This window comes from Shewanella sp. BJSY2023SW007 (assembly GCF_047314525.1).
Classification (GTDB): Bacteria; Pseudomonadota; Gammaproteobacteria; order Enterobacterales; family Shewanellaceae; genus Shewanella; species Shewanella chilikensis.
Genome location: NZ_JBKORL010000079.1, coordinates 1 through 49,405, shown reverse-complemented (window position 1 = coordinate 49,405; position 49,405 = coordinate 1). Strand labels below are relative to the sequence as shown.

At 53.3% G+C, this 49,405-nt stretch carries 37 protein-coding genes and 1 pseudogene; 23 read left to right on the top strand and 15 right to left on the bottom strand.

The window, feature by feature from the left end; genetic code table 11:
* Positions 1–75 precede the first annotated feature (75 nt).
* Positions 76–1,071 (top strand): annotated as a pseudogene (locus ACMHXE_RS13650) (transposase).
* Between the two features lie 361 nt (positions 1,072–1,432).
* On the opposite strand, the gene ACMHXE_RS13645 reads toward ACMHXE_RS13650, so the two are convergent.
* A complete protein-coding gene (locus ACMHXE_RS13645; RefSeq protein WP_413732538.1) occupies positions 1,433–2,314 on the bottom strand; it encodes a WYL domain-containing protein in 882 nt (293 codons plus the stop codon).
* A 141-nt stretch (positions 2,315–2,455) separates the two neighbouring features.
* Between ACMHXE_RS13645 and ACMHXE_RS13640 the strand changes: the two genes are divergently transcribed.
* Positions 2,456–2,629: a hypothetical protein gene (locus ACMHXE_RS13640; protein ID WP_168429423.1), complete on the top strand. Its 174-nt coding sequence runs from the start codon at positions 2,456–2,458 to the stop codon at positions 2,627–2,629.
* Positions 2,630–4,034: 1,405 nt separating this feature from the next.
* Here ACMHXE_RS13640 and ACMHXE_RS13635 read toward each other — a convergent pair.
* The 4 genes from ACMHXE_RS13635 to ACMHXE_RS13620 all read right to left on the bottom strand — a co-directional run bounded on the left by ACMHXE_RS13635 (position 4,035) and on the right by ACMHXE_RS13620 (position 7,110).
* Positions 4,035–4,196 (bottom strand): small highly charged protein, encoded by a 162-nt coding sequence (locus ACMHXE_RS13635; protein ID WP_100145030.1) that lies wholly within the window; start codon positions 4,194–4,196, stop codon positions 4,035–4,037.
* Between the two features lie 150 nt (positions 4,197–4,346).
* A complete protein-coding gene (locus ACMHXE_RS13630) occupies positions 4,347–5,663 on the bottom strand; it encodes an RsmB/NOP family class I SAM-dependent RNA methyltransferase (protein WP_413732536.1) in 1,317 nt (438 codons plus the stop codon).
* A 126-nt stretch (positions 5,664–5,789) separates the two neighbouring features.
* Complete coding sequence (locus ACMHXE_RS13625) at positions 5,790–6,461, bottom strand: glutathione S-transferase family protein (protein ID WP_025011401.1); 672 nt, start codon at positions 6,459–6,461, stop codon at positions 5,790–5,792.
* A gap of 28 nt (positions 6,462–6,489) precedes the next feature.
* Positions 6,490–7,110, bottom strand: coding sequence for a glutathione S-transferase family protein (locus tag ACMHXE_RS13620; RefSeq protein ID WP_215793763.1), 621 nt, complete (start codon positions 7,108–7,110; stop codon positions 6,490–6,492).
* 180 nt (positions 7,111–7,290) lie between these two features.
* On the opposite strand from ACMHXE_RS13620, the gene ACMHXE_RS13615 reads away from it, so the two are divergent.
* Positions 7,291–7,863, top strand: coding sequence for a TetR/AcrR family transcriptional regulator (locus tag ACMHXE_RS13615; RefSeq protein WP_413732533.1), 573 nt, complete (start codon positions 7,291–7,293; stop codon positions 7,861–7,863).
* Positions 7,864–7,924: 61 nt separating this feature from the next.
* Here ACMHXE_RS13615 and ACMHXE_RS13610 read toward each other — a convergent pair whose 3' ends face one another.
* Complete coding sequence (locus ACMHXE_RS13610) at positions 7,925–8,599, bottom strand: DUF2461 domain-containing protein (RefSeq protein WP_071476618.1); 675 nt, start codon at positions 8,597–8,599, stop codon at positions 7,925–7,927.
* 180 nt (positions 8,600–8,779) lie between these two features.
* Here ACMHXE_RS13610 and ACMHXE_RS13605 point away from each other — a divergent pair, with 180 nt between their 5' ends.
* From ACMHXE_RS13605 to ACMHXE_RS13580, 6 genes are all read left to right on the top strand, one after another.
* Positions 8,780–11,023 (top strand): TonB-dependent receptor domain-containing protein, encoded by a 2,244-nt coding sequence (locus ACMHXE_RS13605; protein WP_226564480.1) that lies wholly within the window; start codon positions 8,780–8,782, stop codon positions 11,021–11,023.
* Positions 11,024–11,122: 99 nt separating this feature from the next.
* A complete protein-coding gene (locus ACMHXE_RS13600; RefSeq protein ID WP_039034741.1) occupies positions 11,123–11,695 on the top strand; it encodes a PhnA domain-containing protein in 573 nt (190 codons plus the stop codon).
* Positions 11,696–11,840: 145 nt separating this feature from the next.
* A complete protein-coding gene (locus ACMHXE_RS13595; RefSeq protein WP_101055456.1) occupies positions 11,841–12,395 on the top strand; it encodes a MarR family winged helix-turn-helix transcriptional regulator in 555 nt (184 codons plus the stop codon).
* A gap of 388 nt (positions 12,396–12,783) precedes the next feature.
* The gene (locus ACMHXE_RS13590) at positions 12,784–13,446 is read left to right on the top strand and encodes a hypothetical protein (protein WP_101055454.1); all 663 of its coding nucleotides are present in this window, start codon (positions 12,784–12,786) and stop codon (positions 13,444–13,446) included.
* A 12-nt stretch (positions 13,447–13,458) separates the two neighbouring features.
* Entirely contained in the window at positions 13,459–14,049 is a 591-nt protein-coding gene (locus tag ACMHXE_RS13585) for a Crp/Fnr family transcriptional regulator (protein WP_165565403.1), read from the top strand.
* A 60-nt stretch (positions 14,050–14,109) separates the two neighbouring features.
* Positions 14,110–14,628 carry a YgjV family protein gene (locus ACMHXE_RS13580; protein WP_101055450.1) on the top strand — a complete coding sequence of 173 codons (519 nt, stop codon included), beginning with the start codon at positions 14,110–14,112 and terminating at the stop codon, positions 14,626–14,628.
* Here ACMHXE_RS13580 and ACMHXE_RS13575 read toward each other — a convergent pair.
* The 8 genes from ACMHXE_RS13575 to ACMHXE_RS13540 all read right to left on the bottom strand — a co-directional run bounded on the left by ACMHXE_RS13575 (position 14,625) and on the right by ACMHXE_RS13540 (position 22,612).
* On the bottom strand, positions 14,625–14,876 hold the full coding sequence (locus tag ACMHXE_RS13575; protein ID WP_028778989.1) for a hypothetical protein: 252 nt from the start codon (positions 14,874–14,876) through the stop codon (positions 14,625–14,627). The two genes, ACMHXE_RS13580 and ACMHXE_RS13575, sit on opposite strands and share 4 nt — an antisense overlap.
* Positions 14,873–15,109 carry a hypothetical protein gene (locus ACMHXE_RS13570; RefSeq protein WP_234556840.1) on the bottom strand — a complete coding sequence of 79 codons (237 nt, stop codon included), beginning with the start codon at positions 15,107–15,109 and terminating at the stop codon, positions 14,873–14,875. The genes ACMHXE_RS13575 and ACMHXE_RS13570 overlap by 4 nt, the downstream gene beginning before the upstream one ends.
* A 100-nt stretch (positions 15,110–15,209) precedes the next feature.
* Positions 15,210–16,511 carry an NAD(P)/FAD-dependent oxidoreductase gene (locus ACMHXE_RS13565; protein ID WP_101055447.1) on the bottom strand — a complete coding sequence of 434 codons (1,302 nt, stop codon included), beginning with the start codon at positions 16,509–16,511 and terminating at the stop codon, positions 15,210–15,212.
* A gap of 434 nt (positions 16,512–16,945) precedes the next feature.
* Positions 16,946–17,311, bottom strand: coding sequence for a cytoplasmic protein (locus tag ACMHXE_RS13560; protein ID WP_101055446.1), 366 nt, complete (start codon positions 17,309–17,311; stop codon positions 16,946–16,948).
* A 327-nt stretch (positions 17,312–17,638) separates the two neighbouring features.
* Complete coding sequence (yiaY, locus tag ACMHXE_RS13555; RefSeq protein ID WP_101055445.1) at positions 17,639–18,787, bottom strand: L-threonine dehydrogenase; 1,149 nt, start codon at positions 18,785–18,787, stop codon at positions 17,639–17,641.
* A gap of 352 nt (positions 18,788–19,139) precedes the next feature.
* Positions 19,140–19,970 (bottom strand): putative beta-lysine N-acetyltransferase, encoded by an 831-nt coding sequence (gene ablB, locus ACMHXE_RS13550; protein WP_413732528.1) that lies wholly within the window; start codon positions 19,968–19,970, stop codon positions 19,140–19,142.
* A 5-nt stretch (positions 19,971–19,975) separates the two neighbouring features.
* Positions 19,976–21,421, bottom strand: a complete 1,446-nt coding sequence (locus ACMHXE_RS13545) for a sodium:solute symporter family protein (protein WP_413732527.1) — start codon at positions 21,419–21,421, stop codon at positions 19,976–19,978.
* Between the two features lie 3 nt (positions 21,422–21,424).
* Entirely contained in the window at positions 21,425–22,612 is a 1,188-nt protein-coding gene (locus tag ACMHXE_RS13540) for a KamA family radical SAM protein (RefSeq protein WP_224866216.1), read from the bottom strand.
* Between the two features lie 271 nt (positions 22,613–22,883).
* Between ACMHXE_RS13540 and ACMHXE_RS13535 the strand changes: the two genes are divergently transcribed.
* The 13 genes from ACMHXE_RS13535 to ACMHXE_RS13475 all read left to right on the top strand — a co-directional run bounded on the left by ACMHXE_RS13535 (position 22,884) and on the right by ACMHXE_RS13475 (position 45,160).
* Positions 22,884–23,396 carry a MarR family winged helix-turn-helix transcriptional regulator gene (locus ACMHXE_RS13535; RefSeq protein ID WP_025011422.1) on the top strand — a complete coding sequence of 171 codons (513 nt, stop codon included), beginning with the start codon at positions 22,884–22,886 and terminating at the stop codon, positions 23,394–23,396.
* Positions 23,397–23,736: 340 nt separating this feature from the next.
* Complete coding sequence (gene malQ, locus ACMHXE_RS13530) at positions 23,737–26,001, top strand: 4-alpha-glucanotransferase (RefSeq protein WP_413732524.1); 2,265 nt, start codon at positions 23,737–23,739, stop codon at positions 25,999–26,001.
* Positions 26,002–26,026: 25 nt separating this feature from the next.
* A complete protein-coding gene (gene glgB / locus ACMHXE_RS13525) occupies positions 26,027–28,246 on the top strand; it encodes a 1,4-alpha-glucan branching protein GlgB (protein WP_413732540.1) in 2,220 nt (739 codons plus the stop codon).
* Entirely contained in the window at positions 28,246–30,591 is a 2,346-nt protein-coding gene (gene glgX, locus ACMHXE_RS13520) for a glycogen debranching protein GlgX (protein WP_413732522.1), read from the top strand. Before glgB ends, glgX begins: the two co-directional genes overlap by 1 nt.
* A complete protein-coding gene (locus ACMHXE_RS13515) occupies positions 30,584–33,133 on the top strand; it encodes a glycogen/starch/alpha-glucan phosphorylase (protein ID WP_413732520.1) in 2,550 nt (849 codons plus the stop codon). Before glgX ends, ACMHXE_RS13515 begins: the two co-directional genes overlap by 8 nt.
* Before the next feature lie 34 nt (positions 33,134–33,167).
* On the top strand, positions 33,168–34,436 hold the full coding sequence (glgC, locus tag ACMHXE_RS13510) for a glucose-1-phosphate adenylyltransferase (RefSeq protein WP_101055434.1): 1,269 nt from the start codon (positions 33,168–33,170) through the stop codon (positions 34,434–34,436).
* Positions 34,436–36,040, top strand: coding sequence for a glycogen synthase (locus ACMHXE_RS13505; RefSeq protein ID WP_226564465.1), 1,605 nt, complete (start codon positions 34,436–34,438; stop codon positions 36,038–36,040). The genes glgC and ACMHXE_RS13505 overlap by 1 nt, the downstream gene beginning before the upstream one ends.
* A 120-nt stretch (positions 36,041–36,160) precedes the next feature.
* On the top strand, positions 36,161–39,217 hold the full coding sequence (locus ACMHXE_RS13500; RefSeq protein ID WP_413732517.1) for an EAL domain-containing protein: 3,057 nt from the start codon (positions 36,161–36,163) through the stop codon (positions 39,215–39,217).
* Positions 39,218–39,270: 53 nt separating this feature from the next.
* Complete coding sequence (locus ACMHXE_RS13495; RefSeq protein WP_224866210.1) at positions 39,271–40,539, top strand: DEAD/DEAH box helicase; 1,269 nt, start codon at positions 39,271–39,273, stop codon at positions 40,537–40,539.
* An 87-nt stretch (positions 40,540–40,626) separates the two neighbouring features.
* A complete protein-coding gene (locus ACMHXE_RS13490) occupies positions 40,627–40,974 on the top strand; it encodes a hypothetical protein (RefSeq protein WP_165565394.1) in 348 nt (115 codons plus the stop codon).
* A 126-nt stretch (positions 40,975–41,100) separates the two neighbouring features.
* A complete protein-coding gene (locus tag ACMHXE_RS13485; protein WP_413732515.1) occupies positions 41,101–42,198 on the top strand; it encodes a CobW family GTP-binding protein in 1,098 nt (365 codons plus the stop codon).
* A 176-nt stretch (positions 42,199–42,374) separates the two neighbouring features.
* Complete coding sequence (locus ACMHXE_RS13480; protein WP_335917566.1) at positions 42,375–43,733, top strand: MATE family efflux transporter; 1,359 nt, start codon at positions 42,375–42,377, stop codon at positions 43,731–43,733.
* 137 nt (positions 43,734–43,870) lie between these two features.
* Entirely contained in the window at positions 43,871–45,160 is a 1,290-nt protein-coding gene (locus tag ACMHXE_RS13475) for an NAD(P)/FAD-dependent oxidoreductase (RefSeq protein WP_101055473.1), read from the top strand.
* Between the two features lie 62 nt (positions 45,161–45,222).
* On the opposite strand, the gene ACMHXE_RS13470 is transcribed toward ACMHXE_RS13475, so the two are convergent.
* Entirely contained in the window at positions 45,223–46,239 is a 1,017-nt protein-coding gene (locus ACMHXE_RS13470; RefSeq protein ID WP_413732512.1) for a LacI family DNA-binding transcriptional regulator, read from the bottom strand.
* 396 nt (positions 46,240–46,635) lie between these two features.
* On the opposite strand from ACMHXE_RS13470, the gene ACMHXE_RS13465 reads away from it, so the two are divergent.
* Positions 46,636–49,269 carry a TonB-dependent receptor gene (locus ACMHXE_RS13465; protein WP_413732510.1) on the top strand — a complete coding sequence of 878 codons (2,634 nt, stop codon included), beginning with the start codon at positions 46,636–46,638 and terminating at the stop codon, positions 49,267–49,269.
* Positions 49,270–49,405 lie beyond the last annotated feature (136 nt).

The following is a 49,405-nucleotide window of genomic DNA, read 5'->3' as shown; positions in this document are numbered from 1 at the left end:
CTATCACTGCATTTATAAAGCACGTCCCTGTGCTTTCCCCTTCGGGCCAGCTGGAGCTGTTCAAATTCATTCCCGATGAATTTGTCCCGCTGTGTACGTCGCGCCTTTCTATGTGGCGTTGATGATTATTCCGGCAAGAGTTATGAACATCGCCGTGATTGGGTTGAGTCGCGCTTATTGGAACTGGCGGCAGTGTTCGCCATTGACTTGTGTGCCTATGCAGTTATGTCCAATCATCTGCACTTGGTACTCAGAGTCGACTTGAAAACCGCCACAGAATGGACATTGGAGCAGGTTTTACAGCGTTGGCACCTGCTTTACAGTGGAACCCTGTTATCTCAGCGTTTTCTCCGCAGTGAAACACTCTCTGATATTGAATATCTCACCCTGCAACAAACCACTGAAGTCTATCGCCAACGTTTGATGGATATCAGTTGGTTTATGCGTGCGCTCAATGAACCTATTGCCAGACAGGCCAATCGGGAAGACGGGTGCAGTGGTCGCTTTTATTCGCCGCCATCCCTGGCGCTCTCCCTGCGGGCCAGCTAAAGCTGTTCAAATTTATTCCGGATAAATTTGTGGGAAGGCCGCTTCAAATCCCAGGCGCTATTGGATGATGCAGCCGTATTGGCCTGCATGGCTTATGTGGACCTGAACCCTATCCGCGCAGGAATAGCCAAAACCCCGGAAGACTCAGACTATACCAGTATTCAACGGCGGATACAGGCCGCGATGCAGGGCGAAAACACACCTGAGCTGTTACCCTTTGTTGGCAATGAACGGCTGAACATGCCACAAGGATTACATTTTGATGCCAAGGATTATCTGCAACTGGTCGATGATACCGGGCGCATTATCCGCCAAGACAAGCGCGGCCACATTACTGCCGGCACAACAACCATTTTGAATCGTTTAAACATCCCCATCGACAACTGGCTCAAGTTGACGACTGATTTTAGCCGTCTATTCAAAGGGCCGGTTGGTACACTGGAATCTCTTACCGACTACTGTACTCACTTACAGCGACGACGAAGGCAAGGGGCCGCTAATTGTCAGAAGCTGTTTAGCTGAATCCCCGAGGCTCCAAGATATTCATCTCCAATCGAACTTTGTTCGACCGACATCGTGTCTGAAATTCGACTTTTGCGCTCATTTCAATAACCGAGCGCCACTCGAAAGGTTTGAAAGATGATTTTCTCCCAGTGAAAACATCAGTTTTTCTGTGAACCAGGCAACTAGAGTCTTCACTCAGCTAATAATGGGTGTCTTTGTTGTTTTTCAATGGGTGTCTTTGTTGTTTAGGTTCTCCCTGAATGGCCCTCAAAAGGCTTGAAAGATGATTTTCTCCTAGTGAAAACATCAATGTTTCTGTAATCCAGGCAACTAGAGTCTTCACTCAGCTAACAATGGGTGTCTTTGTTGTTGTTGTAATCTAGTCATGATTTTTAAATCCTGGAGCTATTTTAAAATCGCATATTCCTAACAATGCTTGATTGTTTTTAAGCCACAATTGGTATTCGTCACCTTTCAATAAATTTCCAGCAGGCGAACAGTCTATATTCCATTTTCTGAGAAAAAATTCAACCATAGATGTTTTTACATAAACTATCTTCTCCCCATTGTCCATATTGTAATCAGCTTCAATAGCTTCTTTGTGTTTGACATTTGGATGAGGGGCTAATACTAATGGCACAGTAGAGTTCCATTTTTTATCCGACTGAATAATTTCATTATTTTCTATTTCTAAAGATGTCTCAGTTGCTTCTGTAATTCGTGTTATATTTAAGTTTATAAATTGCTCTCTCTTTCTGTCATACGCCCTTACATACCATTTTAGACCATCGCTGAATATACTGTGAGGTATAATTTCCCTATAGCCGCCACCACTATTTAGAGATTTGTATTTTATTTTTAGAACTTTACCTTTGTATATTGATCTAGATATTTCAGAGACAATTTCCTTATTAGGTGAAACCAGTGAAATAGGAGTGCACCCACTAATTATCCCTGTTTTCTGAGCTTCTAATAATGTCTGTCCACCTTCAATGAGTTCTAGAAGAACTTTGTTTATTGGAAGATCAAATAAGAAATCAAATATGCCATTCGTTTTGTCGTATTTCTTTGTACTCTTGTCGTAAGTGCAGTTTTTTTCACGTAAATTTTGGTAGTCAGATAAGTCTCTGGTAGCAACAGCATCGCTACAATCGAATCGTTCAGTCACGTCTTGTCTGGATACCGATCCAAGGTAGTACAGACGGAATTCGATGAAAGCTAATCTTTGGCTTTTGGCAGGCTTTATAGTTTGTGTATTCATATGTTCCCCTTGTTCAGAGGGCTAGCAGATATCTTATAGTTTAATGCAAAAAAGACGCGTTGACCACATCAAAAAGATGTGGCACTATTTGTTGTGCTTGGGATGGTCTCAGGCACTAGATATGGTATACGAGGTGAAATTATGGCTACAAATCCTCCTTCTGGGGATGGGCACCGCAACGGAGCCGTTAAAGGAAGATCTCAAACATTCAACCCTGTGACAGAACAGTGGGTGAAAAGAGATACCAAGACTGGGCGATTTATGGATGTAAAACAGGACGGCAATCCGTTCAAAGGAGTTCGTAAGGAAAAATAAAAACGGCTTCTATTGCGCTAACAATAGAAGCCGTATTACGTGAAGAGTAGACCATTGCGCTAACAATGGACCTAGAGCCCTACACTGAGAGGTCTCGCGCTCAGCTGACGAACAACGATTCCGATTAACGCAACCGCATCGTACCGTTTTGAAGCTCTTTTCACAATAGTTGAGATCCCTCTCTAACGTAAAAGAGAATCTTTATCATGAAATCAAAAACTGTTCATGTTTGTTCGTATCGACGTTTCAGGTACGGACGTTGGGAAGATGTGGGAGCGCACTGGCGTTCAATGCCCGCTTAAAGATTTATATTGAATCTTTTGTTACAGAGCCTGCTATTTGTAGGCTCTCTTTGCTTAAATGGCTGTCATTGATATCTAGTCGTCTAAGGCGTTTATTGTCCTAATGATTTATCGTGAAAAACACATCGCTATCATGACTGACAATGCTCAAAGTTGGCGGGATACACCGATGTCCCCCTCGGTGTCGCCGAAAGCCGCTGGCACAGCGGCTAGTATGGCTTTCTGCCCAAAATAGCCAAATAACATTGATTGGGCTTCCAGCGACGGACGTCTCGAATTGCCTGCCGCAGGCTTATGCACAGGCGCTCCTGTGACTCGCTGCGAGTACGTCCCTGTAAGCTCAGCCTCGGCATCCATGCCTCGGAAGGTCACAGTTCCGCCTGTGCCTGATAATTAGGTGTATGTCTGTGGATATATAAGCAATTTCAAGTAACGCTATGATTGCAGAATTGCACCGACCCCCGCTCGAAGCGGCCGCAGGGCGTTGATGACAATCGCGTAGCGAGGCATGGATGCCGAAGCAGCGCCAGTCGAATCAGGGATGAGCGTCTGGCGCGGTAGCGAATTGGCATCATAAGCACAAGGGGTTGTCCGCTGCGTCGCGGGTCGCTGGGGGTTTGGAAAGGGGGCGAGTCGATACAGCCCCCTTTCCTCGGGTGTGGGGCGAAGCTCCACGACTTTAGGCCGCTGGCACAGCGGCTATCATAGCTTCCAGCTAAAAGTTCCTAAGTTAGTACTGGCCGAGCTTCCGGCCTCGGTGTAGTCAATCACCTGCGGTGTGCCTTTCGCACAGGCGATCCTGTGACACGGCGTGAATACGTCCATGTAGCCTCGACGAAAACGTCCCTGTTTTCGACGGTCACAGTTCCGCCTGTGCCTGGAAATGAGGTGTATGTCTGCGGGCATATAGATAGCTTCAAACAAGTTAGTTCTCACAGAATTGCACCAATACCCCCTTCGGAGCCGCCGCTGGCGTTGTTGCAAATTGGCGTAGCCTAGACAGGTGAGTCGATGCCGTGCACAAATGGGGCTTATTCGCACTTTTCTTATTCGCACCTTCAGCCCCTTTGTTGTTGATTGGTTTTCTTGAGATTAAGCCAAGATTATTTCCATTTATCTCTGAGGAACTCAGGCTCCATATATTCGTCCGGATAACGTCTCTTGCTGTCCCGGCGGCGTTGTTTGACCCGTTTGTTCTTTTGCTTGCCTCTGACATGATCTCCCCATGGAGTATCATCGTCGTCGAAATCATAGTGGTTTGACATGATCCATTTCCAATAACACAGTGCATATAGGTTGCACCGCTCCTTTTTACCTAAAGCGCCGGTCAAGCTAAAGTGAGAAATTTAGCGTCTCAAGGTAAAAATTATTGCATGTCTGTCCCCGATTCCCTTCGGGCACTAACCTGACTCTTGTTAGCCTTGTTTACGAAAACGAACAACAAACATCCCATCGGCATTGGCTTCAAAGGGCCAAATCGTCAAATACTGCGTCTGTTCACCGCTGAATGGGTGGCTGAGCGTTTCCAGAGTAAACTCGGGCCGCTTGGCCAAGAAGGCATCGACCACCTGGCGGTTTTCGCTGTCCGCCAGTGAGCAGGTGGCGTAAACCAGAGTGCCTCCAGGCTTGACCGCATCGCAGGCACGGCTGAGTATGTCGAACTGCAGCGCGGGTTTATCGCTGATGGCCTGGCTGTCATCCAGCCAGCGCATGTCCGGATTTCGGCGCCAGGTGCCGGTGCAGCTGCAGGGGGCATCGACCAGCACGCCGTCGAAGGCTTCTCTGGCAACCGGCAGGGCATCGCTGCGCCAAGGCGCAACCTTGATGTTGAAACCGGCGCGTTTGGCGCGTTTTTCCAGTTCATTGAGTGCTGCCGGGCGGATATCCGAGGCGGTAATAGTACCCAAAACGCCTTTGGCGGCGTTATCTTGCTGCATCAGCGAGCTGAGTTGCAGGCTCTTGCCACCGGCGCCGGAGCAGGCGTCCCACCAGTTTTCGTCGGCCCGTGGGGCGCAAACCTGGCCTATGACCTGGGAGGCCAGATCCTGCACCTCAATAAACCCTTCTTTGTAGAGTTTGATTTCATTGAGATTGATACTCTTGCTGCCAAGGCTGATGGCATCATTGAAGACGGGAGCGGCGCTGGCATCGACTCCGGCGCTTCTGAGCTCGGCCAGGGCTTTGTACAGCGGCATATTTTGCACCCTGGCCCAGATGGGCGGGCGGCTGCAAAGCGCGTCTATCAGCAGCTCTTCCCGGGCCTCTGGCAGCGGCGCCACGGCCTGCCAGAACCAGTCAGGCGCCAGGTCTCTTACCAAGACATGTCGGCCAGAGACCTTGGATACCAATTCGGCGGCGGCTTTGGGGGCCAGAGCCTGCTCAAGCAGGGCAAATGACTTGCCGGCTCGTTGCTGCCAGGCACAGATAATGTCCGTCCAAGGGTGGGCTTCTATTGCCGCCGCCAATGCCAGGCGCTGGAACCACAGGCTTTGCTCATCGGTAGCTTCAAGTTGTTGTAACCAACCCCACCAACGAAACAAGGCAAACAGGGTTTCCCGAATGACTCTTCTGTCCTTGGAGCCGTGTTTCTTGTTGCTGCGGAAATAGTTCGCCAGCACCCGATCGGCACTCTGGCGACTGTCGAGGATTTCAGTAAACAGTGTGTTTATGGTGTTGGCATAACTGGTGGCACGTTTTTGGGCCGGAGTCAGTGAAGGGCTTGGCGCGGTCAAAGGTTTCTCTGCATCAAGTGTGGATAGCAATGGCGCCAATATTAACAGAAGTGCCGCGGCCTGTCCCCGGCACCTTGTTTGCTAATGGTTGCTACTGTTTGCTAATGCTTACCACACTGCTCAGATTTAGCGGGTAACCATTTGCGCTATCTGTTTGGCCCTGTCTTCATCGCTTAACTGGTCCCTGGACTCCGGGGTGACTATGCCTTTTTGACAGGCCGGGCGCAGAGCCAGCGTATCGAGCCAACGTTGCAGATGAGGCAGACCTTGAATATCTATGCCGCTCCAGTCGTAAATCCGCACCCAGGGCCAGGTGGCCATATCGGCTATGCTGTACTCATCACCGGCCAGATAGGCATGTTTGGCCAACTGATTATCCATCACCTCAAACAGGCGCCGGCCCTCTTTTTGATAACGTTCTATCGCGGCCGGGATCTTCTCCGGAAAATAGCGATAGAACACATTGGCTTGTCCCATCATGGGGCCTACGCCGCCCATCTGGAACATCAGCCATTGGATGACCTTGGAGCGCTTCTTGGCATCAACAGGTAAGAATTTCCCCGTTTTTTCAGCCAAGTAAAGCAGGATGGCACCGGATTCAAACACCACGAAATCATCGTTATCCCTGTCTATGATGGCCGGGATCCGGCCGTTGGGATTGATGGCTAAAAACTCGGGTTGTTTCTGTTCATTGGCACTGAGATCCAGATGGTGTACCCGGTAAGGCAAGCCCATTTCTTCCAGGGCAATACTGATTTTAAAGCCGTTGGGGGTGGCGGCGGTATAGAGTTCAATCATGTGTGTCTCCTAGATTTTATCCTTGCTTTTATCCTTGTTTTGGCTGGCTCATTGCCGGGCGTTGTCCGGTTTGCTCATACCAGTTTTGGAGCACAGGGAAAGGTTGCAGTGAAATCTGCAGATTTTTGATGAATCCCAATAAGATATAGGCGGTAATATCGGCAATGGAGTAGTTGTCACCGGCCAGATAAGGGGATTCACTCAGGCGCTGCTCCAGCAGAGGCAGGAAAGATTCCAGGCGCTTGCGGGATTCTTCGCCCCAGGCTTGAATGCAGGTTTCCCGGTCGCTGTAGATGCCGCTGATATTGCGAAATGCCTGAAAGGCAGGTAACAACCCCTGCAGTTCAACGATGCGTTGCCACATCTCCACCTTTGCTCGCTCCAGCGGTGTGCTACCAAAGAGCTTGAGTTCGGTAGGGAACAACTCATCGAGATAACGGCAGATGGCCACAGATTCGCACAGATAACTGCCATCATCCAGCTCCAGCAGCGGAATGCGGCCATTGAGACTCTTGGCCTTGAATTCGGCCGAGAGATTTTCTCCGCCGCGAAGATCGACGTGTACCCGCTCGATATCTATGCCTTTCTCCGCCATGAAAATACTGACTCTGCGGGCACTTGGGGTAGGTCCGAGTTCATACAGCTTCATCTATCTTTCTCCATCTGTCTTGGGCCGTTTTGCCCCTGGCTTGGCTGTCAGGAAAATGTATTCAAATCTTTTTCGGAACGATCGTTTAGGTTAGACTTTAGGGGATATCAGAACGATCAGTCAAGAATTAATTTGGCTAAATATACAGCACGTCACTCGCTGGAAACGCTTGGGAGCAGTATGGCAAGAAGTTGCAATTTTGACCGGGAAGATAAGCTGAAATTGGCAATGGAGCTCTTTTGGCAAAAGGGTTATGCCGCCACTTCAGTGGCGGATCTGGTGGAGCATCTGGGGATCAACAGATTCAGTCTCTATAACACTTATGGCGACAAGCTGAACCTGTACCGGGAGGCGCTGCGTCTGTATCTGCAGCAAAACTCTTTGCCAGCGCTCGACAGCCTGCGCGCCGAAGGCGCAGGGTTGCAGCAGGTAATTGATTATCTTGAACAGTTTGTGGCCCAGCAGCGAGAGCAAAAATACGGCTGTTTCCTGCAAAATGCGCTGCTGGAGATGAGCCTGGATGATGCAGTCGTGCAGCAAGAGAGTCGGCACTTGTTTGACTCCATCAAGGAGGCGTTTGCCAAGGCGCTGACCCACGCCAGAGAGCGCGGCGAGCTTAACAGCGACAATACCGAGGCGCTCGCGGCCTGGTTACTGCTGCAACTGCAGGGAATTCGGGTGCTAGGCAAGGCCGGTTTGCATCAGGAGTTGCAGCAGGCGCTGAGCGTGATGCGCGCTCAGCTTGGACGTTGAGCCAGATTGTACCTGGGCGGTTTAAGCCCGGGTGCGGCAATCAATAATCCAGGAACAGACATCAATAATCCAAGTCCAGGGCAAAGCACAGATAGCGCATCAACGCCTGGGTGTGCTGGAATTCGCTGGCACAGAAGTCGACAAAATCGCTGCGACAAACCTGCTCTTTTGTCAGCATCTTAAGCGCCACAAAGTCTTTGCGTTTCAATTCGTTTATCAATGGGTGGCTTTTATCGAACCCCTTGGGTGGCCGCACCAGGCTGTCACCGTCCATCGTAAAACCATGGCGCTGTAATTCCTCCAACGCCTTGCTGTAGGCGCGTGGGTTGTCGTCGATACATTGCCTGATGGCGCCGAGCACCTTGGATTCGGGGCGCCAGATCCCGGCAGCGATAAAGCAGCCATCGTTGGCCAGATGCAGATACAACCCGGGAGCGTGAACATCCTTACCCTGAAAATGGCGAAACTGGATCCCGACATTGAGCTTGTAGGGCGACTTGTCGTGACCAAAGCGAGTGTCCCGCTGTGGTCGCATCAAACTGCCTCCGACCTTCTTGGCGACCGCCGTCAATCTGGGAGACAAGGCCTGAATAGGCTGCTGCATCTGTTCAATAAATGTCAGTGCCGGCCCCCTGAGCAGGGTTTCATATTCGTCCTGATGTTGCTTGAACCAGGCCCTGTCGTTGTTGTTTTCCAGCCGGGTCAGAAAGGCAAAACCTTGTTCGCTGAAGCTCATCTTTGTTCTCCATTTTCTTCAGGGCGATATCTCAGGTGAAAGCCTGTTGTGAGTCAAGTGGTTTTACATTTTTAAAACAAAGATAACCAAATTGGATCCTGTGTAAATATCGATGAGAATAATTCTCATTTGTAAGCTTGGCTCTTATAATGCCGCCTTATTTTTAAGGGGAGATGATAGATGACAAGCGAACAATCCCGGCGAATGGCGCCGAGCGGCAAGCTGCCATTACTGCTGTGTGCCTTGGCGCCCTGGCCCTTGCTGGCCGCCACTTCTCTGCCGTCCAAGAGTGGTAGCAGTGTGCTGGGTGAGCCTAAGGTGGAAGCGATAGAGATCATAGAGGTGCGTGGCCAGCCTTTTCGTCGGGAACTGACGCTGACCCGTCCGGGCGAAGCCTTGGTGACATTGGAGGACATAGAGGAGCAACAGGCGGGAAACTTTGCCGAAGTGCTGGACACTGTGCCCGGCATCACTCTTGATGGCGGCCCCCGTAGCGGCGGTGAGAAAATCAATGTTTGGGGCTTTGGTGAGACAGAAGATCTCAATGTCTATGTCGACAACGCCCCGGTCGGGTTTGAACAGTATCGCTACGGCTCTTTCTTTATCGACCCGGATATGGTCAAGCGAATTGAGGTGATCAAGGGCGCCCACGATCCCCGCTCCGGCAATGGTGGTTTCGGTGGCTCCATGTATGTGGTGACCAAGAGTGCCGATGATTTTCTGGATTACGGCAAAAAATTGGGCGCCAGAGTCAAGGCCAGCTATGCCGATAACAACGGCTTGGAGACTTACACAGGTACGCTTTATGGCCGCTTGAACTCAGGGCTGTCGGCACTTGTTAACTACAGCTATAAAGATGCCGGCGATCTTGAGCTGGGCAACGGCCAGGTGTTTCGTTTCTCAGGCTATCGGCAAAACAACCTCCTGGCCAAGCTGGATTATGAGCTGGGAGCGCACAAGTTGTCTTTGAGCTATACCTCCTACGATGATGAAGGCCGTAAACCCTGGGCCAACCGCCGCGGCGAAATGCCCACTGTATCTGAGTTCAATATCAAAAAGTACGGCTCTTTTGAGGCGGCAGAATACGCCAATACCGCCCTCAACAGTTACAAAGACAGCACAGTTTCACTCAACTACCGTTATACACCGGCCAGTCCGCTGTGGGATCTGCAATTGGCGCTGTCCAGCAGCAGTAACGACAGACACTGGGTAAGGCCCCAGATAGCCTTCGATAAGATGTTTGTTTCTGTGGGTAACTTTGGCCATGAGTCCTGGCTCGAATACGACAGGGACTTTATCGATATCAACAACACCAGCCAGTTGGGTGACCACTTATTGACTGTGGGGCTGCAGTACCGCTCGCTCGATCGCCGCTCACTGGTATTCAACAAGAGTTATCAGAACAAGGCGGAGAAAAACTTCGGCCTGTACACGCCTTACTACCAGCCTGGAGGTCGCCAGGATACCTACGCCTTTTATCTCAGCGACAGCATTGCCCTGACGGATAACCTCATTCTAAAACCATCGTTGCGTTTCGACAGTATTTACAGCATAGGCCATGGCAATCTGGCGCCGGATTACAACGACCCCAGTGTCGGTCATGATTTTTCCTCTACCCGCCACAGCGGTTGGTCGCCAAGGCTTGGGTTGGAATACCGTCTCGGTGATGTCAGCTTTCTGACCCTGGATTATGCCTACAGCCTGCAGGCACCTGTGGTGGATGAGATTTATGCGGTGCAATATGCCAAGGCCAGTAGTGCTCAGGCGACCAGTCGCGGGATAGATGTCGAGCGGCTGCACGCCTATAAGCTTGGGCTGAGCAGCGCCTTTGATGGGGTCTTCGCCGGTGATGACAGGCTCTCGACCCAACTGACTCTGTATTGGAATCAGGGAAAACAGGATATCGCCCAGCGCAAAGGGCTCTGGGTCGACAAGAGTCAACCATTTGAGAGCGGTTATGTGAATCTCGACGGCTACCATATCTACGGTGGCGACTTCGAGGCTCAATACCGTTGGCACGATTGGTTTGCCGACTATACGGCTTCCTATACCCGCGGCAAGCACAGCGGCAGCCTGCGTGACAGCAGTGGCAGGGATGAAAACCTGGCAGACATTCCTCCGCTCAATATGCGTCTGCACCTGGGGTATTATCTGACTCCCGAGTTGTCGCTCTCCTGGCGTGGCAGTTGGTATGATGCGCAGCAGAAGGTGCCGGATGAGGGCCTGTTTGTCAGCGATAGACCGAGCCAGGCCTATTTTCTGCAAGACTTGTATCTCGGCTTCCAGCCGGAAGATATGTTGCAGGGGCTTGAGCTGAGGCTGGCGCTGCGTAACCTGACCAACCAGTATTACAGTCCGCATCTGGCCGATGGCATTGCGGCTCAGGGACGGGATATTCGCCTCAGTCTGGCGTACCAGTTCTGATAAAACCCCAGTTATTTTGTGCTTTTGTGAGCTGCAAACCTGATCAAGCTCTGATTTTGCGGCATAATGTGCGTTTTGCCTGAACGAAGAATATTAGTGATGACTTCAGAAACTGAACTGCAAAGCCGCTGTGGCGGGAAATGTGAACTCTGTGGAGCCGAAGGCGCTCTGTCTGTCTATGATCTGCCTCACTCGGGTGATCGCACAGATAGCGACATTATGATCTGCGCTACCTGTGAAGGCCAGATTACCGCTCCGGACACCATGGATGTTAACCACTGGCGTTGCCTGAACGACAGTATGTGGAGTCAGGTTCCTGCCGTGCAGGTCATGGCTTATCGCATGCTCAAGCGTCTCAATGGCGAGAGTTGGGCTCAGGATCTGCTGGATATGCTTTATCTGGAAGACGATCTCAAAGCTTGGGGCGATGCCGAGTCTTTGGCGGCCGAGAGCGATGACTCGGCGCCGACACTGGACAGCAACGGCACTCAATTGGCCGCCGGTGATAGCGTGGTGATCATTAAAGATCTCAACGTGAAAGGCACCAGCTTTGTGGCCAAGCGCGGTACAGCCGTGCGTAACATAGCTCTGACCAACAACCCTGAGCATATCGAAGGCCGGGTCAATGGCACTCGCATCGTTATCCTGAGCTGTTATGTGAAGAAATCATAAGGGGAGTTATTCGCCTCTTCACTGATTGATTCAGTAAAAAAACGCCGCAGAAATCGATTTCTGCGGCGTTTTTGCTTTTCAGGCTTGGGAATAGCCGCTTGCTGGCATAATATTCCTTATAAAGAATCTTGCTATAGAGATAGTTATGTCGCAGGAAGAGCTAAAAACACAAACCCACAAGCCACAAGCCCACAAGCCGCAATCCACAGCTATCAAGGATGGGGTAGACACCATAGTCAGCCAGTGGTTGGTTGCCGGGGTGACTGACGATCTGCAGCCGATGGAAGTCTTTGGCCGCCTGGCCAGGATCTACAAATATATAGATGCTGAAATCCTCCGTTGCCATAGCGAATTTGGCTTGCGTCAGGGGGAGTTTGATGTGCTGGCAACCTTGCGTCGCAGCGGTGAGCCATACACTCTGACTCCGGGGCAATTGCACCAGAGCATGATGCTGACCTCAGGCGCCATGACCAGCCGTTTGGATAAGTTGGAGCAGAAAGGGTTCATTTGTCGCAGCCACAGCACCGAAGATCGCCGCGCGGTGAATGTAAGATTAACCGTCGAAGGCAAGGCCAAAGTTGAGGCCGCACTGCCTGCTCATATGGCGACTCAGCAGCAGTTGCTCAAGGGCATTTCTGCCAAAGACAGGCAGAGGCTGGCGGCTTTACTCAAAGTGTGGCTGGCAGAGCTCGAGTCCTGAGCTATCTATCTTGGGCAAAGGTAACCTTCCGTCATTGGCGGAGCCGCGAGGCTCCTTCAGTGCGCTTGTTTTGTTAATTGATGCACTGCGTGGGCCCTCAATAGCTGCATCTCCAGTTGCCGAACTTGAGTTCTCAATGACCAAGCTGTCTGCTACTGTATTTGATAAATTAATGATACTGAATCTGGTTGGCTGAAACTCATTGGCAAGTACCTTTGATGGCTAACGTTTCAGTCATAGGTGGGTGTTTCAACAGATATTAAATATTGCGCTCTTGACTGAACCCGGGCTGACAGGCCCTAAGATCCCGGCTGCGGCTACTTGGCTTTGAGGTTAAGGTAAGCCCAGTGTGCCGATATGGTTGGGTTTGTTGTTGATAGGATGAATTATGAAGCTGTTTATTCGTGTGGCTCTAGTGTTGGGTCTGGTGTTTCTGGCGGTGATTGCGCTTGGGATCTACAGGTTCAACTTCACCGAGGATGACCTCTATGTCAGGGAAAACGATATGGTGCGTCCACTGGCTGAATTCGATGGCGGGGCTCAAGGTGTGATGCAGCGGCTGTTCAATCTGGACACCCGAGAACAGTTCAGGATCCGTTTACCGGACAATAATAAGGCCGTCACTCTTACCGGCTTTAAAGAAGAGCAGCATCTGGCGTTTGGCGAATATCAGGATGAAGTGGTTCGTGGGGAGGTGTTGCTCGATTATCGTAAGCTGACCTCCTTAAACTTGCCCGGCAATGCCGAATCGATGCAGTTTGTTGTTCCCTTCGCGGTGACAACCCAGGGCTCTGGTGTGTTCTGGTATCTGGGTATGTTCAGATTCGACTATCAAACCGGCGCCATCGCGCATCTGGCCAGCCAGTTTCTCGGCGACCGAATTGAGATAGAAGCCATCACCCCCAAAGAGCCGTTCGACCCGCCTTACAGCGTGACTTTGGCGCTGAAGACCCGCACCCAAGAGCAATCCATGGCCGAAGCGCCGGGCGAGTATATGGAACGCACTTTCTTTGTGACGCTTACCTCGATTCTGCCGTCTTCTTCCCAATAGGCGCCCGACTGAATGAGCCATGAATCTATGTCTCATCAGGCTGCTTTCCGGGCGCTGACAGACTTTTTCCTTGAGTTGGGGCTTGAACCCAGTGCTGTGGCGCCACTCTTGGATAAGGCTCAGCTGAAAAGTTGTCAGGCAGGTGAGGTGCTGCTGGCACAAGGTGGCAAACAGCAGTCGGGCTTTTTATTGCTCAATGGTCTGCTGCGGGCCTGCCACTATCTGAGTGATGGTCAGCAGCGCTGCAAAGAGTTCTATTTCCCTGGCGAATTTTGCCTGCTTTACAGCAGTTTTCTCAGTGCTGAGCCTGCCCGTTATCAACTTGAAGCACTGGAAAACAGTACTCTGGTGGTCGTGCCCTTGAGCCTGTTTGAGCTTGGCGGGTTTCAGCGTGCCGAGCTTTCATTGCTGCGTGCCCAGCTGCGCTACAAGGAGCAGAAAGAAGCTTTTCTATTGCTCAAGTCGCCAGAGCAGCGCTACCTGTGGTTAAAAAATCACTGGCCACACTGGATAAGTGCCCTGAGTCAGGTGCAGTTGGCCAACTATATCGGCATCACCCCAGAGAGTCTCAGCCGCATTCGCCGGCGTCTTAACCTAAGTTAATGCCATCGCCTCAATGGCACAGCACAATAGCGGCCGGTTTCAATCTTCCGGGATACTGTGTTGTCCATTTTTGTTATTTCACAGCTATTGGTCACTCTGGCGCTGCTTAGCGATCTTTTGTCATTCCAGTTCAGGCACAGGCGTGCCGTGCTCGCTTGTCTGCTGGTGTCGGGCCTGCTGATCTCGGCGCATTTTATCTTGCTCAACCACTGGAGCCCGGCCATTTTAATGTTGGTTGCCAGTGTCAGATTCTTTGTCAGTATCTTCACCGTCGACAGACGTCTGATGTGGCTGTTTATGGCCGCTTCGGTCACAGCCGTGGCCCTGAGTTTCAATCAATGGCTCGATCTTTTGAGTCTGGCCGGCAGTTTGTTGCAGACCAGGGCGGCCTTTTGCCGTGATGACAAACGATTAAGGGAGCTGATGTTCATCGGCAGCGGTTGCTGGCTGCTGAATAACATCCTGTTGGGTTCGCCGATGGCGGTATTGATGGAGTCTGTGTTTATCGGCAGCAATCTGTTGGGATACTACCGTTTCTATCTGCGCCGCAAAGGCTCGGCGCCCGCACAAGGGGGCTAATTCATGCGCGCCTTGCCACCGATAATCTTGAATGCAGGCACGCCGCGGATCAGTGCCTGACGTGCGAAGACCTGGCCGCAGCCGGGGCAGGTACAGGGCGTTTGCGTATGATCTGTCAGGATCCGTTCGACAAAACATTTAACCAAGGCGCCTTTGCCGCCCTTTCGATATTTGAACAGTTTTGCCTTGCAGCCGCAGCAGATGATTTCCACCGTCTGTTGCGGTCCTTTTTTATTGGGCTTACTCACTTGCCCGGCAGTTCGGTTTCCAGCTCAATATCAGTGCAGCCCTTGGGGCAGCGGATGCTGGCAAGCTCTGAGGTGGATTTTGCCGGTGGCAAGGTGGCACTCAAGGTTTGTTGGCATTTAGGGCAGGGCACTTTTTTACCGGCCAGCAGTTGTTTGATCAGATTCTTCTGCGCCTTGAAGGACTGGGCGCTGCTTTGGTTGATATTGGAAAAGTCGGTGGATTGAGCTGTCATAGGCAGTATCTGAATTCGTCTGTTACGGGTAAATAAGTCAGCAGCGATTATAGCCTTGCCGGCGTGGCAAATAAAAGAGGGGCGCCTGGCGCCCCCTTTATCAATGCAGCTTGAGGTGGGGATGGATTATCCGGGTTATCCCCTTGGCAAACATCAGCAGGGTGCCCTTGACCACGCCGTGAAGCTCTATCAAATGGCGGCGATAGAGAGAGGTATAGACAAATCTGGCTATCTTGCCTTCGACCATGACGCCTCCACCAATGAAAGACATCAGGTTGCCGACCGTGTGGAAGCGCGACAGGTTCACCAGTGAACCGAGATCCTTGTAAAGGTACTCTTTTGAGGGAGTCTTGCCGCTGAGCATGGCTATGATGTTATCCGCTGTCATCAAGGCCATCTGCCTGGCGGCCTGGCCCCTTGGCGGCACCCAGTTGCCGTCCGGTTGCGGACAAGCGGCACAGTCTCCAATGGCAAAGATATGCTCATCCAGCGTGGTTTGGGCATTGGGTTTGACCAGCAGCTGATGGATATGATTGCTTTCCAGGCCGCCAATACCGTGGAGAAACTCAGGCGCCTTGACCCCGGTGGACCAGATCACCATATCGCTCGGGATCTCTTCGCCTTCACTGGTAGTCAACGCCTTGGCTGTCACCTGGGTGATACGGGTATTGGTCATCACCCGGACTCCCAGAGTGCTCAGCTCTCTGGCGACTGCCGCCGAGATCTCTTCTTTTTCCACCTTGGGCAGTATTCGTTTGTCGGCCTCTATCAGGGTGACTTCCAGTAGGCTGGTATCTATCTTGTAGCCAAAGCCCTTGAGCTGATCCACTGCGTGATGCATTTCGGCCGACATCTCCACCCCGGTGGCACCGGCGCCGACGACGGCGATTTTGATCTTCTCATCCAACTGTTGATGGCTGGCATAACGCATAAACTTGTTCAACAAGCGCTGGCGGATGGCCATGGCCTGCTCTGTGTTGTCGAGGAAGACGCAGTGTTCCCGCACCCCGGGAATATTGAAGTCGTTGGCGATACTGCCGATGGCAACCACCAGATAGTCATAGTCGATGCGCCGCGATGGCAACAGCTCTTCACCTTTGTCATCACAAATGGGCGCCAGTATCACTTGCTTGGCTTTACGGTCTATGTCCGTCATGGCGCCTTGCTGAAAGTGATAGCCGTGAGCGGCTGCGTGACTGCGGTAGCTGATGGCATCAACCCCGACATCCAATGCGCCTGTGGCGACCTCGTGGAGCAGGGGTTTCCAGACATGGCTGTCGGCGACATCGATAAGCGTGACTCTGGCCTTGGCTTTGCGACCCAGTTTATGGCCCAGTTTGGTGGCGATCTCCATACCACCGGCGCCGCCGCCGACGATGACGATATTGGCTAACTCGTGCATTTAATGGCTTTCCTGTTGCAGATTTAAAAACAAATTCTGTTGTTTCGGCGGGCGAACTCGGTCGCCCTGATTTGCATCAACCCCGCAAGGCCTGAATGATTGAGATCTTTAGACTTTGGCCCGCGCAGGAAAGTCTAGCAGCGCCAGGGGTTGCCAACAATTGGCCTAAAAATGGATTATATCTGAGGTAAGTTTGAGTTTTCTTTTATTAGCTTTTGAAAAATAAGGAAATGATTTTCTCAAAAATGATATTATCTATCGGATTTGTGCCGGAATGAATTGAATAACTGTGATCTATCGCCGTTGTCCGTAGTAAATCTGTGAGCTAGCGCTTGTTTGACCGTATCTTTACCAGAAATGACAAGGATACGGCCAATTGAGAGTACTGCCTATGGCAGCTTAATTGACTCAGGGGTAATCAGCTTCAGGGCGGTTTAACCCAGGCTTTTCAGGCGAGTCTGGCAGTCTTGGTATATGTGTTCCACTATCTCCTCAACAGAGGTATCTTTGGTGCACTTGTCCATAAACACTTTGAGCGTGATCAGGGCATGGCCAGAGGATTTTAATCTTTCGCTGATCATGGCGAAGTAAGCCTCCTCCTTTTCTGCCTTACGCACCACTATGTTTTGAAAACAAAATACCCTGTTACCTGAGTGAGCATGCCACTTACTAAGTCGGTCAAGGGCGATTTCTGCCGAGTGATTGATTTCGATGTGATTGCGCCATGTGGCTTCGGCGCTCTGATCTTGGTAGTGGGGGCAACGAACTGTGTAATTGATTATCTGGCTAATGGCTGTCATAAGGGATCCTGCCTGGTTGATTCCTGAATTCATCATAGGGGCTGAACTAACAATCGGCCACTGTGACAAGGGTTACAAACGCGGGGGTGTACTCCTTATTGCTTGCTGTTGTTAATCTCATTTAGCCTGTATTCGACAGAAATAAACCGGGGACAGATCTCAAAATTTAGCTGTTGCCGAATAACCGTTGAAATGCTGAGCTGATGGGCTTGGAAGCTTGAAGCGAGTGGTAACTGCAAGAGAAGAGGCCCGCTCTGTGAGCGGGCCTCTTGTACAGCTTTCTCATTGCAGGGAAAAAGCGGACGATGAAATTATATTACAAATGTATCAAAGTGCGTTAGTGAAAATTTGGCAAATTTCCTCGTGAGTCGCCTGTTTAGGGTTGGTAAAGCCGCAGGCATCTTTCAGAGCATTCTCTGCAAGTACAGGAATATCTTCGGCTTTTACTCCAATTTTTGTCAGGTTTTCAGGGATTTTTACTGCCGAAGCCAATTCTTTAATCGCCTTGATTGCCGCCGCAGCACCCTGTTCATCGCTCATGGCACTGACATCAACACCCATGGCTTTGGCAACATCTTTCAGTCTTGGTGCCGCCACTTGAGCATTGTATTCCTGCACATAAGGCAGCAAGAGGGCGTTACATACGCCATGGGGCAGATCGTAGAAACCACCCAACTGGTGCGCCATGGCATGTACATAACCCAGGCTGGCGTTGTTGAATGCCATACCGGCGAGGAACTGGGCGTAAGCCATCTGTTCACGGGCCTGGATATTGTCACCATGCTCTACCGCATTGACCAGGTTGGCGTGAATAAGCTCAATGGCCTTGATGGCACAGGCATCAGTGATGGGGTTAGCTGCTGTGGAAACATAGGCTTCTACCGCGTGTGTCAGGGCATCCATACCGGTTGCCGCGGTCAGGCTGGCAGGTTTTTTCAGCATCAGTTCAGGGTCGTTGACCGAGATGATGGGGGTAGTGTGCTTGTCAACAATGGCCATCTTAATATGGCGGCTTTCATCTGTGATGATGCAGAAGCGGGTCATTTCACTGGCGGTGCCGGCCGTTGTATTGATAGCCACTAAAGGCAACTGGGGTTTGGCTGACTGATCCAGGCCTTCATAGTCTTTGATGGAACCTCCATTGGTTGCAACCAGGGCAATACCCTTGGCGCAATCGTGTGGTGAACCGCCGCCCAGGGAGATTACGAAGTCACAGTCGTTGGCACGCAACAGCTCAAGGCCTGCTTCCACGTTGCCAACGGTTGGGTTGGGTTGAACGCCATCGAATACTGTGGCGCTAATACCTGCCTGTCCCAGCTTTTCGGCGATCTGTCCCACCAGACCTATGCTGACCAGAGGCTTGTCTGTCACTATCAGGGCTCGTTTGAATCCCAGAGTCTGGATATCACCGATAGCATCGTCTACAGCGCCCTGACCCAGGACGTTTACTGAAGGGATAAAGAATTTAGCAGCCATAAGTTCACCTGTATATGCTGTTGAAAATGAAATCTGTATCTCTCTCTTGATGTCAAATTACCAACTCATCTGACCAAAAAGTGTGAGGTGGCGCCAAGAATTGCGCCAAAAAGAAAGAAAATTAAGAGAGAAATGAAACTAAGTGACATAAAAGCTGTTTTTATGACACATATGCGGATAACACCTTTCCTTCCATGGTGGTTAGGGGTCCCACGGTCACCATATTATCCCTTAACAAGGGGAGGGCTATTAGTCGAAAGCATGGAATTTTCTCGACAAAGTCCCGTATTTATATTGGGTAATCGAACCTTTCCGTGGTAGACCGATCCTTTAAGTACCACATAAGTGGTAGCTAAACAAGTAATTTATGCCAGAGGTTCATGCTCTCTATCTGGCCGCCTATTTGGGTATTAAGGTGCAGACGGCCGCCATAGCGGTAATCTGCCGCGGCAAAGGTACGGTTCATACCAACGGAAACGGCTCTGGCTATGGTATAGGCGGTTCGGTAGCCCTGGTGGAGTATTGCTTGTTCCATATGTGCCAGCAAGGCTCTGGCGCAGCCCTGTCCGCGAGCCTGTGGCAGAGTGGCGAAATCTGTCATCTCTGCACTGAGACTCTTGGGATCCTTTTCGGCAGAAGCCAGGGCTATCAGTCGCCCTTGCTGGCGGATCCCAAAGTAGTCGACGTCACTGGCCATGTTCTGCCGCAAAAATTCCGGATCTTCAATGGGGAAGGGGTAGCTGGGAAACACCTCACTATAGAGCCTGGCCATCTGCGGCAGATCCTCTTCGCGGCAGCGACTGACCTCGGCCGCTGAATGGAATTCAGGCTTGATATCCGACCTGGCGCGCTCCAGCAGGGTATCCAACTCCGGTATGGTGCGAAACTGCCTGGTTTTGTCCTGGTAATGGGCGAGAAATACGGCGTCATGGCCTTGATAAAAATTGGGGATCCTGGCCTCTTCGCTGAAACCATATGCCAAAAACAGACCGGCCTTATGCTCAGGTAGCTTGGCGATGATTTTGCCGTAGCCATGTTGCAGCGCCAGGGCTCTCAGTGCATCCAGTAAAGGGCCGGGTTCGGCATTACCAAGGGAGATCAGATAGATGCGATCATTGGCCGGGCCATGCTGGATGTGGGCGCCGAGTAAGTTGAGTTGCTGATCAAATTGAGCTCGGGTCATGAGTGTTAACTGTCCTGATGTGAGGTGAGCCTGGGCTTGGGAGCAGGTTGGTGAATGACATTGACCAGTAGCAACAATCCGGCGGAGACCAAAATGCCATAGATACTGGGATCCAGACCGATTTTAGCCAAGCCATCCGGCAGCTTGAGCAGCTCTGTCAGTAGCGCCAGCGCCGTGAGGCCACCTCCCAGCATGGCGCAAAGTGCCGCCGTGGAGCTGACTCTGGGCCAAAACAGCGCCGCCAGAGTCGGGACAAACAGCCCGGAAACCATAAAGGCATAAGCATAGAGAATGGCATCCAATACCTGCCTGGCCTGACTGGCGAGATAGATGGCTACCAGCCCCAGCAATAGAGTGGCAATCATCGACAGTCTCAGGGTGTTGTTCCCTCTGGGATCCAGCCCGAGCAGATCTTGGGTCAGGTTGCCGGATGCCGCCATCAGGCAACTGTCTGCGGTGGACATGATGGCGGAAAAATATGCCGCGATAATCAGCCCGGTAAAGCCCATTGGCAAGAGATCGCGGATCATCGCCGGCACCGCCATTTCACTGTCCATATGTGGCAACATGACTCTGGCGCACATCCCCAATAAAACCCCGGATATCGCCATCAGGGGATACTCAAGCACCCCGGCCAGATACCAGGCGCGCTTGGCGGTGGCGCTATCTTTACAGGCAAACATTCGCTGATAGAGAGTCATGGCAATTAGCCACACAGGTGTGATGGTGAGTAGCCAATTGATGGCCGTGATGGGATCTATAGCGGTCAGTGACATGTGGGACGGCGGCAGATTGCGGCTCAGCCCCTGCCAGCCACCGACCTCCACCAGGGCGTAGGGCAGGGTAAAGCCAATCAAGCCCAGCAATAAAATGAGCCACTGTACGCTGTCGGTATAGATAACCGCCTTGAGCCCCCCAAATACAGTGTAAAGTATGGTGGTTCCGCCTATGACCCAGAGTGCCAACTGCAGCGGCGGCAAGGCATCGAAGCCCTTGGGCAAAAGGGTCGCGGCCGCCAGTTTGGCACCGGCGAGGATCTGCGCGCCGGTAAACCCCAGATACCCGATACAGGAGATCAAGGCGGCCAACATGGCGACTCTGGCCCCGAATCTGTGCTTGAGCAGATCCGGATAGGTATAAAAGCGCTCGCCCTGCTCCAGACGTTTGACCCTGGGAATAACAAACACAGCAGATAACCAGGCCCCCAGCAAACCGGTAAACAGCAGCCAGCTGCCCGCCAGCCCCATACTGAAGCCGAGACCGGCAAGACCTATGGAAAATCCGCCGCCCACATCCGTGGCGGCAATGGAAAAGCCTACGTGCCTGGCTTTGATATTACGGCCACCGAGATAGTAGTCATCACCGTCACTGTGGCGTTTGAAATGGAAGTAACCAAACCCAAGTAAACCTACGAGGTACGCCAGGAAAATCCCATAATCCAAAGGGTGCATGGATCACTCCTGTAGCAGGAATGATACGTCGGCACTGCGCCCCTCAAAGTTGGTGGCTATCAGGCGCTCGCCTTCCGAGCCAGTTTGCCTGCTGACATATTCCGGCTGCACCGGCATTTTGCCCAGGCCGCCGACGCCATCGACGATAAAGGTGGGAATAGCCGGGCCGGATACCCAGCCGCGGATGCCGTGATAGATTTCCAGCATTCGCTGATAACTGACCTGAAACTTGCTGTTACCCGGCGCCGGATCCATGGCATAGACGTAATAGGGACGTATGCCTATGGATACCAACTCCATTACCAGTTCCTGCATAGTATCTATGCTGTCGTTGACGCCTTTGATCAGTACGCTCTGGTTGCCGAGCATGATGCCGGTTTCCCTGAGCATAGTGATATGTTTGCTGAATAAAGGGGTGATTTCTCTGGGATGGTTTACTTGGGTGTTGATCAGCGTGACTCGGTTACGCTTCAGTACCCGGCACAACTCGGGCGTGACCCGGGTAGGAAGCTGCGCCAATAAACGGCTGCCGATACGCAGTATTTTCAGATCCGGTCTGGCCTCTCGGATCATAGACAGAATTTCATCCAGTTTGTCATCTGTGAGCAGCAAAGGATCGCCGCCCGACAGGAGCACGTCCTGCACCTCTGTATGTTGGCGCAGATACTCCACCGAGCGACGTATTCTGTCCATGGAGATCACGTTGAGCGGATCGGACACCATGCGTTTGCGGGTGCAGTGGCGGCAATAGGAGCCGCAGATGTTGTGTACCAGGAACAACACCCGGTTGGGATACCTGTGCACTATCGAGGTGCCTTCGGGCATCATGTCATCTTCCGCCAATTGATCGCCCATTTCATGGGGGGCGACCTCCAACTCATCCTGTTCTGGAACATACTGCAACCGAATTGGGCATTTGGGATCATCTTTGTCCATCAGCTGGGCTATATAAGGGGTGATCCTGGCGGCAATCACTTCATAAACTTGGTCATCAACCGCGCGAATATTGTTGAATACCTGGGATAGTTGCTTGTCATTCTTAAAGCTCAGCGACAAGGTTTCCCGCCAGGAGCGATTGGCAACATCAAACTGCATCAGCGCCTGATGGCTGGAAAATGGCCGCTTCTCTGTGATGACTTTCAGTGGAATAGGATTTTCTTCGCTCTTGTACTTCAGGCTGGTGGCCGACATGGGGATAGTCCTTTTCTGATAATTAATACTCAATAATTAATTTGAGCCCTAATCGTTAGTTGTCTAATGATTGCATTATGAGGTTTTCGTATCAACAAAAGATGAATGATTTGTTGATCTAAAGTTGCATTTGTCGGCGCAGACACTTTGGGAAATTCAGCTATTAAGTTGATGGGCTATGAGTTTGCCGGGCTTTTCTGATAAGCTGGCGCCTTTCGGCTAGCTGTGATTTCAGTAGCCCTTTTCGAACCAGTGTGAGTAGGAAGTATTCATGGAAAAGTATGAGCAGTTATTAATCTCGCTGCGCAAAGTGATCCGCGCCATCGACCTGCATTCCAGGCAACTGAGTAAGCACTCGGGCCTCACCGGACCGCAGCTTATGGTGATGCAGAAAATCGCTTCCATGGGATCGCCGCTCGCCAAACAGGTGGCGACCGAGATCAATCTGAGTCCTGCCACAGTCACCACTATCATCGACCGTCTTGAAGCCAAGGGCTTGGTTATACGTCAGCGCAGCCAAACCGATAAGCGCAAGGTACACCTATTGCTGAGTGAGTCCGGTGCTGCCTTGCTGGCACAGGCGCCCAAACCGCTGCAGGAGCACTTTATCAAGCGCTATCAGGCGCTGGAGGCCTGGGAGCAGAGCCAGCTCTTGTCGGCCGTGGAGCGGATTGCCACCATGATGGATGCCGAAGAGCTGGATGCCGCCCCCATGCTGCTGGTGGGACAAATTCAGCCGAGCGATGAGCCGGAAGCTGTGACCCCAAAGCAAACCAAGAGCTGAGTTTTCCTCTTTACAAGCGGGTCGCCGTCAGCGACCCCAAGATTGATTTTTGCCAGAACCCAGTTTCCCCCCCAGGTTGCCAATCCCGGCTTTTGTCGGCGATGTTTTGCACTCAATTGGTGAAAGATTGCACAGTCTTGAGTCATTGGGGCAACTCATTTACTTTTGATGCCTTTTGCGAGACGCTCGCCAAGGATCAGGGCGAATTTTCAGAAGCTACTGAATTAAAATATTAAATACTTGTCACTTGGCTGACACACCTCTGTCTTATTGCTGTTATTTTGCCCTGGCATGCTATCTGCTCACAGGGAACTTAAGGTGATTGGCGTGGAGTGCTGAGATGGGACTGGAGAAGTTGCTGTATCTGCAAGGGATAGGGGACGGCTTCAGCGACAGCTATGGGCGTTTTTGCCCTACATCGGCCGGCACACGCAAACAGATCCTCAGCGCCATGTGTGGCCCTATACCCGAAGAGGCGAGCGAGCTCTGGATTGAGCGGCGGATCTATCAGCTCGATGCCGAGCCCTGGCAGCAGCTGTTGCCTTCATTTCAGTGGTGCTATCTCGACAGTCTCGGTCTGAGGTTCAGACTCGAGGCGCAGTCTTTGCCATCCAAGGCGCTGCAGCTGACGCTGACGAGTGAACTGGGTGAGGAGTTTGTTGTCAGCTTTTCAGCGGCAGACTGCCCGGTGCGCGGCGATTATCGTATCGGTGAGCGCTGCTATCTTGAGCACGAGCTTAAACTGGACGAGGTTTCCGGCAACTGTGGCATTGCCGCAGGACTTGGCTACCACAGGGTGTCTTTATCTATCATCGAGCCTGATGGCGAGGAGAAGCTGCTTGCTATGGGCACCTTGATGGTGGCGCCAAGGCAGGCCTTTCAAGGCGTACTGCAAAAAAACAGGGCGCGGCAAACCGAGCCTCACCGCAGGCCCTGGGGCGTCAGCGTGCAGCTGTTTTCGCTCTGGCAGGAGGATACTCCCGGCCCAGAGGCAATGGGCGACTTTGGAGCCTTACTGAAGCTGATAACCCAACTGGCCCCCAAGGGGCTGGACTTTATTCTGCTCAACCCCCTGCATGCGCTGGCGCTCACTGAGGATGCCTCCCCAAGTCCCTACAGCCCAATAGACAGACGCCGCCTGCACCCCTTGTATATTTCGCCGCCGCTCTGCGCCGAAGGGATGGCACCAATCCGTGATGCTGAATCTTTTGCCGAGCAAACGGCCTTCAGCCCTTGGCTGGACTATGTCGCTGTCAGCCGTGATAAGTGTGCCCGCCTCAAAGCAATGTGGCTGCGTTTCAACGCTTTGCCCAAGGATGCTCCCAGGCGCCTGGGCTACGAAGGCTTTGTGCGCCGGGAGGGACTGGCGCTGCAGCACTATGCCCGGGAGCAGGCAAGTTTCGCCACAGGGGATTGGCCCACAGATGCCGGCTTTTATCTCTATCTGCAGTTTGTTGCCGAAGAGCAGTTGGCATTGTGCCAATCCCGCGCCATAGAAGCCGGCATGAGTATCGGCCTTATCCGGGATCTGGCTGTCGGCACAGTTGGCAGCGGCACTGAGGTGAGTCAGCATCAGAGTCAGTTTTGCCAAGGTGCCAGCATAGGGGCGCCGCCGGATGCCTTTGCGCCCCAGGGGCAGAACTGGGGGCTGACGCCTCTGGATCCCGTCGGTCTCAAGCAGGCGGATTTTAGCCACTTTATTGAGTTGCTGCGCACCAACATGCGCCACTGTGGTGCCATTCGGATAGATCACGTGATGTCGCTGTTTCGTCTCTGGTGGTGGCCGGTCGGCGCCGAAAACCAGATTGAAACTGCAGTCGAAACTGAGTCTGGCGAGCCTGAAGGCGCCTATGTCTATTACCCCTTCGATACCCTGCGGGCGATTTTATTGCTGGAGAGCCAGCGTGCCCGCTGCCTGGTGATTGGCGAAGACCTTGGGCTGGTGCCGCCGCAAATCGTAGCGCCGCTTAAGCTTGGCGGGCTGTACTCCAATGAGCTGTTCTATTTTTGCCGTGAGCAGCAGGATTTCCCTGACTTTGGTGGATTTCGGCCGCCAAATGACTACAAGCCAAACGCCATCATGATGCTGAGCAACCATGATGTAGCGCCGCTCAAAGCCTGGTTGGAAGAAGAAGATCTCAGGCTCAGGCGGGAACTTGGCCTGCTGGGGGCTGAACAATACGCAAGGGAAAGCGAAGACCGCCGCAGGGATATTCAGGCTCTTGAAGTTTGGCTGTCGCAATTTTATCCCTTTGAAAACAAGTTAAAAGTTTCACTTGAACCGAACTCTGTCACCTATACCCACAACTTGATCCATAACCTCGCCGTCACAGTCGCCTCGGGGCGCAGTGCGCTTTTCAGCCTGCCGCTGACAGATCTGCTCGGCGATAAGGTGGCGGTCAATATCCCGGGCACCAGCGCTGAGTATCCCAACTGGCGCCGACGTTATTCGTTGGCCGTGGAAAGGCTCAATGATTCCGAGCTGCTGCAAAACCTGCTCAGGGATATCCGCCGGGTGCGCGAGCAAAGTTGCAGCGCTGAACCGGAGCGGCTTCGAGCTCAATCAACAGGAGATGCAGATGAAACAGCAAATCGTCGCCAATGAACCCGCGCCGCACTTTAGTGAGCCAATGCAGGAAAGCCTGGTCCCGGAACTGGACTTTGCCGCTGCCTGCGCCTTGGCCGAAGGGCGCCATGGTGATCCTTTCGCCTGGCTCGGAATGCATCTGGTTGAACAAAATGGCCGCAGCCGCTTGCTACTGCGTGCCGTGCTGCCCGGCGCCGCCGCCGTCGAGGTGCTGGACGCGAAAACCGGCCGTAAGGTGGCCGAGCTTAACCCTGTCGTTGGCGCCGAGCCCCTGTTCAGTGGCTTTATGGGGCGCAGGGTCAAACCCTTCAACTATAGGCTCCGCATCAGCTATCCCCAGGCGGAGCTGGTGCTGGACGACCCTTACCGCTTTGATGCTTCGCTCGATGAACAGGCATGCTTTCTCTTCAATGAAGGCTGTCTGCTGAAAGGCTGGCAGTTGCTCGGTGCCAATTGGCTGGAGTGCCAAGGCGTAAAAGGTGTACGTTTTTGTGTTTGGGCTCCCAATGCCAAAAGCGTGTCTTTGCTGGGGGATTTCAACCATTGGGACAGGCGTCGCCACAGCATGCGCCGCCACCCGGCATCAGGTCTTTGGGAGCTGTTTTTGCCGCAAATCCAGGGCGGTGAGCACTATAAATTTTTGCTGCAAACCCAGGATGGCAGCTGGCTGGAAAAGGCCGATCCCTGCGCCAGACAGATGCAAGGTGCGCCCCACAACGCCTCGATAGTGCCGATGGCGGACAGTGATTGGCAGTGGCAGGACAGTGATTGGATGGCCGCCAGGGCGCAAAGTGCCTGGCACCGACAGGCGGTCAGTATCTATGAGCTGCATCTGGGGTCCTGGCGGCGTAACGGTGAAGGCGGTTTTCTCAGCTACGCAGAGGTGGCCGAACTCTTGGTGCCTTACCTGCAATCTCACGGCTTTACCCATGTGGAATTTATGCCGCTGAGTGAATATCCCTTCGACGGTTCCTGGGGCTATCAACCTGTGGGGCTGTTTGCTCCCAGCCACAGGTTTGGTGAGCCCGAGGGGCTTAAACTGCTGGTGGATGCCTGCCACAGGGCGGGTATCGGTGTGCTGCTCGACTGGGTGGCGGCGCACTTTCCTTCCGACCCCCACGGCCTGGCGCATTTTGATGGCACTTGCCTGTATGAACATGAAGATCCCCGCCGTGGCCGTCATCCCGACTGGGACACCTTGATCTACAACTATGGCCGCAAAGAGGTGCAGAGTTTTCTGCTCAGCAATGCCTGCTATTGGCTGGAGGAGTTTCATTTCGATGGCCTGCGCCTCGATGCCGTGTCCTCCATGCTCTATCTGGATTACAGCCGCGAAGAGGGCCAGTGGCAGGCCAACGAATATGGCGGCCGTGAAAATTTGGAAGCGATAGCCTTTTTGCAGCAGCTCAATACGCGTCTCTACCATGAGTACCCGGGGATCATCATGATAGCCGAAGAGTCCACCGCCTGGGATGGCGTCAGCCGGGATGTCGCTGCCGGCGGCTTGGGATTCGGCTTCAAATGGAATATGGGCTGGATGCACGACACCTTGGATTATCTCACCAAGGAGCCGGTACATCGCAGCTATCACCACGGGCAACTGACTTTTTCCCTCATCTATGCCTATACCGAGCAGTTTATTTTGTCGCTGAGTCACGACGAAGTGGTGCATGGCAAGCGCGCCTTGTTGGAGAAGATCCCCGGCGATGACTGGCAGAAGTTTGCCACGCTGCGGGCTTTTTACGGTTTTATGTGGGCTCATCCGGGGAAAAAGCTGCTGTTTATGGGCGGCGAGTTTGGCCAGCGGCGCGAATGGCAACATGATTTCAGCCTCGACTGGCACCTGCTGCAGTATCCGTCTCATCAGGGGCTCAGCGATTGGGTGCGGGACCTTAACCTCTGTTACCGCCGGCAGCCGTCATTGTGGCAGTGTGACGGCGAGCCGCAAGGGTTTCGCTGGCTCGACTGCAACGACAGTCAGCACAGCCTGCTGGCGTTTACGCGTATCGATTCTGACGGCAACATGGTGCTGGTTATCTGTAACTTTACCCCTTGTGTCAGGGAAGGCTATCGACTGGGATTGCCAGAGCCCGGACGTTACCGCGAGCTGCTCAACAGCGACAGCGCATTCTACGGCGGCAGTAATCAAGGCAACGCCGGAGGCATCGAAGCCGAGGAGATCCCCTGGCAGGGCATGCCATACAGCGCGCTGATCCGGGTGCCGCCACTGGCGAGCGTCTATTTCGCCTTGGAGCGTGGCTGATGCAGATGCTTGCAGGCAAACCCTGGCCTCTGGGCTCAACTCTGGTACATGAAGCCAATGGCGAGCCGGAAGGGGTGAATTTTGCGCTGTTTTCGGCTCATGCAACCCGGGTAGAGCTGTGCCTGTTTGAATTCAAAAATGGCCAATGGCGTGAGTCGGGCCGTTTCGAGCTTATGCCGTCCTCGCAACAGGTGTTCCATGGTTTGCTGCAGGGGGCCGGTGAAGGGCTTTGCTATGGCTATCGGGTGCATGGCCCTTATCAGCCTCAGGAAGGGCACAGATTCAATCCGGCCAAGCTGCTGCTGGACCCTTACGCCAGAGCCTTTTGTGGTCGCTGGCAGTATGGGCCCTGGCAACTTGGCTATGCCAGAGTCGATGAGCAGGGCCGGCCATTGGCCGCTGTGTGCCATCCGGGGGATGCTGAACCCCCAGTACCAGGGGCCCCGAAGCGGGAGTCCGGCAGTGCCGGTATAGGGGATGACTTATGGGCCGATCCCTGTGACAACGCCTGGGCCATGCCCAAATGCCAAGTGGTAGCCGATACCCGCTTTACCGGTAAGCGCTTACCGGGCGGCCAATGGCGTAATGAAGTGATCTACGAGATGCACCTCAAGGGCTTCACCGCCGCCATGGCAGGGATCCCCCCTGAGCTTCGCGGCACCTTTGCCGGTTTGGCGCACCCGGTGGCGATAGCTTATCTCAAGTCGCTCGGGATCACCTGTGTCGAACTGCTGCCGGTGCACGCCTTTCTGTCCGAGCCTTTCCTGCTGGAGAGTGGTCGCAGTAACTACTGGGGTTATAACAGCATAGGTTTCTTCGCTCCCCATGGGGCATATTCGGCCTCTGACGATGCCATTGGCGAATTCAAGCAGATGGTCTCTGCCCTGCATGATGCCGGTATCAAACTCGTGCTGGATGTGGTCTTCAACCACAGCGCCGAGGGTAACCGCCAGGGGCCGACCGTCAGTTTTCGCGGCTTGGATAACGTCAGCTACTATCGTTTGCATCCGGCAGATAAGCGTTTTTATATCAATGACTCTGGCTGTGGCAACTGCCTGGATATCAGTCATCCAAGAGTGGTACAGCTGCTGATGGACTCGCTGCGTTACTGGGTCGATATCATGGGGGTGGATGGCTTTCGTTTCGATCTGGCTACCAGCCTTGGCCGTGAGATGCAGGGATTCAGCAATCGCGCCGGATTGTTCGATGCCTTGCTGCAAGACCCTGAACTGCAGCAATGTGTGCTGATAGCCGAGCCCTGGGACATAGGTCCGGGCGGTTATCAGTTGGGGCAATTTCCCAATCGTTTTGCCGAATGGAACGACAGATATCGCGATACTCTGCGGCGTTTCTGGCGTGGTGATGCCGGGCTCTTGCCCGAGCTTGCCAGGCGCCTTTCCGGCTCCGGCGATCTGTTTGAACACTCGGGGCGCGGCCCGCAAAGTTCAATCAACTTTATCTGCAGCCATGATGGTTTCACCCTGAGGGACCTGGTGAGCTATCGCGAACGGCACAATCAGGCCAACGGCGAAAATAACCGCGATGGTCACCATGAAAACTTCAGTGCCAACCATGGCGTGGAAGGCGAGAGCAAAGATGCCGCCATACTGGCCTTGAGGGCGCGTCAGAGCCGTAATCTGCTGGCGAGTTTACTGCTCTCCCAGGGCACGCCCATGTTACTGGCCGGCGATGAGTTCGGTAACTCCCAGAGCGGTAACAACAACGCCTATTGTCAGGACAACCCATTGGGCTGGCTCGATTGGCACAGGGAAGATACTGCGTTTGGCGCCTTTGTTCGCCGGCTTATCCATATTCGCCGGGATTGCGGCTTTTATGACAGCGATGACTATGTTCACACCGATGCCCTCCAGGCTCCCAGAGCCCTGGCTTGGTTTGCTGCCTCCGGCGAGGCCATGACCCCCGGCCATTGGGGCGAAGTCCAGTGCCGCAGCTTGCAGTTGATGCAGAGCCGTCAGCTCAATAGGAGCCTTCAGCGGGCAGAGAGCCTTCAGCTGAATAAGAGCCATCAGCTGAGCGAGAGCCATCAGCTCAATAAGAGCCGTCAGTTAGATATTAGCCCTCAAGGAGAAAACAAACTTCAGACCGAAGCTCTGCTGATCCTGCTGCATGCCGGTGACAGCAACAGCCAGTTTTGTCTGCCATCTCCGCCGCCTGGAGCCGGTGAGCAGTGGCAATTGCTGCTTTCCAGCGAAGCCGGACGGGATGAACAGCAATCCTGCTATCCCACAGCTTCATCTTTCGCCGTTGCCGCCTGCAGTTTTCAGCTGCTGGCCGCAGGTGGCCGTTATTTGTCGTCCTCAGCCAAAGGAGCCAGCCATGACTGATACTTCAAGGAATAGAGTCAAGAGCCGCAGTAAGAGCCAATCGACAACAGCATCAAAAGCATCAAAAGCCGCATCGCCAATAGCGCCCGCTAGTCAACAAGCCCCAGGCCATCTGGTGCACCAAGACTGCGAGCCCTGTGATTCACTGCCGGCGGCCTTTGCCAGACAGCTGAGATACGATCTTAACCGCAATGAGCGCAGGCCACAGGAGCTCTATCAGGCGTTGGCCCTGAGTGTCAAAGAGCAGCTGTTGGACGATTGGTGCGCCAGTCGCAGCCAGGACGCTTTGTACCAACGCAAACAGGTGGCTTATTTGTCGCTGGAGTTTTTGATGGGCCGAAGCCTGGGCAACGCCTTGCTCAATCTGGACCTGACCGACGAGTGCCGGGAGATGCTGCAAGGCTATGCGGTAGCGCTTGAAACCCTGCAACAGCAAGAGCATGACGCAGGTCTGGGAAATGGCGGTCTCGGGCGGCTGGCGGCTTGCTTTATGGACAGTTGCGCCAGTCTCAGACTGGCGGTCACTGGCTATGGCATTCGTTATGAGTACGGCATGTTTGCTCAGCAGATAGTCGATGGTTACCAGCAGGAGCAGCCGGACCGCTGGCTCAGGGATGGCAACCCCTGGGAAGTGCGGGCTTCACAGCACAATGTGACAGTGCCTTTCTTCGGTCATGTGCAGAGTCATGTTGACCGCGATGGCCGTCGGCACAGAGCCTGGGTGGATACCCAGGATGTACTGGCGGTTGCCTATGATATGCCGGTGCCGGGTTATCGCAACGGCCGGGTCAACACCCTGAGGCTTTGGAAGGCCGAGGCCACAGATGAGTTTGACCTCGCTGAGTTCAACCAGGGGGATTACACCGAAGCCGTGGCGGCGAAGAATCTGGCCGAGCAGATCACCATGGTGTTGTACCCCAATGACAGCAGTGAAAACGGCAAAGAGTTGCGGCTGCGGCAGCAGTATTTCCTGTCCTCTGCCAGTTTGCAGGATCTGTTGACGACCTGGGTTGCCAACAAAGGCCTGGACTTTAGTGAGTTTGCCAAGTTTCATGTGCTGCAGCTCAATGATACCCATCCGGCGATTGCGGTGCCTGAGTTGATGCGCCTGCTTATAGATGAATATCAGCTGGAGTGGCAAGCCGCCTGGGAAATAGTCAGCCATTGCATGGCCTACACCAACCATACCTTGTTGCCGGAGGCGTTGGAGCGCTGGCCGGTGCGTATGTTCGCCCAGATGCTGCCGCGTATTCTGGAGATCATTTATGAAATCAACGCCAGATACCTGGAGTTGGTGGCACATCACTGGCCCGGCGACGTGTCACGTCTGCGGCAGATGTCCATCATAGAAGAGGGGGATGAGCCCCATATCCGTATGGCTTATCTGGCAATAGTGGCCAGCTTTTCGGTCAATGGTGTGGCGGCGCTGCACTCAAGGCTGTTGACCACAGGGCTGTTTCGGGATTTTTACGAGCTCTGGCCGCATAAGTTCAACAACCGTACCAATGGCGTGACTCCCAGGCGCTGGCTGGCTCACTGTAATCCCCGTTTGGCCGCGCTCATCAGCAGCCGCCTGGGGCAGGATTGGCTGAGCGACCTAAGATGCCTGACTGCCCTCAACGCCTTTACCTCGGACAAGCCATTTATTACCGCCTGGCGCGAGGTGAAGCAGGCCAATAAACAGGCGCTGGCCGAGCTGGTGGCGCAGCGCTGCCAGGTGAACTTCGACCCCTCCATGATGTTTGATGTGCAGGTTAAGAGGATCCATGAATACAAGCGGCAACTGCTGAATATCATGCATGTGATCCATCTCTATCAGCGGATTGTCAGTGGCGATACCCGGGGGATGCAACCACGCTGCGTGCTTATTGGCGGCAAGGCGGCACCCGGTTATGCCATGGCGAAACTGGTGATCAAACTGGCCAACAATGTGGCTCATATGGTCAATGAGGATCCCAGAGTCAGTCCCTGGTTAAGGTTTGCCTTTTTGCCCGACTATAACGTCAGTGCCATGGAGGTGATCTGCCCGGGTACGGATTTGTCTGAGCAGATATCCACCGCCGGCAAGGAAGCCTCGGGCACAGGCAATATGAAGTTCATGATGAATGGCGCCCTGACCATAGGCACTCTGGATGGTGCCAATATCGAGATGCTCGAAGAGGTAGGTGAAGACAACTTCTTCCTGTTTGGCCTCAATGCCCTGGCGGTGGAGGAACTCAAGGCGCACTACTGCCCGGCGCAATATATAGCGTCTTCGGCGGCGCTCGGCGGCGTAATGACGCTGCTCAAAAGTGGTCATTTTAATCTGCTGGAGCCGGGGATCTTCGACCCCATCATAGCCGCCATTGAATCGCCCCAAGATCCCTGGATGCTGGCGGCCGACTTTGAAACCTACCGTCTGGCCCAGCTGCAAGCCGCCAAGGCTTATCAGGACCCTCAGCGCTGGACCGCCATGAGTATTCGCAACACCGCGGTCAGTGGCCGCTTCTCCAGCGATGTCACCATAGCCGGTTATCGCGACCATATCTGGGGCGCGCAGTGAGCGCCTTTTTTCTGTTAATTGGGAGCACGCTTTTATGCCGAATCCGAGTCCGCGTTATATCAGTAACCTTACCCGTGAAACCTATGCCCTGATCCTGGCCGGAGGCCGGGGTTCCCGTCTCCATGAGCTGACCGATTGGCGGGCCAAGCCGGCGCTCTATTTCGGCGGCAAGTTCAGGATTATCGACTTTCCGCTGTCCAACTGCATCAACTCGGGGATCCGCCGGGTAGGGGTGGTGACCCAGTACAAGTCTCATTCGCTTATCCGCCACGTGACCCGCGGCTGGGGGCATTTCAAAAAGGAGTTGGGGGAGTCGGTGGAGATATTGCCGGCATCTCAACGTTATTCGGACAACTGGTATCAGGGCACGGCCGATGCTGTGTTTCAGAACATAGACATCATACGTCACGAGTTGCCGCGCTATGTGATGGTGCTTTCGGGCGATCATATTTACCGCATGGATTACGCCGGTCTGCTGGCCGCTCATGCCGAGTCCGGCGCCGATATGACGGTTTCCTGTATGGAGGTGCCGGTGGCCGAAGCGGCCAACGCCTTTGGGGTGATGGAGGTGGACAGCAGCAACCGTATTCTGGGGTTTGAAGAGAAACCGGCCCAACCCAGGCCCTTGCCGGATAACCCCGAATCCTGCCTGGCATCTATGGGTAACTATGTGTTCAACACAGAGTTTCTGTTTGAGCAGCTGAAAAAAGATGCCCAGAATGCCGATTCCAACCGGGATTTCGGTAAGGACATTATTCCGGCCATCATAGAAAAGCACCGGGTTTATGCCTATCCATTTCGCAGCGCCTTTCCCAACGAGCAGGCCTACTGGCGCGATGTGGGAACTCTGGATTCTTTCTGGCAAGCCAATATGGAACTGCTGTCGCCGACGCCGGCGCTCAATCTCTATGATGCCAAATGGCCCATCTGGACCTATCAGGAACAACTGCCGCCGGCCAAGTTTGTATTTGACGATGATGACAGGCGCGGTATGGCGCTGGACTCAGTGGTTTCCAGCGGCTGCATTATCTCAGGTGCCACTGTGCGCCACTGCGTTCTCTTCAATGAGGTCAGGGTTTGTTCTTACTCAGAGGTGGAAGACTCAGTGATCCTGCCCGATGTGGTGGTGTTGCGTCATTGCCGCATTCGCAAGGCTATTATCGACCGGGGCTGCATTATCCCCGAGGGGATGGAGATAGGCTTCAACCATGACCACGACAGGGCCAAGGGCTTTCGGGTCTCGGAAAGCGGTGTGGTGCTGGTGACCCGAGATATGTTGGGACTGCCTGTGGGGTACGAATAATGGCGGCGAAAGCAAAACTGCAGGTGTTGATGTTGGCAGCGGAAAACGCTGCCCTGGCCGGCGCCAAAGTCGGCGGTATGGCCGATGTGCTGGCCGAGTTACCTCCGGCGCTGCAAAGCCAAGGCGTGGCGGCGCATATCATAATGCCGGACTATGGCTTTTTGGCCAGGGAGCAGGGGGCCGATTTTCTGTGCCAGTTTGAATTTGCTTTCGGCGCAAACACCACCCGGGCGCGGCTGTATCGGATTGCTAATCCGGCGGTTCAGCCAGGCCCCCAGGGATTGTGGATCTATCTTCTGGCTCATGAAGGTTTTTGCAGCGTTAAGCGTGAAGTCTACAGCCTGGATGGCCCTGAGCGCCCCTTTGCCACAGATGCAGGCAAGTTCGCCCTTTTCGGCGCTGCAGTGGCGGCGGCGTTGAAACAGGAATTATTGCCGCTGCCGGACAGGTTTCACCTGCACGACTGGCACTGCGGCGGTTTTGCCATGTTAAGAGCACTGGATCCCGCCTATCGTGGCCTATCAAAAGTGCCCTGCATCCTCAGTATCCACAATCTGGCGATGCAGGGGGTACGGCCGCTTGCCGGCGAGGCATCTTCCCTGGCGGCCTGGTATCCCTGGCTGTTGGCCGAAGGGGGAAATCCCAAGCTGCAATTGGCGCTGGATACCCGCTACCCCGGATGTATCAATCCGCTGCGGGCGGCGATTCAGTTCAGTGATGTTATCCATCTGGTCTCGGCGACTTATGCCAAGGAAGTGCTGTGTCCGTCACAGCCAGAGCTGGGTTTCTTTGGCGGCGAAGGATTGGAGGCTGACCTGCAGGATAAAGCCAAGCTTGGCCAGCTGTTCGGCATTCTCAACGGTTGTGACTATCAAAAAGGATTACCGCTCGCTACCGGCAAACGGCAGCAACTCAAGTTGCAACTGCCCAAAATAGCCACAGAGGCATTATTGAGTAAACTCGGGCGCAGCGATGCAGTGACGCCGGCAGATATGATTGCTCAAATCCGCTTGGGGCAGATATCTGAGTCACCGGGAATGCTGCTGACCTCGGTTGGCAGGCTCACTGAACAGAAGTTGCTCTTGCTGTGTCATCCCTGGCAGGGCAAGACAGTGCTGGAAGAGCTGTTGCTAAGGCTGGCGCAGTTCAGCGACAGCGCCTGTTTTTGGCTGCTCGGCAGCGGCGATGAGCAGATAGCGGCACTCTTTGGTCGCATCGCCGCGAGCAACAGCAATTTTCGCTTTATCAATGGTTATCACCAGGAGCTGGCCGATGCCCTCTATCAATGCGGCGATCTGTTTGTGATGCCAAGCTCCTTCGAGCCTTGCGGTATCAGCCAGATGCTGGCTTTGAGAGCAGGCCAACCCTGTTTGGTGCATGCCACCGGCGGGCTGGCCGATACCATCAGCGACGGTGATAATGGCTTGGTATTCGCAGGAACCGGGCTGGATGAGCAGGCCAAGGCGCTACTCGACGCCCTGTCCCGGGCCTTGGAGCTCTATTCCACTGCCAACTGGAATGTCCTTAGAAAAAGGGCCTCCGCCAGCCGCTTTTCATGGCAAGACAGTGCCCAGCTTTATTTGGAGTTGTTATATAACGCCTAAAGTTTCAGCAGCAATGAATGCTGCGCCGAGGTGAGTGCATAAATTAGTCAGGTTTCCAAAGGTGCTCTGCTACACTAGACCTGTAGATTTCTTCTTTGTTATTCACAGGCTTGGGAATAGATGGAACAGAGCATTTTCCTTCCTTTGGCACAAAATGCCGCTTTTCTGCTGGCGTTGGTATTTATGTATGATGCTATTCCCAGACAACAACAACGGGACTACTTCCTGCTGTGGCGCTTGTTAATAGGCGTCATTATCGGTGGTATCTGTATTGCTTTGATGCTCACTCCCTGGAACTATGAACCGGGAATTTTCTTCGATAGTCGCTCTGTACTTTTAAGTATTTCAGGCCTGTTCTTCGGCGGTTTGCCGACCTTGATAGCATGCAGTATTGCAGCCGCTTTTCGTATTTATCAGGGGGGCGGTGAAGGTGTTTTGATCGGCGTGGGAGTGATTCTCTCCAGTGGTTTGCTTGGCCTGTTGTGGCGCAGGCGACGCAAGCAGTCCCTCGCCGATATCGGCTATTGGGAATTAGCCGGTTTTTCCCTGTTGGTACACCTGTTGATGTTGGCCTGGATGTTGCTGCTGCCCTGGGACACCGCCAAGGGAGTGCTGGCAAGTATCAGTTTGCCTGTGCTGACTTTGTTCCCACTCACCAATGTGTTGTTGGGGCGCTTGCTGTCGCGGCGGCTGGAATTTGAGCGTGACAACCGCATTCGACTGCAGGATGACTTTCTGTTTCGCTCCCAGTTCAATATTGGCAATATTGGGATTTCGATTACTGCGCCGGATCAGCATTGGCTTAAGATAAACCCCCATATGAGCAAGATGTTGGGTTATACAGAGCAGGAACTGATGCAGTTGACTTGGTCTGAAATGACCCATCCAGATGATCTGCCCGCCGATATGGCGCAATTCAGGCGGATGCTGGATGGTGAAATCGATGAATATGAGATGGAGAAACGTTTTATCACCAAGGCGGGTGATTATGTTTATACCCATATGACAGTGGCCTGCCAGCGCTATCATCAACAGGTGCAGTTGGTGATTGCCGGTTATATCGATATCACCTCGGCCAAGCTGGCTGAGCAGGCGAGTGCCGCCAGTCGCGAACAGTTGGAGCTGGTGCTGCAAAGTGGTCAGCTCGGTTTCTGGGATTGGGATCCCATCAAGGATACCGTAGTGCGCAACAAACGCAGTGCCGAGATCCTTGGTTGTTCGCTTGATAACCTCAATGATAACAAACGACTGTGGCTAGATGGTATCCATCCCAAAGACAGGGCCTGGGTGCTGCGTTCTTTGGATGAGCATCTGGCCGGAAAAACAAAGCAGCACCAGGTGCAATACCGGCTGATCCGCCCGGATGGTGAGTTGCGCTGGGTGCAGGACACCGGCAAGGTGGTCAGCCGTGATGAAAAAGGACGGCCGCTTAGGGTTTGCGGTGTACATGTGGATATTACCGAGCAAAAACAGCAGGAAGCTTCCCTTAAACTGGCTGCATCCGTCTATGAAAACTCCAGTGAGGCGATGAGTGTACTGGATGAAGTCGGCACCATAATAACGGTTAACTCGGCATTCAGCGCTATCACGGGATATCAAGCGGAGGATATTCTTGGCAGCAATATAGACATGCTCAAGTGTGATGATCATGAAGAAGTGTTTTATCGTGAACTAAGTCAGGCGTTCGAGCACAAGGGGCGTTGGCAGGGCGAAATGTGGCTGCGCTGCAGTGATGGCCGCAAGATAATGATCTGGCTCAGCATTAATACCATTCATAGCTCAGGCGATGCGCCGCTGAGAAGAGTGGCGCTGTTTTCCGACATTACCGACAAAAAGCAGAACGAGCGTCTCATCTGGCGTCAGGCCAACTATGATGCCCTTACTGGCCTGCCGAACCGGCGCATGTTCACCGAGCACCTGGGCAATGAAATTCGTAAGGCTGTTCGTCATCAACAAAGATTTGCGCTGCTGTTTCTGGATCTGGATTTTTTCAAGGAAGTTAACGATACCCTGGGCCATGATATGGGCGACCTGTTGTTGGTGGAAACCTCGGAGCGGCTGCAGGCCTGTGTGCGTGAGTCCGACGTGGTGGCCAGACTCGGCGGCGATGAGTTCACCCTATTGCTCTCGGATGTGCAGGATCATAACGGAGTTGAGCGGGTAGCCAATCATATTCTCAGCAGTCTGGCCGAGCCTTTCAAGTTGGGCGATGAAACCGCCTTTATCAGCGCCAGTATCGGTATTACCCTGTATCCCGATGATGGACAGACAGTGGAGTTGTTACTTAAACATGCGGATCAGGCCATGTATGCCGCCAAAGATCAGGGCCGTAACCGTTTCAACTATTTCACCGCCTCAATGCAGGAATACGCCAGATACAGGATGCGGCTTATTCAGGATTTGCGTCAGGCATTGGAGCGGCGCGAATTCGAACTCAGGTTCCAACCCATAGTCGAGCTGGGCAGCGGGAAGGTGTTCAAGGCTGAAGCCTTGCTGCGCTGGAATCACAGTGAGCGCGGCAGTGTCTCGCCGGCTGAGTTTATTCCGGTGGCGGAAGACACAGGGCTTATCTTTGAAATCGGTAACTGGGTGTTTGAGCAGGCGGCGCGTCAGAGTGCCGCCTGGCGCAAGGCTTATGGCCGCGAGGTGCAGATCAGTATCAACAAGTCGCCAATCCAGTTTCGCGACGAGGGTAACCGTTTTGCCGAGTGGCTGGAGCTGTTGGCAAGCCTTGAGGTGTCCGGTTCCGGGATCTGTATCGAGATAACTGAGGGATTGTTGCTGGATGCCAAAATGGGGGTCAGTGATAAGCTATTGGCCTATAGGGATGCCGGCATTCAGGTGTCTCTGGATGACTTTGGCACCGGCTATTCCTCCTTGGCTTATCTGAAGCGGTTTGATATCGACTATCTCAAAATAGATCAATTATTTACACGTAATTTGGAAACAGATGAAAGCGATTTGACTCTCTGTGAAGCCATCATAGTAATGGCACACAAGTTGGGGATGAAGGTAATAGCCGAAGGGGTGGAGACAGCCGGTCAGGCCGAGATCTTGACTCGTATAGGCTGTGACTATGCTCAGGGGTATCTGTATTCCCAGCCATTGGACATCGAAGGCTTTGAACAAAAATATCTTGGCAAGCATCAGGTCATAGGGGGCGGAAATGTCAGCTGATTGCTTGCCTTTGCGTTATACTCGCCGGTCTTTTTATGTTTCAGGTGTTGAAGATGCAGTTTTCTGAAACCCAGCTGCCGGGGCCGCTGCTCGAAGCCGTCGCCCAGTGTGGCTATCGTGAGCTGACGGCGGTGCAGCAGCAGGTGTTACCGGCGGCATTGGCCGGGCGGGATATTATGGCCTCGGCCCAGACAGGCACAGGCAAAACCGCGGCCTTTGGCTTGCCGCTGTTGGCCACCTTGATTGATGAGTGGCAGCAACAGGGGCTCACTGAGCCTGAGTATGGCGCCGCGCCGAGAGTGCTTATCCTGACACCAACCCGCGAGCTGGCGCAGCAGGTGGCGACTCAGCTGGGCAAATATGCCGCCCATACGCCATTTCGCATTTTGGCCATTTTCGGCGGCGCCAACTTCAACCCTCAACGCAAGGCGATAGCGGCCGGTATTGAAGTGCTGGTGGCGACGCCGGGGCGGCTGTTCGATCACCTTAGCCAAGAGCATCTCAGGCTGGATCAGGTTAAGGCCCTGGTGCTGGATGAGGCTGACCGCATGTTGGATCTGGGGTTTTTGCCGGATATTGAGCGCCTGGGGCGCTATCTGCCAGCCGGACATCAGACCATGTTGTTTTCGGCGACCTTTCCCGAGGCGGTTAAGCGCCTCGGGCACAAGCTGCTCGATAAGCCAGAATGGTTTGAAGTGGATAAAGAGAGCCGTACTCAGGCACAGATCCAGCAAAAGGTATATCCGGTGGACTATCGCCGTAAAGCCGAGTTGCTGGCTGAGCTTATTGGCCGCAACAACTGGCAACAGGTGTTGGCCTTTGTCAGTACTAAGGAGAGCGCCGAGCAGTTGCAACAAGAGCTGAAACTCGACGGCATCAAGAGCGCCTGTTTTCACGGCGACAAGACTCAGGGGGCCCGTAGCCGCGCTCTGGCGCAGTTCATCGATGGAGAGATTCGGGTATTGGTGGCAACCGATGTCGCGGCCCGAGGCCTGGATATTCCCGCCTTGCCAAGGGTTATCAACCTCGAGCTGCCATCCCAGGCTGATGACTATATTCATCGCATCGGCCGTACCGGCAGAGCCGGGCGCAGCGGCGAAGCCATCTCTTTGGTGAGCCCGGCTGAAGAGCAAAAACTGGCTGAAATAGAAGCCCTGCTCGGTTACAAGCTGCCAAGAGAAGTACTGCCGGGTTACGAGAAGGACGCGCCGCTGCCGGAGCGCTATTTACAGTCTATGGAGAAGCCCCGACCTGCCAAGACTCACAGGGGCCATAAACCCGGTCGTAAGGGCCAGCAGCCCAAAGGGCCAAGGCGCAGGTAGATTAAAAAAGCCTGCTATACTCAATGCGTTGCCTCGGTATGCCGTCAGCAGCGCAACCTGTTAACTCGAGCGTTAAAGGAGATGAGTATGTGGCGAAAATCTGTGATCTTACTTGGGCTGAGTTTGCTTGTGGCTTGCAGCTCCATTCCCAAAGACTGGTCCGGTATGAGTTCAACCGAGATAGCCTCCTGGAAAGAGGCAGGTTTTGATTCCCGAAGCGCCCAGCAGTGGCATGTTGCCGGATTTGACGCCTCAAGCGCAGGCGCCTGGCAGGATGCAGGCTTTAAACTCGATGATGCCAAGGCCTGGAGCAAGCAAAACTTCACCCCGGTTGAGGCCAAGAGTTGGCGCGCCGGTGGCTTTGACTTGGAGGATGCCATGAAAAACCGTGCCAAGGGGCTGACACCGATAGTGGATCACGAACTCAAGCCCTAACCGGTCAGGTTCACAGAAATAGGCGCTATCCGCGCCCATTTTGCATCTGTTTACAATTTCGAGCTAATTCTTTCCCTGCTTGGGTTACACTCTGCTGCCTCAATGCTGTAAGGAATGGAGTCACAGATGATCCTCAAACCCGTTGCCACCAATCTGATCACCGGCTTTCTCGGCTCAGGCAAAACCACCTTTATTAAAGCGCTGCTGGCCAATAAGCCTGCGGGCGAGACTTGGGCGGTATTGGTCAATGAGTTCGGTGAAATAGGAATAGATGCCGGTCTGATGGGCCAGAGTGACTCCGGCGTTGTCATACGAGAAGTGCCCGGCGGCTGTTTGTGCTGCGCCGCCGGGGTGCCGACTCAAGTGGCGGTGACTCAACTGCTGGCCCGGGCCAAACCCGACAGGTTGCTGATAGAGCCAACAGGCCTTGGCCATCCCAAAGAGATTTTGAAAACCCTAAGCTCGAAACAGTTTGCCGAAGTGCTCAGCCTCAAGGCCAGTATCTGTCTGTTTGACCCGCGCAAACTCAGTGACAAGCGTTATACCGAACATGAGAATTTTCTCTCCCAGCTGCAGATAGCCGATATCCTGCTGGCCGGCAAGCAGGACCTCTGGCAACAGCAAGAGCCAATGGTTCTGCCTGGGGATGAGTTGCAAAATGATCTGGGGGGAGATCTGCTAAGAGAACAGATAGCCGCCTTTATTGCCGCTCAGCAACTGCAAGGGGAGCTGTTCTACTGGTCCAAAGAGCAGAAGCTCAATGATGAATTGTTGCGTTCGCTGGCTCGGCCGGCAAAGGCCAATTTGAACGCTAAAGCCACTCCCTTAGGCGCCGGGCTGCTGCGGCAAAATGCCGGTGTGTTTGCCATCAAGCCAGTCGGCGCCGAGCCGCAGAGCCCGGAAACGCCTGAGTGGGACGTTCGCGGCATAGTGTTCAAGAGTAACAAAGGCGAGGGCTGTTACAGCTATGGCTGGATCTTTGCTCCGGATTGGCTGTTCGATCTCGAGCGCCTCTATCGCTGGGTCAAGGCACTCGATGTGGTGCGGCTAAAAGCTGTGATGATCACCAAAGACGGCATAGCGGCGCTCAATATGCTCGATGGTGAATTGAGCGTTGAAGAGCTTGATGATGCCATGGACTCCAGGCTGGAGATCATCAGTCGCGCCCCTTTGCAACCTGAATCTTTGGAGCAGCAACTGCTCGCCATCAAAGTCGCCGAATAACGCCCTATTCAAGGTAGTGGCATCCTGGCGGATAACTCGGGTACAATCCGCCATCCACTTTTTCCGAGGTGATTGATTTCGGAGCGCTAATTTGAAAAGAGGCCGAGCAGGTGCCTCTTAATATGGCCTCTGATATAGAACTTATGGTTTAACACCTTTGATGTTGAGAAAGCGTCATGACCCCAAACAGCCCACAGACTGAGCAGGATCTCGCCTTACTGCAGCAACCTGTCAGTAAACTCTTTTGGCGTTACACAGTCCCCACTGTGATGTCCATGTTGGTGACCGGAATTTACGTCACCATAGACGGGATGTTTATCGGCCACTACCTGGGGGAAACGGGTCTGGCGGGTATTATGCTGGCTTACCCTGTGGGCGCCATTCTCTATGCGCTTGGTGCGCTTTTGGGCATGGGCGGCGCGGCGCTTATCTCCATCAATCTTGGCCGCGGTGATGTCGCCAGGGCCAGAAAAATTCTCGGCAATACCTTCAGTCTTTGCCTGTTGAGTGCGCTGGTGGTGTCGCTTGCCGGTACCATGTTGACCGACGATATTCTGCGCTGGCTGAAAGCCGAAGGTGAGGTCTATGAAGGCGCCTACCAATACCTGTTCTGGTACTTTGCCTTGGGCATTTTCCCCATCATCTCCATGGCCTTCTCGGCGCTTTTGCGTAATGACGGTCGCCCCAGTTTCGTCACCTGGATCCTGGTATTTGGGGGCGTGCTCAACACCCTGCTGGATTGGCTGTTTATTGTGGTCTTTCCCTTTGGCCTTGCCGGTGCCGCCATTGCTACCATGTTGTCCCAGGCGGTCACCGGCGGCCTGTGTCTGCAACATTTCTTCGGCAAGCGCACCCGGCTTAATATCGACTGGCAGCAGATGAAACTGAGCCTGGAGCTGGTTTGGGAAATCGTCAAGCTGGGGATGCCCAGTTTCCTGATGAATCTCTACCTGTCGATTGTATTGACCATGCATAACATGGCGCTGCTCTGGACCGGCACTTCGCTGCATGTGGCCGCCTATGGCGTGGTGAGCTATACCGAAGCCCTGTTTTACTTTGTGTTTGAAGGCATAGCCCTCGGCACACAACCGATTCTCAGCTTCAATGCCGGTGCCGGTCGATATGACAGGGTCAAGCAGACCGCCAAAATGGCGTTTTCCGTCACCTTAATCTGCGCCTTGCTGGGATTAGTGCTTATCTACAGCCGCCCGGAATGGATAGTGTATCTGTTTGCCGGTGACAACCCGACCCTGGCCCCGGTTGCCATTGAGGGCATGTATCTCTATTTCTGGGGCTTGCCGATGGAAGGCTTGATTTTGGTGGGAGCCAGTTTCTTCCAGGCCATCAATCGTCCGGCCGAGGCCTCGATACTCACGGGCAGTAAGTTGCTGCTGATAGGCCTGTTCCTCTGGGGGTTTGCCTGGGCCTTTGGCGTGCCGGGCGTGTGGATCTCCTTGGCGTCCTGCAGCAGCCTATTGTGCCTGTGGATGTTCTACAACTTAAAACGCACCAAGGTGGCATTACACCAGCCTTGAGCGACAGGAAATGATGGCAAATATTTACCTGCATCAGTGATATATAAAGAAATATTAATTTAGAACTCGGGTTATTTTTGAGCGGGATCATGTTATAAAAGACTATCTTGCATTAGTTCATACTCTTGGGGGAATTTGTGACCAGTAAGCGGATTTTGATTGTGGGCGGCGGTGCCGGAGGATTGGCGCTGGCATCCAAGCTGGGACGCAAATTGGGCCTGAAGAAAGAGGCTGAAATAACCCTGATAGATAAGAGTCCGGTACATATCTGGAAGCCCAAACTGCACGAAGTGGCCGTTGGGGTGATAGATCAATCGGTAGAAGGCTTGCTGTATCGCGACCATGGCCTGAAAAATGGCTATCGCTTTCTACGCGGTGAAATGCTGCAATGCGATCCCGAGGCCAAGACCATCACCTTGGCCGGAGTCAGTAATGATGACGGCGAGCAGATTATCGCCGAGCGTGAGTTACCCTATGATTATCTGGTAGTTGCCATCGGCGGAGTGGCCAACAGCTTCAACACCCCGGGTGCCAAAGAGCACTGTATCTTCCTCGACAGCCTCGATAGCGCCAATCAATTTCACCACAAGTTACTGGACAACCTGTTGCTGCTGGACGAAACCAGCGAAAAACTCAGTATCGGCATAGTGGGCGCCGGCGCGACCGGAGTTGAGCTGGCCGCCGAGTTGCATCATGTGCTGGACTCGGTCAAAGAATACGGTTACCTCAATGTCGATAAGCATCATCTGGAAATTCACCTGATTGAGGCGGCGCCCAAGATATTGCCGGCGTTGCCGGACAAGGTGAGCTCCAGGGCCCAGTCTGTACTGGATCATATCGGAGTTCGCTTGCATATCGGGGTGCAGGTCAAAGAGGTGACCAAGCAGGGATTTGTGACCCAGGAAGATGTGCTGATCCCCGCCGGACTCAAAGTATGGGCGGCCGGCGTCAAGGGGCCGGATGTACTGCAACAGTTTGATAAGTTGCCGGTCAATAACCGTAACCTTATCGAGGTCGATGCCTGTATGCGGGTTAAGGGTCACAAGGATATCTACGCCTTGGGCGACTGCGCCTTTTTGGTGCAGGACAACGGTAAGCCTGTGCCTCCCCGGGCCCAAGCCGCATCGCAGATGGCGGAAACTCTGTATAAAAATATTCTCAACCGTTTGAAGGGCAAGGCAGAAAATCCTTTTGTTTATCGCGACTATGGTTCATTGGTGTCACTGAGCCGTTTCTCGGCGGTGGGCAATCTGATGGGCAACCTGAGATCCGGCTCCCTGTTTATTGAGGGTTACGTGGCGCGGATGATGTACATGTCTCTGTATCAACGCCATCTGGCGAGTTTGTACGGTTGGTTTTCGGCGTTGGTGTATCGTCTGGCACAGCGGCTGCTGAAGTGGCACAGGCCCAAACTCAAGTTGCACTGATAAAGTGTTTTGAATCTTATCGCAAAGGCGCTCAGTAGAGCGCCTTTTTAGTGGCTGGAATTTCAGCTTGCTTGCACCCTGGCGCTCGAGTCTCTGATAACCGGCTCTGGGGTAAAGATTTCGCTGCGAACGCTCTGCTCACGGCGATTGGCGATCAACAGCTCGGTAGCTATCTGGGCAATCTTGCCGTTGGGCTGATGCACTGTGGTCAACTTGGGCCAGGTTTGGCGTGAGAAGGGACTGTCCTCAAAGCCGACAATCGAGAGCTCGGTGGGAATATCCATCCCTTCCAACCTGGCGGCAAACAGGGCTCCGGCGGCGATTTCGTCGTTACAGGCCACTATGGCGCTGGGCCGATTCGCCCCTTTGAGCAGCTTCTTGGCACCCTCAACTCCGGATTCAAATGAGTATTCTCCCTCGACAATCAGATCGGAAGACTCGTCCAGGCCGTTATCTCTCAAGGCCTGACGATAACCTTCCAGGCGCTCCTTGGTGGATTGGTGCTGATAGTCGCCGCTGAGAAAAGCGATTTGCCTATGCCCGAGATCAATAAGATGTTGGGTGATGGCCACGGCGCCGGATCTGTCGTTAACCAATACCGCCAGCCCGCTATCGGCCTTTACTCTGTCACCTGCCATGATGCGAACATAGTTGGCGCCTATGGCATCCAGGGCTGAGAGTACCTTGGGATCTTCCGATAGCGGCGGCGTCAGTACCAGCCCGGCCAGGCGAGCATGTTTCACCATGGTGGTCAGTTGTTCACAAATACCCTCGGCCTTGGCATCACAGGGATGGATCAACAGCTCATAGCCCTTGTCCCGACAGGCGGAGAGAATACCGTTTTGCATATCGATAATGTAAAAGGCATTGGGGTTGTCATAGACGAAGCCTATGACATAGGAACTGGTGGCAGCCAAGTTGCGGGCTGCTAAATTAGGTTGGTAATTCAACTCTTTGATTGCAGCATTGACCTTGTCGATAGTGGCCTGTTTAACCGAAGGCTCATTATTGGTGACCCGGGATACTGTCTTGATGGAAACGCCGGCATATTTAGCCACGTCATTGATGGTTACTTTCATTCAACTTAGTCCGAGATATCAGGCGAATACTCACAGCCAGCAGGGGCCGGAAGCGGCATGGCCGCTGTCGAGCATCTTATACTGCTGACTTTTAACCAGTTTGGCAACGCAGAATTTAGCCATGATTTAGTCTAGGACTAAATTTGTTTCCCGCTACTGTTGCCATGCTTGGTTGTATAAAACTCTGCTTGAATAGTTTTTAACCAGTTTAAAAATCTGTTTTACCCCATTAATACAGTAATATGACAGTTTTTGTTTGCTTGGCAGTTATTTTGTTGTGGTAAGGCTGTTAATTATTGTGTAATGTTTGTTCCTGGACACGACAGCGTTGTCATTCTCTTGGAGAGAATGGTTATGGCGACAAAAAAGATAATAAAGTGATGGAAGGGAAACGAGATGAAAACATCTACCTTTAAGAAAACTGCCCTCGCTGCAAATATCGCTATCCTGCTTGGGGGAGCGGTATCTGTTGGCGCGCTGGCTGCCGAGGCAGCAGATAACAACAGCAACGAAACTGCCAATATAGAAAAAATAGAAGTTCGCGGCATGCGTGCCTCGATGAAGGCTTCGGTCAATACCAAGCGTTTTTCTGATGCCGTGGTCGATGCGGTAACTTCAGAAGATATAGGTAAATTCCCCGACAGTGATGTGGGTGAGTCTCTGGGACGTATTCCCGGGGTCGCCGTTAACCGCCAGTTCGGTCAGGGGCAACAGGTTTCTATCCGCGGTGCCTCGGCGCAGCTGACCAGTACCCAGCTTAATGGCCACTCGGTAGCTTCTACCGGTTGGTTCGATCAGCAGGCCATCGACCGCAGTTTCAACTACACCTTGCTGCCGCCAGAGATGGTGGGCTCGATTGAAGTCTACAAATCTTCCCAGGCCGATATTGCCGAAGGTGGCATAGGCGGTACTGTCATCATCAACACCCGCAAACCGCTGGATTTGGATGCCAACTCGGTTTTCCTGAGCGCCAAAGGGGACTATGGCAGCGTCTCGGAAGAGATAGATCCTGAAGCCTCCGGCCTCTACAGCTGGAAAAATGAAGATGAAAACTTCGGTGTGTTGCTGGCCGGTTCCTGGAGCCAAACAGACTATCAGCGCAATGGCATCGAAACCCTGCTTGGCTGGGGGGAGATAGTGCCAACCACTTTCCAACAGGATCGTGAGCGCACCGCAATCAACCTGGTGTTGCAGTATCGTCCTACCGACAGATTGGAACTGGGGCTCAACTACATGAATCTGGAGCTGGACGCCAACAACGCCAACACCTCCATCTTCCTGTTCCCCACACAGCGAGGCGACTACACCTGTGAACAGGTTAATGCCGCTGGTGTCTGTACCAAGATAAACCACAGCGTTCAAGGCGGTTTTGCCTGGGCACAAACCTGGGCCCGTAAGGCGAGCATGAGCTCGGATACAGTGGATTTCAACTTCAACTATGAAGCGGATAACTTCACTGTTGAAGGCCGTATAGGTCGCACCGAAGCCGAGGGTGGTACCGACTTGACTGCCAACTATGGCAACTCAATTGGTGTTCCGGCTGACTTTGCCGGTATCTATGACGCCACCGGCGATAAGATCAATATCGACATCGCCAACAAGTATTTTGAGGCCGGCGACTTTAACGACCCATTGGCCACTGCAGGCTGGGCGCTGAAGAAGCAGCCCAACACGGATGAAGAAACCTTCGCTCAGTTGGACTTCAACTTCCCGGTAGCCTGGGGCGCTATCAGTGCCATCAAGACAGGTGTGAGCTATGCCGATCATGAAGTCACCCAGATGACAGATAAGGCGATAGTCAATGATGCCAAGGTTCTGACCAAAGATGCTTCTGCCTACTACAATGGCACCATGTCATCCGGCGCCGGTTTCACTCTGCCTGAACCGATATTTGATGCCATGATTGCCGATGCCTATGCCGCCATCGATGGCTTTACTATCGACAAGTCTGGTTATGGCACCATCCAGGAGGAGAACCTGGCCCTGTACGCCATGGCTACTTTTGCCGGGGAAGGATTTCGCGGTAACTTCGGTTTCCGTTATATCTCGACCGACATTGAGTCTGACTATTACGCGCTTAATAAACAGGGGCAGTTTGCCGATGATCTGAGCACGGACAAGTCCAGCTATAACGACGTACTGCCGAGCGTTAACATCGCCTTCGACTTGAGCGAGGATGTGATACTGCGCGCCTCAGCTGCTCAGGTGATCTCTCGTCCCAACTACGCCGAGCTGTTTGCCACCTCGACCCTGCCGGGTTACAACGATGGCACACCTTACAATGAAAAGCTGGTGCGTGGCAGTGTGGCGTTGGATCCATTCAAGGCGACTCAGGCCGACCTGAGTCTGGAGTGGTACTTCAGTGATTCTGGCCTGTTTGCCGCTACTTACTTTATCAAGGATGTCAGCTCCTTTATCACCACTAAACAGAAGCTGAATCAGCAGATAGGGATTGAAGATCCCAACCTGGTAACCGAAGGTAAAAGTTCTTGTGGCGTAGGTATTTATGACTGCTGGACAGTGAGTGAGAAGTACAATGCCGACGGCGGCAGCATAGATGGTATCGAGCTGCAGCTGCAGGACTCCTTCGACAACGGTTTGGGTTACTCAGTGAACTATACTTTTGCCGATGCATCCTCTCCGGCAGAAAACTATCCGGATCGTGTGGGCGTGTTCTCTGATTCATCCAAGCATACCGTCAACCTGGTAGGTTACTATGAGATGGACGACTTTAGCGCTCGTCTGGCCTATAACTGGCGCTCTGAGTATATGATGCGCGAGCTGCCTGGCTTTTACGGTAACCGTCAGCACGAGTCTTACGGGACCTTGGACCTCAGTGCCAGCTACTCGGTAACCGACTATTTGGATATCACCTTTGAAGCGGTCAACATCACCGAAGAAGACAGCATACAGACGGGTGTTTCCCCAATTAGTGCAGAGGATGTGATCAAGGAATTCAAGGCTGATTACCCAGTGTGGAGCTTTGAAGGCGAAGCCAGATATAAAGTGGGCGTAGCCCTGCGCTTCTAAGCACAAGCCTTTATTTTCAATACCAAAGCCGACCCCAGGGTTAATGCCGATCAGTTAAGACAGATCGCTTGACGATCTCACTGAAAGGATCAAAATCCGATGACCCCATGTCATCGGATTTTTTTATGCAACTTTC

Excerpts from the sequence above, each read along its gene's own strand:
- ACMHXE_RS13515 (WP_413732520.1), top strand. The coding sequence starts at position 30,584 with ATGACTGATACTTCAAGGAATAGAGTCAAGAGCCGCAGTAAGAGCCAA.
- ACMHXE_RS13495 (WP_224866210.1), top strand. The coding sequence starts at position 39,271 with ATGCAGTTTTCTGAAACCCAGCTGCCGGGGCCGCTGCTCGAAGCCGTC.
- malQ (WP_413732524.1), top strand. The coding sequence starts at position 23,737 with ATGGGACTGGAGAAGTTGCTGTATCTGCAAGGGATAGGGGACGGCTTC.
- ACMHXE_RS13590 (WP_101055454.1), top strand. The coding sequence starts at position 12,784 with ATGAAGCTGTTTATTCGTGTGGCTCTAGTGTTGGGTCTGGTGTTTCTG.
- ACMHXE_RS13490 (WP_165565394.1), top strand. The coding sequence starts at position 40,627 with ATGTGGCGAAAATCTGTGATCTTACTTGGGCTGAGTTTGCTTGTGGCT.
- ablB (WP_413732528.1), bottom strand. The coding sequence starts at position 19,970 with ATGACCCGAGCTCAATTTGATCAGCAACTCAACTTACTCGGCGCCCAC.
- yiaY (WP_101055445.1), bottom strand. The coding sequence starts at position 18,787 with ATGGCTGCTAAATTCTTTATCCCTTCAGTAAACGTCCTGGGTCAGGGC.
- glgX (WP_413732522.1), top strand. The coding sequence starts at position 28,246 with ATGCAGATGCTTGCAGGCAAACCCTGGCCTCTGGGCTCAACTCTGGTA.
- ACMHXE_RS13545 (WP_413732527.1), bottom strand. The coding sequence starts at position 21,421 with ATGCACCCTTTGGATTATGGGATTTTCCTGGCGTACCTCGTAGGTTTA.
- ACMHXE_RS13570 (WP_234556840.1), bottom strand. The coding sequence starts at position 15,109 with ATGACAGCTCAATCCACCGACTTTTCCAATATCAACCAAAGCAGCGCC.
- ACMHXE_RS13635 (WP_100145030.1), bottom strand. The coding sequence starts at position 4,196 with ATGTCAAACCACTATGATTTCGACGACGATGATACTCCATGGGGAGAT.
- ACMHXE_RS13585 (WP_165565403.1), top strand. The coding sequence starts at position 13,459 with ATGAGCCATGAATCTATGTCTCATCAGGCTGCTTTCCGGGCGCTGACA.
- ACMHXE_RS13615 (WP_413732533.1), top strand. The coding sequence starts at position 7,291 with ATGGCAAGAAGTTGCAATTTTGACCGGGAAGATAAGCTGAAATTGGCA.
- ACMHXE_RS13640 (WP_168429423.1), top strand. The coding sequence starts at position 2,456 with ATGGCTACAAATCCTCCTTCTGGGGATGGGCACCGCAACGGAGCCGTT.
- ACMHXE_RS13500 (WP_413732517.1), top strand. The coding sequence starts at position 36,161 with ATGGAACAGAGCATTTTCCTTCCTTTGGCACAAAATGCCGCTTTTCTG.
- glgB (WP_413732540.1), top strand. The coding sequence starts at position 26,027 with ATGCAGGAAAGCCTGGTCCCGGAACTGGACTTTGCCGCTGCCTGCGCC.
- ACMHXE_RS13560 (WP_101055446.1), bottom strand. The coding sequence starts at position 17,311 with ATGACAGCCATTAGCCAGATAATCAATTACACAGTTCGTTGCCCCCAC.
- ACMHXE_RS13505 (WP_226564465.1), top strand. The coding sequence starts at position 34,436 with ATGGCGGCGAAAGCAAAACTGCAGGTGTTGATGTTGGCAGCGGAAAAC.
- glgC (WP_101055434.1), top strand. The coding sequence starts at position 33,168 with ATGCCGAATCCGAGTCCGCGTTATATCAGTAACCTTACCCGTGAAACC.
- ACMHXE_RS13485 (WP_413732515.1), top strand. The coding sequence starts at position 41,101 with ATGATCCTCAAACCCGTTGCCACCAATCTGATCACCGGCTTTCTCGGC.
- ACMHXE_RS13600 (WP_039034741.1), top strand. The coding sequence starts at position 11,123 with ATGACTTCAGAAACTGAACTGCAAAGCCGCTGTGGCGGGAAATGTGAA.
- ACMHXE_RS13535 (WP_025011422.1), top strand. The coding sequence starts at position 22,884 with ATGGAAAAGTATGAGCAGTTATTAATCTCGCTGCGCAAAGTGATCCGC.
- ACMHXE_RS13605 (WP_226564480.1), top strand. The coding sequence starts at position 8,780 with ATGACAAGCGAACAATCCCGGCGAATGGCGCCGAGCGGCAAGCTGCCA.
- ACMHXE_RS13470 (WP_413732512.1), bottom strand. The coding sequence starts at position 46,239 with ATGAAAGTAACCATCAATGACGTGGCTAAATATGCCGGCGTTTCCATC.
- ACMHXE_RS13625 (WP_025011401.1), bottom strand. The coding sequence starts at position 6,461 with ATGATTGAACTCTATACCGCCGCCACCCCCAACGGCTTTAAAATCAGT.
- ACMHXE_RS13540 (WP_224866216.1), bottom strand. The coding sequence starts at position 22,612 with ATGTCGGCCACCAGCCTGAAGTACAAGAGCGAAGAAAATCCTATTCCA.
- ACMHXE_RS13610 (WP_071476618.1), bottom strand. The coding sequence starts at position 8,599 with ATGAGCTTCAGCGAACAAGGTTTTGCCTTTCTGACCCGGCTGGAAAAC.
- ACMHXE_RS13465 (WP_413732510.1), top strand. The coding sequence starts at position 46,636 with ATGAAAACATCTACCTTTAAGAAAACTGCCCTCGCTGCAAATATCGCT.
- ACMHXE_RS13480 (WP_335917566.1), top strand. The coding sequence starts at position 42,375 with ATGACCCCAAACAGCCCACAGACTGAGCAGGATCTCGCCTTACTGCAG.
- ACMHXE_RS13645 (WP_413732538.1), bottom strand. The coding sequence starts at position 2,314 with ATGAATACACAAACTATAAAGCCTGCCAAAAGCCAAAGATTAGCTTTC.
- ACMHXE_RS13565 (WP_101055447.1), bottom strand. The coding sequence starts at position 16,511 with ATGCACGAGTTAGCCAATATCGTCATCGTCGGCGGCGGCGCCGGTGGT.
- ACMHXE_RS13595 (WP_101055456.1), top strand. The coding sequence starts at position 11,841 with ATGTCGCAGGAAGAGCTAAAAACACAAACCCACAAGCCACAAGCCCAC.
- ACMHXE_RS13620 (WP_215793763.1), bottom strand. The coding sequence starts at position 7,110 with ATGAAGCTGTATGAACTCGGACCTACCCCAAGTGCCCGCAGAGTCAGT.